Below are 57,671 nucleotides of genomic sequence, written 5' to 3' on the forward strand. Positions count from 1 at the left end.
AAAAATACCAATAATTTCTTGGACAACTTTTTCATTTTTCTTATTCCCCCTTGAATTTTTAAATTAAAAGAATTCGTCATTTTAAGAAATATAATCCAATAAAAGCGATTTATAAAAAACGTACCACCCCCCTTTCATAATAGTAAACGAGTCTTTGTACACGCTTTCATTTATCCAAGAAAACAAAAAGGTGCCTTATATACGCAAGTCATTATGTTAAAAAAACATAATAAATTACGTAAATAAGGCACCCGTAGCCATCAAAAATTTTATACCAGCCGTAAGTATAAAACTTAAAATATTAATTTTAAATACTAGTAGTTGTATGTTCTATACCTATCGTAAGTATAGAATCTTTTTTTGAATTTTCTTTCTATTCTAATTATATTACATACTATAACACATATTACAAGAGTTTAGTATAAAATTTTAAATTATTCAAAATGAAGTAGATTATCTGCTTCAATAAGTTCTTTCGCTACGACGATTAATTTTTTATTTTTATCTCTACTCAACTTTTGCAATCGTTTCATTGCTTCTGCTTCTTTTAAGTTCATTCTGTCCATTAATATTCCTTTGGCTTTTTCAATATGTTTACGCGCTTCTAACGCATTCTTTGTACTGTTTAGCTCGTCCTGTAATTTCTTAAATTCTTCCAGCTTAGATAAACTAATATTAATCGCTATTTTTAAATCCCCAATATCGATTGGCTTTAGCAAATAATAGAGTACACCTACCTCTGTGGCTCTTTTGATTAGTTTTTCATCATGATAACCACTAATAATAATACATGGGATAAATAAGGTTTCATTTATCTTTTTAATCGCATCTATACCATCAAGATTAGGCATATTAATATCCATTAAAATGAGATCTGGCTTATTCTCTAGCGCTAATTCCACTGCTTTTACCCCGTCTGTAGCCACTCCTACCACTTGATGGCCCAGCTTTTCAACGTATGACTTAATCCCCATTAGAACTAAAAATTCATCTTCGGCAAGCAAAATTCGCAATGATTTTGTCACTATTCCTCACCCCATTTGATATTTGTACACACACGCCGAAATGAAAACGCTATCTATTATTGCCACATGTCCTGTACTTTCTAAGCTTATACTACTTTATAGTAACTTCTCCCTATATACTGTTTTATAGTAACATCATTTCTAAAAAAATCCATAAGCATTCGTCGAATTTATACAGAAATTACGCCCTGAAGAAAAGATAAGACGATCTTCCTGAGTATGTTGCTGTTCAGTAGATGATTTATTATCATTAAAGAATACCAAATAATTAGAATATTAAAATGCAGAAAATTTGAATATATTTTCTTTGAGAAAGTCAAAAAGGTGGGGGTGGAATTTTGTCTAAGTTAATTTTTGAGTGTAAGAACGTAACAAATCGCAGTTCTGACGGATATATAAATAATATTAATATAACTTTGGGTTATTCAGAGATCCATGCATTAATTGTCAAAAATAGCTCCGAGCAAAAAGTATTCATCGAAGCCCTAATGAATCTACTAGACTCTTCAAATGCTCAAGGAGAATTATGGTTTAATGATCAATTTCTTAAAAATAGAAAACTTTCTAGAAAGAAGATTGCCATTGTACATCAAAAACCATTATTGGTTAGCAACTTTTCGGTGGCCGAAAATCTAAATTTAACCAATATACCGACACGAAGATTTCTTCCGTTTATCAATTGGGGCAAAATTAAGAGTAAGGCAAAAAGGAATTTGGAGAAACTAGATTTCCAAATAGACTACCGAACCAAGGTACGAAATTTATCTGAGGAAGACAAAAGACTTACCTATATGACGAGTGTATTTTTACAAAACCCAGAAGTCATGATTATGCACGAACCTATGGAAGGGCTCTCAGTTGAAAATGCAACGAAATTATATAATATTATTAAACAGTTTAAAGAAGAAGGCAAAAGCATTATCTATATTACAAAACAATGGGAAGATGCATTAAAGCTAGCGGACCGAATATCTATTCTTTCAAAGGGAACCATTACGGATGAAATGTCAGCTGACATAGCGAAAAGCGACCCACAAAGGTTGTTAAGGAAAATTGAGGATTACAACTTTAAAGAAAACGATAGCTATGATAATGATGTAAAAAGTGTGCTTGATGCCGTTTTCCAAGCTGCAGAATTCCTTACATCTGAATATGAGCTCAAAGATGTATTATTATTACTGGCAAAGGAAGTCACTCGTGTAATGAAAGCTGATGTTTGTTCTATTAAGCTAATTGACGAGTTTACATGGAGTATTATTGATGATTTTGAAATCAAAAATAATAAGGATGTAAAAGCTCAATTAACAAAAGAAGCAATTTTAAAAATTGCTAAAGGGAATGACATCTACTATGCCAATCAAAATGATAGAGAATTCTGCTCACTGTTTGAAAAGAATCATCATGTTAAAACAATTATTTGTGTTCCAGTTTCGATTCGATCTCAAGTAACAGGTATCATTCAATTATCTTATGAAAACCTTTATGTGTATTCGAAAGAGGAATCAAAATATTTATCAGCATTAGCCCTTCATGCAGCTATCGCTATTGAAGACACAAGATTATTGGGAAGATCTGCCTTATTACAAGAAAGTCATCATCGCATAAAAAATAATCTTCAATCGATTGTTGGACTTATATCATTACAAAAAATGTTTATAAATAATACCCCTGATATATCCATCGATGATTTACTAGATAGTATGATTAATCGAATAAAGAGTATTGCTTCTGTCCATAACCTTCTTTCTAAAGACAAATTAGGGAGAAGTATTATTAATGTGAAGCAAATCATGGAAGCGATTATCAACTTAATTAATGACAATCCGAAAATTGCAATACATTTAGATTTAGATGATATATTCATCCCGTATAACAAGGCAACATCAATTGCTCTGATTATTAATGAGTTAGTCATGAACTGCTTTAAACATGCTTTTATAGGAATGGAATCAGGTATGATTACAATTCAATGTAAACGGATAGATGATTATATTTTCTTATCAGTTCAGGATAACGGGCGCGGATTGCCCGAGGATTTTGATATAGCAAAAGCAGATAGCCTTGGACTAACTATTTTACAAGGAATTGTGGCCAGTGATTTTCAAGGGGAAATGAATTTTAGGGGTGAAAAAGAAAATACCATCGTCGAAATCAAATTACCGACCGAGCGTATTTTTCTGCATTGGTAAACTTAATAGGTAAAACCGAATGGGGCTGTTTCTTAAGTCCCTTTTAGAGTGCTAACGCACCCATTAATTGAAGAAGAATTTTCTATTCTTCGTATTCATAGATAATAAAATCAGTATTAGGTGGGAGTTTTTCTGAGATTTTTGTAATTGTTGAAAATTGACTATCATTCGATATTGCAAAAAGATTATCACCATCAAAACCAACCCAAAACACACAGTCATTCTCAAGGAGAGTAACTACTGGAATATCAATCTTTTCTATGCCAAAAATGGTTTTTATACTCATTTTCTCTAATCTAAAAACATCCCTTTTTATCGACCATAAAGCAACATCATTCATACCTCCACAAGCATATACATATGGGAATATAACACTAAACTGTCTGTAATTTTCGATAATCGCCTTATAGAAGCCAAATTTAGCTCTTATAAACTCGATATTATATGTTTGGCAATCTTGTTCAAATTCCTCTTGATTGAAATCATGTACTTCAACAAATATGTATATGGGAAAATGATTGATTTCATTCATCCAGTTTGAAACAAATTCACCTACATTATCATTACTATTAAATGTAAAATCAACTATATTCTCTGATTCCCCTTCAATCGCAAAAGGGAAATAACCACAAGCATCAGGAATATCAGAAATCCATTTATGAGGAATAAATCCAATTTCTAATCTCAATAATAATCCTCCTTTACAAAATACTTCTTATCGTATGATATTCTTTCAGAACTGATTATTCCACTAACCTGCCCTGTTAGTTGCATAAAGAAAGAGCTGCGTTAAAAATAGTCTCACTCTTCAACTAACACACACCAGTTCTTATAAATTATTTAACACCCTTGATCATCTGCCTGATTGCTCCTAAATGATACGCAGCATGGGCCAATGCCCCTAAGAGAATAGTGGCCGTAGAAGAATTTAAGTCTCGTTCCTGACTGATGTATTCAGTCATCTTCATGTATTCATGATGAAGCCCATTCTTTATGTCCTCCCATTCACCGCTTGTCACTGCTCCGATTTCCCAACTTTCATCCCAATTGAAATCCTGCTCCTTGCCCTCCAATGATTGGTTATTCGCCCATAAGTGGTAACGTGTGTGATCCGTATGAGCCGCGATTGTCATTCCTTCGATTAGTACCGAAGCCTCCTCAGAGCTTAATGGATCAATGGTGCCGAACAATCCACTCCCTGGCTTCGATTCAGTGAACCAACTCGAGTTGCCTTCCGGGCCCTTAAATGTTTCACTTAATATGGTCTTCATTCCTGCCATGTCCAAATTGTAACCCCTCCTACACTATTTTTTTTATAGTATTCATCAATCGGATATACAGAATACTTAATTATAAATCAATCAATATTTCGCCCGATTATTGAGAATTTCCTTCTTTCACTAACCTGCCCATAAGTGCTTTAAGAAAAAGGCTGCCTTAACAACCGTGAAAAAATTGAAGGAATGCTCTCGTTAGCTCTATGTTGACTAACCCCTTCACCAAATGTTCTTGATTAAGCGAATTATCATTCTTGGTATAAGCATTAAGACATACCCAGCCACTTCAAATACGATTGACTCCCTAAGCTCCCTTAAGGTTTCTTTAAAAAAGCCTTTCAGCCTATCTTTTACTTTTCTTTTTCTATTTTTCATCTACTAACTCCTATTATCTCTACAATTGGAATCAATGTAATATACAGTATGTACTAAAGTCTTACTGGAACCATTATTCCAACGATACTAATCTCTCGTTTGTTTCGTGTATTTGTGGTTATACGGAGAAAGGATTAGTTTGTATTGGTTCACTACAAGACCTCCTCACTTTTCTATAATACTATGTTGTTTTCCTGTTATACATTCAATAAATACTACCTCTTCATGATTAAAGACGGAAAAAAACCATGTCCGCAATTACCAAGACAAGGGTTCTTTTACGAAAAACGATTATTCAGGGATTTCCTCATAAGCCAGCTTCATGATTACTTCCCTATGTTGCGGATATTTCGACAATAGCTCTTCTTGAGTGAACAGCTCGAAGTCCTGGAACTCAAAACCGGGCGAGACCATGCACCCAACTAATGAGAACGTATCCTCATCCATGACGGAAGATCCGAAGATGGAGTTTTTCGGAACCAACACTTGCGGGACTTCCCCTTCGTCCAGGTTAATCCCCAGTTTACTTTCTTTGTAATCTCCCTTTTCATCAATCACATGAATCGTTAAAGGACTTCCCGCATGGTAATACCATAATTCATCGGATTTCAAACGATGAAGATGGGAAATGTCATTCGAGCCCAATAGAAAGAAGATGCTTGTATAAAGCTTTCTCTTTCCTTCAAACTCCACTGATAATTCTTGATTTGAAGTCTGCTCCTTGGATTCAAATGTCCGTTTATAAAACCCACCCTCAGGATGTGGTTCCATTCCGAGTTTTGTCACATAATAGTTCGCATCGTTCATAGAAAATACCTCCAAAAAAAGTCCGCTCAATAGTAAGGACGGCGCGTGATTTGATCATATATCAAACCGTACCTACATTTCAATCTAGTATGCAAGCTTATCCAATCCTTCTTCATCGATAATTTGGTCTACCGACATGCCACGGGGCATATCGGGTGGGAATGCATTTTCACCAAACGTATCACCACATTGTGTCTGTGTGACAAAAAAGTAGGAACTGGAGTATTCATATTCTTCGTTCCCGACTCCATCCGTGCCTCCAATATGGATGCACGCCTCGTCAATCTTTTCTTTATTCCCTTCTGAATCCACATAATAATATTGGTCATTAATTATGCCTTCGCTTACAGGAAGGGAGCTGAGTGTGTAGCCTTTATCATTGATTCGGTACACATCAAAACCTTCACTTTTCTCAGGTGGCGGTGCATCCTCGATATTGTACACCACCCTCACTTCCCCCTCATACCCTTTTGGAATGAGATACGATCGATTGGTATACTCTTCGAACATCGTATCCGGAAGTAACATTAACCCGAATGCAGCCAACGAGAAGAAGAGGACGGTGGATAGCCCGTTCATGAACATCATCTTGTTCGCCGGCTTTTGCCCCCTCCCGTTTCCTCGCGCACTCTGCCATTCTTCTGAAAGAAAGAAAAGCAAAGAGCAGACAACGGCAAAGACTCCTAGATCTCGTAAAACGATGAAGGATAAAAACCCAAACACCGAATAGATCAAAGAAGCCAAAACAAAACGATATCTTCCGGCCTTTTTCGTGACAAAATCCGATAAAAACGAAACCGGTAGCCCGTACACCGCACAACCAATGAATGCATACAGCAACACAGGTATAACCATCCAAGGTTCCAATAGAAGAAAGAACCCACCGAGGATAACACTGACAACTATGACAGATTTAATTTTTCTACTGATGATGTGCTGCATGGCAATTCTCCTTTGGGTGTCTAGTACCCGAAAATTATCTAGCCTTCCGCTCAAAATGATAATGCAGACGATATTCACATATATCCTTTGTCATCTCAAATAAAAGCTGCTGATCCTCTGGTGCAATATCGAAATTCAGCTTAAACGTATCATCTTCATACGATATGAGACCTTTAGAACTTCCACTCCACTTGGTCATCGGCATCGTTGATATTAACTTACTAACCCCGGCTTCATCATACTCCCATAATTTCTTTGAAGAGTTGTCCGCAAAGTCGATTTGTTTCCGATATTCCGTTTCAGTTAAGTACCCGTGGAAGAACGGAGCTGCTTGCTTAGATGTAATGGGTCGGAACCAATTATTCGGTCCACGCTTCAACATCGCCAACAGCACAACCATCTTATAACTCTTGGCCATACTCGTCTTTTCTACTTCCACCAACCATTGTTCATAGTTATGGAAAACGGCTGATTCACTTTCTGAAAGCTCCCCCGCCCATTCTAAAAATCCATAATAAGACGAGAATTCTTGTCGGTACTGCGGAGATTCAGAGGCGCCTTTTAGATGTAACTCCAAATATATTGGTCTTCTTCCTAACTCTTGCTTTAATACAAGATAATCGCTCAGTAGTTTGTCCCGTCTAGGTTGTTTCTTCCTCGTCATTTCCTTTAAAAGATTAATAACTTGAACATCCAATTCTATATCACATAATTCAGGAACGACTGGCTCAATGACCTTGCTTTTCTTTTTGCCGCTGAAGTCTTTATCAAACAAACTCAACTTAACATCTGCATTACGATAGTTACCTATCAAATCGATGATCACGCAATGATCCTTGGTATTATGGAGCCGTAGCCCTCTGCCAATTTGTTGGGTAAAGACGGTTAAAGATTCAGTCGGTCTTACAAATAAGAGCGTATCTACAGCTGGAATATCGACTCCCTCATTGAAGAGATTGACCGTGAAAATGATATCGAGAGTGCCCTCTGCAAGCTGACTTATCGCGTCATCTCGATTAAAACCCACTTGCTTGGAATGAAGGCTAACCGTTCGAAATCCCTTCTTATTAAAATAGGTAGAAAGAAAATCGGCTTGTTTAATCGAAGAACAGAAGCCTATTGTCCGCTTCTGCTTTTTGTCTGTCCATGCCTGTAGTACCTTATCCGCCATTTCATCCCGCAACTGAAGCTGAAGTAATTCGGTTTCATCATACCGATTTCCGAGCCACGTAATTTGGCTATAATCTGTCTCATCATAAACCCCATAATACTTAAATGGTGAAAGCCAGTTCCGCTCAATTGCCTCCAAGAAATCCAATCGGAAAGCGACATTCCCACCACAAATTGCATACACATCTTTGTTATCGTTTCGATCCGGTGTGGCTGTTATCCCCAGCATGAATTTCGGCTTAAAGTACTCCAGGACCCGTTGATAAGAATCCGCTGCCGCGTGATGAAATTCATCGACCACAATCAAATCAAACTCTTCAGGATCAAATACTTGGAGATGTCGTTGCATGCTTAATGTATAAATCGATGCAAAAGTAGTGTGTCCGTTCGTTTCCTTCACCTTGCCATTATAGATAGAAAACTCCTGATCAGGCATGACCGTCTGGAATGATTTCTTTGCCTGATGCAGGATTTCTTCAAGATGGGCAATAAACAGGACCCGTTTAAAATTACGGGCAAAGAAACCAGCAAGGTACGTTTTTCCTAATCCAGTCGCCATCACGACCAATGCCTTATCATAATCTTCTTCCAGTGTTTTATTCAGTTCCTCAAGCGCTTCGATTTGTGCAAATCGTGGATAGATCTCTCCATACGGAGCTGGTGGATCATGAATGACTTCAGCAGTTGGAATGGGTTCTGTCTCACTCGGAAGCATTAAATCCATTTCTTCTGTTTCTGTCCATTTATTTGCAAGATTTGGCGTATCTATATGAAACTTCTCATACCGATTTTCGTACTCCCTCAGCGTTTCTTGATTCAATGGAATCGTTTGACCGGCATAAAACGTTTCTAAAAATAGATGCAAGCCTTCGGAAAATACATCCTCATCATCACTAACGGAAAGACTCCACTCCACCCCATGACTTAAAGCAGACCTTGATAGATTAGAAGAACCAACAAACAAGCAATCCTGCTTCTCCGTTTGGAAAAGGTAGGCTTTGGGATGAAAGGACACACCATTACTCTTCCACAGTCTAACCTCAATCCTAGGATCAATCTCTAAAAACATTCGCAATGCTTCTGGCTGCGTCACAAATAAATAATCCCCTGTACATACCTTAATCTCTGCCCCTCGTTCAGCTGCCACTTTCAAGGCATCTCTCAGATACTGAACACCGGACTTCATGACAAAGGAAGTCAAAATACATATCGAAGAAGCAGACTGAATCTGTTCCAATAAGTGCGTTCCAAGTTGATGGGTGATTAACTGAACCTTACTCATCTTCAACCTCAATCAGATAAATCTTCTCCTTAAAGCCACCTCGTTTAGCAGCCTTACTTCTCCGCACTTCTTCCACTTCTTCAATAGAAGATCCATGATATTCAGCTAGTGCATGCATGATTTCTAACACATCTGCCAATTCCTCGATCGCATCTTCTTTGTTATCCGTCTCTACATATTCCTGAAGCTCCTCAAAACTCTTCTTTTTCAATTCATCTATGTATTCTTTATCATTTAACACTCTTGTTGTATATTTCTTACCCGTAGCTTCGATAATTTCCGGGATACGATCACGGACTAGTTTGTTATGGACTGGCATATTACAGCCTCCTTTAGGTTTATATCATGATTATATCAAAAGACCCTCTTTATTTTGTTATTTCCATACAGGCTCTCAATCATGATATTATTTAAACATAGCAAAACCATAGGAGGAACCCATGAAGAAGCTAGTTAAAGTAGTTGCAGCCATTATCGAAAACGAGAAAAATGAAATACTATGTGCGTTACGCTCTCCAGACATGAGCATTCCGAATATGTGGGAGTTTCCCGGTGGAAAAGTGGAAAAAGGGGAAGATGCCTTTTCTGCTTTAATAAGAGAGATTGATGAAGAATTGCAGTGTAAAGTAGAAACAGAAGGGGCAATATTTAATGATAACACCCATGAATACGACACCTTCATTATTAATTTGTTATCCATAAAATGTAGGATTATTGAAGGAACACCAACAGCAAGTGAGCATTCCAAGTTTATTTGGTTAAAACGAGAAAATTCAAGCTCTCTAAAATGGGCACCAGCTGACATCCCAGCAGTTGAGCAATTGATGAACGAAAAAAATAGTCTTCTCAAATGAGAAGACTACAGAGTGTAGACAAACCCCTTTTTCAAAAAGCTATTGATGAAAAAGGGATTTTTATCTTCTTTTAATTAGCATATTTAGTTGTAATTTCGAATTAAGGACACTATATATTGTTGCTAAACTTTATACAAAAAACAGCTGTCGACTTTGTCGACAGCCTGTAGTCTTCTCAAATGAGAAGACTATTTTTTCATAACCGGCTTATTTCCCCAACTACTTCTAGCCTCATACCACATTCGTTCTCTCTTTAGATATCGTCTTTTTCCGCTTTCTTATAAAAAGGGCTCAAGTTTATAAATAGTTTTTTCAACTGTTCTTCTTCAATATTATCCTTAAATATATATTCAATCAGTTCTTCTTGGCGGGCCTGTCCTAAACTCAGTCGGTAGAGAGCAAGGATTTTCATAAGCCGGTCATATTTTACCCCGTCTCTGCTAAGTGGATAGAGTGGAACAATCCTCTCAATTTTAATGTCCTGGTTTCCTGGGAGACTCCAAAACGGCACTAATTCCGATGTTTGATCATCTCTTTCCACGAAGTTCGCGGTATGAAACATCTCCTGCCATATGTTTTTTTTAAATTTTATATCACCGTATTTATTGGCGATGTTCTGCCGGATAGCTAGGGATTTATACCGGTTGATTCTACCCTCTCGCTGCTCCAGGTCAATCGGGTTTGAAGTGAGATTCCAATGGAAGATTTTCCGGCAATAATAGTGAAAGTCTAGTCCCTCCTGTCCGATTGAAGTTGTGGCCAACACAAATGGACGAAAGGGCGAATTGAACGATAGCCGGATGTTTTCCTTTCGGTTAAGTGTTTTATCCTCATTTCTCGTATCATAAAAGCCAACGGCATAATTGGTTCTCATTTTGATGTAGGGGTCTTCTCCCCCTTTGTTCTCTTTGCCATCAGACATGATGCGATTTTTAAAAGTTTGATACGTATCAACATTGTAGCTTGCCGTGTGTGTTTTTAGAGAATTGGCCATCACTTTAATCAGCTGTTTATTTCGCTGCTGTTTTTCTGCTTTATTCAGCCCGCCTTCTTCAAGAAGCATATGGGCATATTCATCGAGCATGGCTTGGATATTTCCATCGACACAGTATTTGAGCACGTTTTGCCAATAAGCGTCCTTACTTTCCGTTCCATATTCTAGTTCGACAATAGAGATGGCTTCCTGTGTATTAAAACGGTCAACCATGACCTTAGCCAGATGAATGGCTCCTGTCAGAGATTCACTGTCCAAATCCTCAAGCATCCTGGCTACGGCCACGGCGGGAGATCCTAAAACCATATGAACGAGAACATCAAGTAAATTATCTGGCTGTCTCCCTAGCACGGGAAGCTTTTCACTGACAAAGATTGACCGAAGCTCTTCTACATGCTTCTTTAATACACCTTTATCCGCTCCGTTCTCTTCTTTTTCATCAGCCTCCAATGAAGGTAAAACATCCGATTTCTCAAACCACTCCTGAATCGGCTTTTCACCTAAATCGAATAACAATGGAGCCAGGTAATACCATCTTTCATCCTGACGTGACTGGTCTTCCTTCCGTTCATATGGTAGTTGATCGAGCCTTTTTTGAATTTCAGCCTTTATCTCTCCTTTTATTTCGGCAATAGTAAGCTTCCTATTCAACACATCTACCGGGTTGAAGAGCTTAGCCAAGGTGATGGAAGGATATAAAAGAGTAAGATGATTCATATTGGCTGGCGCCTGATCTTTCATAGCGAACGTTAATCTTGGTGAAGGGAACCGTCGTTCTGCAAAGTAGTTTCGTGTTTTATCCTTTTTCTTCTTTAGTGTTTTCTTAATCAATTCTCCTACTGTTCGACGCTCAGCTTCATAGGAAATAAGAGTCGCGATTGCCCGCGGGACCATTTCCCATGCAGAGAACGCTAGCACTTTAGAAAAACGGCTTTGCCCGGTGAAAGGACCCCCAAACTCATAGTAGGGAATGGACGGTGGGATCCACATAAGTCTCTCCGCTTTTTTTGGAAGGGAGGTTTCTTGCAGTTTCGTTAGCTTGGCATTCATGGCCGGCAATTTCTCATAGTTTGCGATTGCCTTTCGACTCACCCAAAGCACAGGTTTTCTAGCCAATGTGATTTTGTCACGGTTTTCCCTAAAATAATGGGTGATCTTTTGCTTCAGCTTATAATGCTCCATGAAGGACATGAGAAAAGGTGCGGATTTCACATATTCTGCCGGTACCTTGTCCTTTAAATCTGCATCCTCCAAAAGTCGGTCCATTTCGATATAGGACAGCACATCATTTTCGGTAATCCTCAGAGGACTCCCAACGGAAGAATCAATCAGCTCGCTTGCACCCTCCACAAGCATACGTTCAGTACGTGCTATACCTTTATAGAGACTATCTTCTGCTTTCTGTTTCTTGATTGTGACCATCGCAAAATCTTGAAATTCTAATTGGCTTAAAGCGAATGAATAATCATGCCACACTTTCTTGAAATTCTGTTGATGCTCCGGATGTTTTTCAAACAAAAAATCCGTGACCTGCATAAATTCCTTATAGTGATCATCGCTTCCCGTTTCACTCATTTCTTCCATTGTGGAATATAACTTGTAGGGAGTGGCAGACAATAAAAGAATGTTCACCTTTTCTTCATTTTCCTTGGAGCTGTTAAAAAACTTACTGGCTAGTAGGGCCGTTTCACTCTCTCCGTCAGAATCAATCAGCTCGGGGAAGCGCTGAAACTCATCCATAATCACAAGATCAGCATCCATTAAATCGACACTGATTTCTGCCATCATTTTTCGCAGCTCATGGATCAGTTTACTGGCACCGTCTACTCGTTTACCCGGTATTCCTTCCCTGCGTATGACGTGACAAACCTCTGCTAAAATCTCCACCAAGTCCGCTTCCTGCTTGAAGAAACCATCGACCTTCTCAAGGAGGACTGTGCAATATTCGTTATTGCTCTGCGCGTCACAAGCCTCGACTCTCTCTTCATAAACGTGTTTCCACCAATCCCAGCTTTTTGTGGCCGTGTCCATCATCAAGGTTTCTAACTCAACTAGATAAGGCTGCAAAAGGTGATATCTTTTTAAAATAGCGAACATCAAAGCTCTTTCTAAAACACTTCCACAACCTCCAGTCATATCGAAGGAAGTGGATGGGGTTAACGGAATGAGCTGGATATAATGATCCTTCATTTCCGGATTGAATTTATTTTCAAATATTTTCAAATGCTGCATCGATAACCTTGTATCCGACAGGCCGTCCAACAAAACCTGTTGATCGATTTTCAGCTTCGCCAGGTTTTGGCCTGCAATGCTTTGATTGGAACAAACATATACGACCTTAAATAAATCATCATTCAATGCATACCGGTGATAGCGGGCCATTTTGGCTATGACCCCTCTCGCTATCATTGTTTTGCCAAGCCCGACTTCATCCGCTACTAGGACACGTGCATAATCATGGGTAAAAAGGTGATAGACCCTCTCCACGGTTGCTTGCTGAAAATCTTTTAACCCAGAAAGGATTTCCTGTTCCTTTTGAATGAGATTCATCATCTTCTCACCTTCTTAGCTGCTTTGTTGAATGTTTGATATAAGGCATGGAACTCATTTGGGATGATGTCTTCGTCATGGGTGATGATATCCATAATCGCTTCCACTTCTTTCAGTTTCTCTGGTGAACGGGAAGCTGCTCTTAGCATATTCTCATAGAGAACAGGGTAATCGCCTGTCGTCATATCCCAATTCCCTGCTCCAAACTTCTTATTCTGTGACTCCTCAAGGGCAGACAATAGTAAATCATCTGATAATAAAAAAGCCACATATTTCAGAAAGGTGTATGGGTCATTAATAATGGAACGGAAGATTTCTGATTCTCTTTCTTTTGGAATCCCTTCCGTCTCAATCTTGATAATTCTCTCCACCTTTTCGCCGTCTTTTTCTGCCCGGATATTATAAAATTCACCCAGCTCTAACAGGCTCAAATTTTGAATGAATGTCTCCTGTTTGAGTGGCTGCATGTTTTTACTTAACAATGGCCCAATTGAAAACTGGGTATCTTCAGGAAGTGAATCAAAAGTAATTCGCATAGTAAAGTGATTTTCTTCAGTAAGAATCATGGCTTTCGATGGTATTCGGCATAACTCTTTGATTCGCTTCTGTAGTTCATCGGTTACGTCTGATTCAAACTCGTCAGTGAATGGTGGAAGGGTTTCTATTTTTTCGAAGGGATTTTGTTCTTCATTCTCCCCGAATAAATCATCCAATAAATCCATAATCTTGAACCCATATTTTTGATAGTGTAATTTCAGCAAGAACTCTATGTTCCCGTTAAATGCATTGGATGAGCTATTGGCGGAACCAATATAAATATGATGCTGATTATATTTGGTTCTGGCATAGAGCTTTGCATGAATATCCTGAAATTGAGCCATGACATGTTCAGCATTTTCTTCACTAATGGAGGACTCGCCTTCAACCACACTATCTTTCAACACATATACATCGAAGTCCTGGAATACGTGTTCTTTAAGCTTAGATAATTCCGTTTTCCTTGTAATCAACACTTTAGTCGCATCTTTCAATGATTTATCATTTAGTTCTTTTATGATCGTTTCACTAAGGAATGGCGAAATGATAATCAGTTTATGATAGGTTTCAAATAGTTCCGTCTCTTCTTTTCCATATCCCTCAATGCCAATCGGACAGAACTCAACCTCCGGAATCGATGAATCAACCGTATCAAATTGGACGAATTCCAGCTCTGCTATTAATTTTTTGATTTGCTTTTTCTTTTGCTTATTTTTTGTATAGGGGATAAGGAAAGACAAGAAATCGGATAATGGCTGATTTCGAGGATTCTTTCCTTTTACCTTTTTCCCTTCCAGCGCAATCGCCATATCCCAGCTTCTATCGAAGGTCAGATTACGGGACAACACCAGCACCCGATATAATTCATTCCGATCTTTGTCATGATATTTTATGACCCAAACTTTTGGGTGAAAAGAATAATCGTTTTCTAATGCCACTTCAAATACTGAATTCTCCATTAATGCGAATAGGTTGTTTCCGTTCTTCGGCGCCTTAATTTGTCCTGCTTCACAATATATCGCAAATGCGTCCACGCTTCTTCTTAATCCCTCAAGAACATAAATTGGATCATCCTGAAGTGTATGGTCCATTTCTTCTGAAAGACTCAGGGCCAAAGGAACACCAACAAGTGCCTCCAAGTCCAATGAGTAAGTCGTTCCAATGGCAAACTCCACATCATACCCTGGCGGGGGCATTAGCAAATCGCTATAATTGAGTCGATTCTCTGCTGGTTTAAGCATGAGGTTCCTCCAATCCTTTCATGGTATCTGTGAGTAGTACTTTTGCATTTGCAAAACGGTATTGAAGCTTTTCGGTCCCAACCCAATCCCCTTCTTTATAATGGTACACCTTCGTATTGTGAAGCTTTGCGCGGTCTTTTGTTTTCAGTTCAATTTCACGGTTTATAATAAGCTGATCCATGACTGACTCGTCCCCTGATATGACTGCTTTTTGCCACCCCTCAAGAAACCTGTTCAATCGAATATTATGGATGCCAAGGCGATGGGTAAGCTCTCTGAATGGAAAGGACGGAAATTCTCGTTGGACAAAGGAACTCACCTTCCACTTTTCCCACTTCTGCAGGGCTTCTTCATTCTCTCCATTAGAAAGGATTACATTGTAACGGATATTCGCACCAGAGACGAACTCGCTAAACCGCTTTGCCATCATGTAGTCTTCTTTTATATGGGCCGGAAGATGGAGAGCATCACCAATGGCTTCGAAATCATGAATTTTCTCCACTTCTTCAAAATCTCTTTTAAGCAAAAAGGCAAATAAACTCTCTTTACCTCTTTCGGATTTGACGATTTTCCCTTTTAAGAATTCCGCCTCATGATAACTAAGTTCCATAGTGAGACCTTCCCTCCAATCCGCTTCTGGAAGAAGGCAACTCCAAAACATACCATTATATTCATCTATACTTGTATTCACATCATCATTTTCTTCATTGCCTAAGAATCGTGCCGAGTTTTTATTCTTCTTCATACTGATAACTGCCTTTGCATAGTTTGCCAATGAGAGGGAGTTATGCTTAAAGATTTCAAACGTTCGCAGTCCACTCCAATAGATACTGGAAGGTTTCCTCTTAAGCTTATGACCTGCACGAGCTCCAATAACGCCATCAACCTCTTGTTTATTCAAAATATCAATTAACGCGATTTCTTCTATATCTAGCTTTTCGATAAGTTCCTTCGAAGATTTATAATTCTCTTTCTCTAGTTCCATCAATAAATAAGGGACAATAAAAAAATACTTCGCCCTCGTCTGGATGGTCGATGTACCAGGAAAAAGAATATCAGCCAAGCCATCCCGAATGGACCCAATTCCGAGTTCATCCAATGCTCCTGGGGAAGATAGGGCATCAAGGACTGCCATCACCTTATTTCGATGTTCCCCCGAATAATCAATCCAACCAATTTTTAAAGAATTCAATGTAGCGCTCCTCTTTATTTAGTAGAATGAATTTAGATAACTTTAAATTTATATGCACATATTGAAAAAAAAAACCAAACCCATTTATATACAATAATACTGACGTAGTTTCAGTCCTACTTACAATTGTATCAGTAATTCGCTTTTGAAAAATAAACGGTTTATTGGTAATTATTTACTCATCATTAGTTAAATCCCGCAAATTTAAGCTACTAAAATGGGCACCTTCAGACATCCTAGCAGTTGAGCAATTGATGAACGAAAAAATCCACTTTACAGATAGTAAAATGGATTTGCATCTTATTAAAGCAATCTAAGCACTTCCCTAAATACCTTCGATGGCTGGTGAATCAATAATTCTGTACTTAATACCTGTGTCTCGCTATCCTTACTTATCGATAAGGTTTGTTCTTCTTGGTTCAACCGAATTTCGATATCTTTAAATGAAAAGGTTCCAATCTTGGAGGCCTGGTCGACGACCTGACTATCCAGGCTGATTTGAATCTGATCCGATATCCTTCTAAGCATCCTCCAAAGAGTCGTTTCCTGTTTGTTTTTCATGTATAACTCTGGTAGCTCTTTCGCGTCGTTTAGTTGGGTTAGTGTGGTCATCATATAGGTTGCGATCCCGTATTTAACCGGACGGATCGCCTGCTTCGTATTCTTCCAGACTTCCACAAAGAACGTCACGAAATGTTTATCCGTTGATAACCTCTTGATTTCACCATACTCCGTAATGCCGTTCTCTTCGATGCCCGAGGTCTTATAGAGGGCTACATATTTCGCTTCCTGCCACCCTTTTCTCAAACTAGTAACCGGGATTTGATAGGACCCTTGTTGGATAAAATCTCGGTAATCCCCTTCAGACGAAACCGTTCCGACAAGTACTTTTTCCTCTAACGTGGATGTCCATTCTTCTTTCGTTCCCCTAGGTAAGATCCCTTCCGCTTGGATTTCCTCAGGACTTTTTTCAATGAGGTGCTCGATGAATTGTTCGACCAGATCCGTGGCCTGTGGCAAAAATGGCAGGCCGCCGATATTGACCGAATCGATACTGTTATAAAAGTGGTGGTCTTTATAGCTTTGTTCATCAGACCAAGGAAACAACACATAAGCCCCGAATGCCGTCCGCTCGTATGGACCGCCATTCATCGAGACAATAGAATCCCGGTACCGGTGCATCGTATTGATGTCCTCTTCTAGGGGTCCAGGTGTTTGATAACGACTTTGGTAATAGCTGTCCGGCTGGGCATAATCAATCCGGTACTTGGCATCGAATACATAGTTATAGCTGTGGCTCTTGCCTTTTTTCGCAATCGTCAGCATCGTATCAGGCTTTTGCGATACCGTCGGCAATTTCCCTACGTACTTTTGATACGTGAGTTCGATTCTTTCCTTTGTCACTGGGTGCTGGAAGATTCGCCTTGCTGTTCGATTGGCTTCCAAGTTTACGAAGAGCCCATCTTTATTCACACTGACAATATCTTGACTCATCAGCGTATACTTGCTGTTCAAAATCTGGCCAAGCTTCAAAAAGGTCCAGTATTCATATAAGGTGGCAACGTCCTTCACCGACATTTGATAAAGCTTCCCTTGCAGCATGAGTCCTTTTGAAACCGTTAAGAAAATTTGAAACGCATCTCGATACCCCGGTGCCATTTGGAGTACCAAACTCATCACCGAACGATCAAGCCTGCCGATCCTTCGCCAAAATCCATTCTTCTTTATCGATTCCAACTGCCGTTTCATCTCATTCAAACGCAGTAACAGTTCGGGATCCGGCTTTTCCTTGAACCGTTTATTTTGGTTCGTCAACGCTCCCAGCAAATCATCGAACTTATGAATCAACCGTTCCATCATCCATTTCACATACCGATTTTCATTTGTATCGTAACGCAGCTCTTTTTTGGGCTTCATGCCATCTCGTGGCATCATCATTTTCCCGTGAATGTAAATCCCTTTTTCCACTTCAACGAACGACTGACTGCGCTTTTGCAGATACTTCCGGGTATAGAAATCAGCCTTGCTCATTTGATCGCCCCGTGCTTTTACATACGTCGTTTCCAACTTGTGGTGTGGCTGCCGCTCCACACGGTTGACTGCCTGGATGAACTGCTTGAAGTGCTTTGTCATCAAGCGGTAAAATTCCGCCCGGCTTGGTTTGCCATCCAGCTTAATGCTGGCACCTAAATAGGTCTTCCGGATAAAGTGAAAAGCCAAGTTATAAATCTCATCATTCACTTCATCCAGCAACTGCCGGTAATCCTTCTGATAATCCAATTTGACCGGAAAGATCTCAAGTATCACTTCCACTAGAACGCGCTCTTCGGAACGAATTTCAAAGGTCGTATACCCGACCTCATTTTGAAACTGAAGATTTCCCATCAACATCGGAATTTCCGCGAGGTCCACTCGTGTAACCGCCTGGCGCAAGAGAGGATGCTCATGATAGAATTCCAATTCTTGATTTCGTTTGGAAACCACAATCACTTGATACGTCCCATTCTCGAAGAAGATCGGGCGGACGTCCTGTGACTCGGTTAACTTCCCCGATTCAATATCATAGACTTCAACACGTTGTATCTTCTCACCCTGTACGGAAAATTGCATCACATCATGAAAATCCATCTTGCGGTACTGCTTTAACCCCTCATAGCGGTAATGAAATGGTTTTCCTTTGATCGCAAGGGACAGGCCATCTGTCTCGATTTTGACCAGCGTGACATCATCAGGAGATCCAGAAGGAAGTGAAGCCATCTTCTTCTAACCTCCCTAACATCTCGACTACCTTAGCCGCACTCTTTGGATACCTTGCCGTACTACTTTCATTCCATGCCGGATCATCACTATATTCTTTGTTCGTAAATAATTGATATAACCCTCTTAACAGTCGATCTACACGGCTGTCACTTCCAGAAATGCGCGGCAGGATCTTCTGTAAAATGCAGTGATCGAACGCGGTATTGAAATCCATCAAATCGCTTTCTTCATTATAAGCAAGATAAAAGCAAATCTCGTCGCGAACCCGGTACCCGATATGGGCATTTGTTAAATTCAACGATTTATTGATTTCTTCTAATTCCGCCGTGACTTTCTGAACCAAATCCTGATTTCCGAGATAAAGGTCTTTCAGGTGCAAATATTTCGACCTGAACATATGGTCCTGAACCAGCTTTGGTTCCACTTCTTCTTGGTCTTCCAAAAAGGAAAGATTCGATAACGCCACCCGGTTAAATTCAATCGTATTCGCCCGGTCAAGCACCTTTTTACTAAAAGGATGGGTCGTTTCATCCATATTGACCGTCCCGATGACATACAGATTCACAGGCAGCCTGATATCCCGCTGTGCCATCTCCGCTGATAGAAGGGTCGACGTAACCATCTCCCCGGCTTCCCACTTACGGCTCTCCATCACACTCAGCACATCACTAAAATAATGCTCCACCCGTGCCAGATTCATCTCATCCAGCAGCACAAAATAAGGATTATCCGGATTCTGTTCCGCTTTTTCAATCACCTTCGTAAAGGGACCCTGCTTGAAATCGCCCTTAATATCCACATACCCAAGCAAATCCGACCCATCATTCCAATCCGGGCGAATCGGAATCAACGTGAACTGCCCATTCTCCTCCGTCGCCCCCACACTCTCCGCAAACCACTGAACAATCTTCGTCTTCCCCGTACCGGAAATCCCGGAAAGAATGACGAATGGCTTTGTTTTAAGAGAGAGAAATAAGTTCGTGACTTCTTCCTTGGTATAGAAGAAGCCTTTAGCAGTTATGTAGGAATGGATGTGGGTGATGAGGTCTTTGTTCGTCGCTAGCCATTTTTCTTTTTCATATGTAAATTCATTACTCATAGGTGGTGTATACAAAGAATCGATCTGCGGATCTTTTTTAAATTCAACATACTCTTCATAATAGCCAACCATCATTTCAAGGTCATGAATAAGCTCAGATTCCGACGGTAGGTCATCCAGGTTATATTCAATATAAGCAGCTGTAGACTGCGCATATAGCTTTGATCTATGGCCCTCACCTATATATAATTGATCATCTTTGTTCACTGAAGTATCCATGATAATATGGTCGCGAATATCCTTCTTGATCCGCTGTATATCTTCTTTAGAGGTTTCCGTAACGCCCTGACTGAAAGACAAATAAAGTCTCTGCATATCTTCACTGAATAAATAAACGAGATAATAGCCTCTTTGTGTAGAATTAGTGACAGTACGATTTAAAATAGCAATCCAAGGTGCTGAAGTCCATTTTCCTTGACCAGCAGATGCTGTAACCAAATATCTTACATCATCAAGAAAATGCAATTTACTAAGTACTTTAGGAACATCATGTCTGATAAAACTAGCCAAAGAGTGTCCACCGAAATTTTCACTTTTAGCAGGTAGATATTTACTTGAAACATTCAATAAACAATCTCGAAGATTCACATTTTCCATCTCCTATTATTTTTTTATAATATATTTAAATAATTTAAAGGTATTATTAGAATAACAAAAATCCCGCAAAGTATATGTATATAAACAGGACTTTAACTTTAAACTACTTACCCTTCGGCTCAAAATAATAATGCAACCGAATATACACCAATATCATTTGTTTCATTAAATAAGAGTTGCTTATCCTCTGGTGTAATTTCGAAATTCAGCTTGAAAATATCATCTTCATAAGAAATTAAACCCTTAGAACTTCCACTCCACTTTAGCATTACATAATTACTTTAATTACTTCACGACAAATGATGAAGTCAGAATAAATATTGAAGAAGCAGACTTAATCTGCGTCAATAAGTGCGTTCCAAGATGATGGGGAATTAACTGGACCCTACTCATCCTCAACCTCAATCTGATAACCATTCTCCTTAAAGCCACCACATTTAGCTGCTTTACTTTGCTTTATTTCCTCTACTTCGTCAATAGAAGATCCATAGTCTTCAGCTAGTTCATACCTGATTTACAGCACATCAGCCAATTTTCCAATCGCATTTTTTCTATAATTCTTCAAACTTTTTTTTCTTCGATTCCTCCATTATGTATTCTGCATCATTTAGTACTCTGGTTGTATATTTCTTAGCGGTATCTTCGATAATTTTGGGATACGATCACGGACTTTCATCATCCTTAATTGGTTTACAAAATACCAATTGACCTCTTTTATTATAAGCTTTAATTCTTTTACATTTTTTTATTTAATCTTCTTTAAACTGTTCCCCTTTTGTCCTTGTTACTTCACAATATTTCCATTATTATAAAGTGAGTTATATTAAGGGGGATTATAGTAAATGGCAGTTTCACCTGGATTATTTGGTTTAAATAAATCTAATCGTGACTTTACAAATAATAAAAGTTGGGGGAAAAACCAATTTAATAGTTCATTTCCTGCATCATTAGCTTGTTTTATGTATTCACAGGGTTTAGAACCTGTTTATTTAAAATTAGATTCCGAACTAAAAGTTGAACACAAAAAAATTGCTGTTGAAACATTATTCGGTCTTGAACCGGGTAATGAAAATTTATACTTCGCGTTTGAACGTGATTTTGTTCCTTATCAACAATTTGTTGAAGGTACTTTACCTCGAGTTGATCTTGTTACAATGGACAACTCAACAACTAGCTGTTTAAGAGGGCTAGAAGTTAAATTAACAGCTTTACCAGATCAAACTACTTTTATGTTAAGGGATGAGACATACGGTTGTGAACTTGTTATTAGACCTGACACTATTGTCTACCTTGCAGTAAGTATCGCTACTGCATATAGTGATAAACAACAAGATTTGTATGATTTATTACATCCTGTCTGTGGCCACATTGAAAATTGGACAAATGCAAGTGAAATATTACCACAATTACAAGGAATGGTGACTGCACTAGATGAAGTATTACTATCAAATTTAGATAAACAAAGTCCACTGATTATGCAACCAGTTTGGAAAACAATTGGAAAATCTCCTACATTTGCTGATAACTGTCTTGATATGTTTATATGGAGTGACTTCGCCTTTACACGCCTTTTCGTAGACATTACTAAAGAGTGTGCTGAAGCAGAAAATGTCTCGAGAATTATGAGAACATCCATCTGGCTGACAAAAATTTTATACGACTACTCAAGAAATGGTCAGATTAACCATGAGACAGTTATTGATGAATTATCGTATAATACAAAGAATGATAAGGCTTTTTCTTTGCCTGGAGTAAAAACACACAAATACATGACTTGTAATGAATTAACGAATCCGAGGGTTACAAAAAACGATATAAGTCGTATAATTTTAGGTGGAGGCGAGAAATTTTTAAGTCCTGAGAGAAGATTTGACGCTGTCATCGTAAATACTCCTGGTCTGTTTGAGAGTATATAATTACGCCTCCTTAGTAATGAAAGGGTGAATTTAAAATGAAGATAGTAGACTTATTTTCTGGTTGTGGGGGTATGTCTTTAGGATTTCAAAATGCGGGATTTGAGGTAGTAGCCGCTTATGACAATTGGGACAAGGCCATAGATATTTATCAAAAGAATTTTGATCACCCTATTTTCAAATGTGATTTAGCAAATTTAGATGATTTTAGTGAAATACAGGATCATAAACCAGATATGATAATTGGTGGACCTCCTTGTCAAGACTTCTCGTCAGCTGGCAAACGTGATGAAAGCTTAGGTAGATCCGATTTAACTATAAAGTATGCTAACATTATTAAAGAAGTAAAACCTAATTATTTTGTCATGGAGAACGTTGATCGAGTCGAAAAGTCAAATGCTTATAATTTATCCCTTCAAATATTTAAAGATGCCGGCTATGGTTTAACGTCTACAATACTTGATGCAAGCTTTTGTGGAGTTCCACAAAAACGAAAGCGATTCTTTTTGATTGGTGAACTCGGTGGTGTAGATAATGTAATAGAACCATACTTAACTGCTAGAATGTCTACAAAAAGAATGACAGTCCGCGATTATCTTGGAGACAGTTTAGGAATTGAGCATTATTATCGTCATCCGAGAAATTACAATCGACGTGGGATATTTAGCATTGACGAACCGGCACCAACAGTCCGAGGTGTAAATAGACCTCTACCTGAAGGGTACCCTGGTCATTCTGCTGACTCTGCCCCAATATCAAAAAATATTAGACCTTTGACTACTATTGAAAGAAGTTATATTCAAACATTTCCTAAAGGTTTCATCTTTGACCTTCCAAAAACGCATTTAGAACAAATGATAGGTAATGCGGTTCCTGTTAAACTTGCCGAATATGTCGCAACTAGTGTGAAAAATTATATAGAGAACAAAGAGATAGAACATGGTCATGCACAGATAGACCTATTTAATTTCGAATTAGTAAAAGCCTAACAAGGCTCAGAGTTTAGACAACCCCCTTTTTCAAAAAGATATTAGTGAAAAAGGGGGTTTATCATCTTATAATTAGCATATTTAATTGTATTTCCGTTATAAGAACACTATATTTTGTTGCTAAACTTTATACAAAAAACAGCTACCGACTTTGTCGATAGCCAGAACCTAACAAGGCTTTCTTTTACCTCATTTACTCAAAAAAGCTCCCAAAACAAATATTTTTCTGTGCACCGAATGGACACTTAAAAAAGTGGACCTATTCGGATTTTTTTGTTTTCTATAAAACTAAACTAAATCAACGAAAAATAACTAACCCCGAACAGAAAAATGACATTTTCAAGTGAAATAATCGTTAAAAAACAGCGATTCGATTAAATAGAACCATACAAATATGTCAATTAAAGGTGGAATCGGATGTTAAAGAAGTACATAACTCGAAAAATTAAACAGACGATTTATATATTAAACCATTAAATTGACAAACAGGAGTCCAAATATCAACCAAGGCAAAGAACTCTTCTTTAAAATTCCTTGCTCCTGTTAGGACCTATTCCAATTCTGACTTAAATAACTGGAGTGCTGTACTGTTGCTTAAGCACAATAAAAAGACATTTTTGTTTACTGGAGATGCCGAAGAAAAATCAGAAAAAGATATCTTGGCTAAAAATCTAGTACCAAGTATAGATGTACTAAAAGTTGGCCATCATGGGGCAAAAACATCAACAAGTTCAGCTTTCATTAATCAATCCAAACCAAAGTATGCTGTAATTAGTGTTGGAAAAAATGGTTATGGTCACCCTACATCTACCGTAGTAAAACGATTAAATTCTGTTAAAGCTAAAACATATCGTACAGACAAATCAGGAAACATTATTTTTACTTCTACGGGTACGAAAATTACTGTAAAGACGGTGAAGTAAATGATAAGGGGAATTATTGATCGATTTGAAGGAGAAATTGAAGTTGTAGAAATGGAAGGCACTAAAATGAAGGATTTTCCCAAAGCACACTCCCCATAGATGCTAAAATTGGAGATATTTTAATCTTTAATGGACACGAAATAACAATTTCTAAAGAAAACACTAAAAAGTTAAGAAAAGAAGTTGATGATTTAATTGATGACTCTTCGAGGATTAATAGTATAGTGTACAGCCCTCTCACTTGAGCCAGGGCTTTTTCTTTTTAAGCATTACTTAAAAAGGCCTCTCTTAAGAAAGACCTTTTCAAAGTAATGACTTTGTACTTAATTTATATGGAACTTTACTTTTCACAAGCGATTAAGTCCTTATCACGATCCTTACTTTTGTTAGCATCATAGAGTACCTTTGAAACATAAGGATTGTATTTCGTTTTACCGCCCTTGTTTTTAACTGAAGAAGAACGAGCTACGCCTCCTTTGTATTTCTTATTCAGCTCAGTACAATTTTTATATGTTTTGACTTTAGCTTTTGCTTCAACAATCTCATTAGAACTTATTGAAAATCCCAATACTATGGTTAAAGAGAGAAAAGGAGCCAGTATTTTTCTCATGAAACAGCCTCATTTTGTATACTATTTTTTACATAATTAATAATAATTAACTTCACTGAGATTTACAATATATATTATTAGACCATTGAATAAATATTAATCTACTTTTTCTTTATCCTTTGCAAAGAAATTAATCTCCCCTTTCCTTTTGTAAAGTTTGATACCACTTCCCTTTTCATATAGAAAAAGCATTTTCTTTGTGGAACGTTCAACTAGCTTAGTTTGAAGAAGTGCTGCCCTTCCCATCCTATCTTCAATTTGTTTTTTTCTCATAGATATATTTAAACTATGCCCATGACTCATATGTACTATGGTTTCAATAGAATTTAGTTTCTCTAAATTTTCAATGTGAGAATGCGCTAACCAAATGCTTTCCTTTGGTCTAAAGGAGTTACATGGAAACCAAGTGATACCTTGTTTTGCAGAAATGGAAATAGGCACTCTGTATTTATTTCCCAGTATGGACTTGGAACCTATAATGGCCCCTTCTAAACTTGATCCTAGGTAGTTAAGAGTATCATTGATTATTTTCTCTGGAGATTTATTTACCAAGAACATATTCTCTCCCTCTATTGCTCTAGTATTCTCCTTACCGAAATTATCAAACTCCGATATTAAACTAATTGTTTCTTTGTTAATTATGTATTCTCTTTTCATATTAATCACCCCTGCGACCATTATCCTATTTTATGTATTTTTTGTAAAATCAACCTAATTATCTAGACCTATAAGAACTTGTTCTTTTTGATTCATATTCCTGTTAAATGAACTTACTTTTTTACAAAACAGACTCATAAAAGCATAGTTTTTCATTTTCCCAATGAATATTCATTCATTTTTACTGATTTTCCAGTCATTTTGTGAAGTTTAATAGAACTTTTAGGTCCGGTCTCTTTGAAAATGACAATTTCATGAAATGTAGAGACATGGAGCTCCCTTCACTTAGTTATTGACAAATATTGGTTAACCCTTTATGGTTATACACATAAGTATATAACCATATAAGTTTGATTATGGTGATTCTGAAAAGTGGTGAGGGAAATGAAACCGTTCCATCAGGATAAACCGATTTATTTACAGATACGCGAGAAAATCGAGGATCAGATTGTGAATGATCAGTTAAAGGAAGGCGACCAGGCTCCTTCCACGAACCAACTCGTCAGCTTTTATAAAATCAATCATGCTACGGTGTCCAAAGGGGTTAATCAGTTGGTGGAGGAAGGGATTCTTTTTAAAAAAAGGGGGATTGGAATGTTTGTAGCGGAAGGTGCTAAAAGCAAGCTTGTTCAAAAACGGAAAGAGGCGTTCGTCGATCAGTATGTCATCGGATTGGTCCAGGAAGCAGATAATCTAGGCATCAGTGAACATGAAATAATGGAGTTCATTAAACAGGTGAAAGGACGTGGGTTGCATTGACGGTAGAGGTTGTTGTGAATAATCTTGGTTTACGCTACGGGGAGCACCATGCCCTGCAGCATATTGATTTCAAGCTGTCTGGACCGAAGATTTACGGTCTTCTCGGCAGAAATGGGGCAGGAAAAACCTCCTTACTGTCCATTCTCTCCTCTTTCCGCTCTCAAACGGAAGGTATGCTTACAATCAATGGTGAAGAGCCTTTTGAGAATGCAAAGGTCATGTCTTTGGTTCATTTCATTTACAGTAAGGATTATAAGGAGGAATCCAAAAACGCTAAAAACCTTCTCCTGGATGTCGAAAGGTATCGAGCTAATTTTGATCGTGACTATGCAGACACCCTCCTCACGAAGTTCAATTTACCGGTCAATAAACCTTTGAAGAAATTCTCAAAAGGGATGCAATCTGCCTTTGATGTGGTTGCCGGCTTGGCTAGTAGGGCACCGATCACCATTTTTGATGAAGCCTATCAAGGGATGGACGCGCCGACACGTGAAATATTTTACCGGGAAGTGTTAGAGGATCAAGCTCACTATCCGAGGATTATCATCCTTTCCACTCATTTAGTTTCGGAAATGGACTATTTGTTTGATGAAGTATTGATTCTGCATGAAGGAAAGATGTTACTTCAGGAAGAGTATGAATCGTTCATCACGAAGGGCGCTTCGATCACCGGAGAAACTGAGGAGGTAGATGATTTTGTGCGTGGCCTTGAATTGACTCAGTTAAGTGTACAGCAATTGGGCGGCACCAAGTCTGTAATGGTTTTCGGGGAACTTAGTGAAGCCAAACGAAAAGAGGCGCAGCACCGTGGACTCGAAGTGGGATCCGTTTCGCTTCAAGATTTATTCATTCACTTGACTGGAGAGGATGTCTGAAATGAATCAAAAGCCTTACTTACAAGTAACGAGGGATATGTTTTGGATGCAGTTTGTTTGGACACTCAGCTTCTTTGGCGTCATGTTGCTTATCCATGTAATTAAAATAACCACTTCTCAGTTTAGCGAGGATGAAGTAAGTACATTTTTCGCCTCGTCTTCCATTACTTCCAATATATTTATGCTTGTCATCGGGATTATCTCCTCATCTAGTTTCATCAAACACTATGTAGGCCATGGAATCACAAGGAAAGATTTCTTTTATGGTGCCACTCTTGCTTCCATTAGCTTATCCATCATCATTCCCTTGTTATCCGCACTCGTTACTCAAGTGATTTCGATGATCATCAAACTTGCTGATTTACCGATTGTTTTTCAAGGGTATAAGTCGGAGCATATAGATGATGGTGGAAACCTCATTAGTGATATGATCCAATCCGTTATTTTAACACCGATTGTAGAACTTCACAGTGACCCGCTATTAGCCCTATTGATCTTCTCATTAAATATCCTCACCTCTTATATAGTAGGATGGCTCATCGGGGCGGCCTTCTACCGGTTTGGAACCATTGCCGGCCTTGGCAGTATTGCATTGGGGGGCTTAGTTCTTTATATAGAAGACGTTCTCATGCATGCCGGACTCGCAATTGGGATGTATAACTACACCTTCACGATGCCTTTGTATGTATCGGTCTTCGTAGTGCTGGTGATAGTAGGAATTGTCCTTTGGATCATTCGGCAATTTACTAAAAGGGTAGCCATTAAGGTTTAATAGGTATGAGGATGATGTTAATAACTATAAACGTAAAAGCCTCACTACATGTCGCATGTAGTGAGGCTTTGTTTTTCAGTTCAGCTGGTGGCTGTCACTCATCTTCATCATCTTCGTCTTCCCACACGGTTAATCCGCTTAAGAACGTTTCGAAGTCAGGAGCTAATTTAATGATTTTCTCATCTTCCACATCAACGAATATAACAGGCGGGTTTTCTTTCGTCTTTCTGTAATCGAGGGCCGTCCATGTATGTCCATCGCCGGAGATAAGGACAAGGTTTTTCGGCAAATCCCATTCTTCGATTAAATATTCGCTATCCAGGATGCCATCTTCTTCAGCAATTCCGTTGATATAGTCCACGTTCACATGGTCATCCGCCCATGATGTCGGAACATCAGTTGGATAGGCGTTGCATTCAATATAGCCACCGTTCTGTTCTTTAAGGAGCGTTATATAAGCTTGCGGTAATTTTACTTTCAGCTGTTTTTCTGCTATTTTGACCATTTCATCTGTTAATGGTGCTAACTTCTCTATTTCTACATCTTCTAACCAGATGCTTTTCCCCATTGTTTGCACTTCCTATACGTTCATATTTTCATTCAAGACACATAATACATGGTTCATTATTACTTGTATAGGATTTTTATCCTTTTCCTGTTCAATATTCATGTTACTAATGTTTGGACTCCCAAAACTTAAGCTATATGTAAAGAATATTCACGAACCGAAATACTCAATGATCTCAAAACCTACATAATCTGTTTTGGCTGGATATTCCCTTCGATAATAACAATTCCAATAGCTCTCTACTCGACTTTCGATTGTATGATAAAATCTTGGATTTTCTGTAATGAAATCTTTTATTATACCCTTATCAATATGACCTACATTTTCTTTTATCACTTGTAAGATTTCAATTACATACTCCCCCGTCAGCCGAATGATATAGGGAAGGATCCACCCATTGTAGTCACTGCATTGATGAATGATCTTTTTTAAGTGCTTTTCTCTAATAAAACCATCGTGATGCCTTGTGAATAAACAATCTACTACTAATTGTTGTCGATTAGTTAAGGATTGATAGTTCGATAAGGAAAGTTCATTATTGTAAATGCGTTCAGGGATCATCAATCTACTTCCCTTAACGTCAACCTCAAAACAGGAAGAGACGTCTAACCTATTTGTTTGGGTCATCATTCTCAACACCCTCATCGCATCTTCCTTTAATTCAGGTGGAAACGCTTCTACTAATTCATATTTTTTACCTAACATGTATTCACCAACTATAATGTGCTTATTGTTCATCTTTTTCATAGACCCCGTTGGTTCAAGAAGGATCTTAATTATCATAGGCTCTAGACCAATGAAATGGTTGGATTTCCTCCAGTGTTTTATATACAAGTCTTTCATCTGGGTTCGTAATAGCTGCTTTTACATGAGGACCCCAATACCAAAGTCTTTCTTGGCATACCCCACAAGGAGTTAAGACTTTAAATTCAGCCTGTTCGTCATCTCTTGCAACACAAATAGAATGTGTAATCTTTGTGTTCAGCTTATGTGCTTCAAGAATCGCACCCGTTTCCATACACAATTCCGTCGATGCATTTATGACCTCTGGCGCAACGCTTGTCAAGACCTTACCATCTTCCGTATACATCGCTGCAGCACCACCCCATCCAGAAGGGTATCTATTTGTGATCAATTCGATTGCTGCTTGATACAGTCTTTGTTCAATATTCATGCTTCATCCCCCATCACCTTGCAAAAATACTTTTACGTATTACCACTTTAGCATAAATTTACATAATCTAATTTACTTTTTTTGGTAGTATATAAAAAGAGGCTTATTCAGCTAACGTGCAGTGGTTTAATGATCCTTAAATATTTTCAAAAACATCATAAAAGGAAGTGTTTGAGATTGGGTAGTGAAGATAAACTCATTATTTCTCCATTAAATACTGACTTGATAGAGGATATCAATCTGACAAATGATTATTTTACGTTATATGGTAGAGTTGTCCCCCGTTTACAAGCAGGAAAGTGGTCTTATGAAGAAGTTCTTTTTGATAATACTAGACAAACACGTTTTCCAGATGACAAACTTGATTGGAGTCACTATATAAACCAAGAGGATAAAGCTTTGTTTTTAGCTTATATGAATGATACGTGCATAGGACAAATTAGAATCATTAAGGATTGGAATCGCTTCTGTTATATTGAAAACATTGCGACTAAGAAAGAGTATAGAGGCAGTGGCGTCGGAACGTTGCTCTTATATAAAGCAGAAGAGTGGGCAAAACAAAGAAACCTGATAGGCATGTCCTTGGAAACCCAAGATGATAATCTTGGTGCCTGCAGATTTTACGTGAAACAAGGATTCATACTAGGTGGAGTGGACACACTCAAGCAGTCCTATAATCCTGATATTGAAACCACTTTATACTGGTATAAGTTATTCAAGTAATGAGGGCGTAGGTTCAAAAAGACAAGCAAATCAACGGAACTTCCAGTTTTATAGAAATTCCGTTTTTTATTTTATATCAACATTAACCTTTAACAGAGCCTTCTAAAAAGAAACGAAACTACTAAAGTAATCTGTATCCTCGCCAAGAATGAAAACAACAGGTAAGAAAGCTTAAGGATCCTTTTCCTTAAGCTTTCTTCATAATTATCTGGGCAACGATAAGAAGTCCTTTGTTTCACTGTAATTTCCGGCAAGCCGGCCAAGGGGCTGCAGTCGATCATGATTGATCTTATAATTACCGAGGTAATATTCTTCCTGAATATGGTATTGAACCATTTTTCCAATGATTAAGTAGTCATTCCCCAGTTTGATGATCTGCTCGAGCTGACATTCCATATTAATCGGAGCTTCTTTAATCCGTTTTGGTTTAACGATATGGCTATCGACCGGCGTTAATCCTGCTACTTCAAATTCATTTACGGAACTCGGCAGATTCTCAGACGTTTTTTGCATCTCATTTCCTAGTGTCACCGGAACAACATTAATGACAAACTCTTGTTGAGACCGAATATTGATGAGTGTATCTTTTTCTGTACCTACTCTCTCACCTACTCCTGGTCCTATAGAAATGCACAGCATTGGAGGGTTTCTGGATGCGACTGTGAAAAAACTAAAAGGTGCTAAGTTTAATTGTTCTGCCTCTGAAATGGTCGATACCCAAGCGATTGGCCTAGGAACGACAGAACCGCTTAACAGTTTATATACTTCTTTTTCTTGTAACTCTGATGGATTAAACTGCATGTTCACTCACCCTCTCTTTCTGTATTTTTATTAAAAGAAAAAAGGGCCAATAAAATGACAAAAACGATGCTTAACAGCCCAGTAATGAATAACCAGCCCCATGAATAGCTTCCAGTTATATCAACCATGAGTCCAAACAATGGCGGTGCAACCATCACTCCTATTGAACCGATCGTTATACTTAAGCCACTCGATATTCCCGCTTGTTCTGGAGGAACCAATTCGCTTGCAAGGTTCATCCAAATTCCATTGAATCCTGAAACAGCAAACCCGAAAACAGCTGTGATTGGAACCAATATACTGAACGGTGTTTCTTCAGGAAGAAATGACATCGTGCTGCTTGTTATTGCAGAAATGATGGTGATTATCATGATGATCGATATTCTTTCCCCGTTAAAAAAGCGATCGCTGATTACACCCCAAGCAATCCTACCAACCGAGCCGAACGCTTCAGAAATGACAAGCAATAATCCTGAAAGTACAAGAGGGATTCCCATCTTTTCAAACGCAAACAGAACTAAATACGTATTCAAACACATCTGTGCTCCATTTAACCCGAGTGCACTGAGCGACACAAGTAACAACGGCTTATTGTGTACCAGTTTCCACATCGAACGATAAAACTGACCGAGCTGATGACCATCATTTGTTTGAGGAGCATTCTTTGAATCTCTATATTGAAAAAAAGACACGAAACCCGTCATAATCAATAAAAACGCGGCACAGATTACAGCCGTACGCCATCCAAATGATGCAGCAATCGGCAACAGCACTACTGCTGATAGCGCAGAACCTAGAGTAACACCCATCTGCTTAATTCCCATGGCTGTTCCACGTTGTGTTTGGGAAAACCAGTAGATGATTCCTCTGTTCGAAACAGGATGCATCGCCCCATAACCAAGACCGCCCAGTACAACAAAAATCAACATTAAAGCGAAATGGGTCACGAAAGTTGATGCAATAAAGTTAATTCCTAAACAAAGTGACAAAGCAAGGAGCAACCTTCTTGAACCTAAATGATCTACGAGGAATCCAGCCGGGATAGAGGCAAGAGCCTGTCCTAAAAAGAGGCCAGCTGGGAGCAATCCAATCTGCGCTTTTGTTAAAGACATATCATTTCCAATCAATACACCCAATGGAACGAGGCCACGTCCTACAAAGGCAACGAGTACTTGTACTGCGAGAAGCCACAAAAGCATCTGCCAATGTATAGCTATTCCCCTTTTTGAACGGTGATCATTATCATATTCCATAAGCTTCAACTCTTTTTTTGATTTGAAGTGGTTTTATACTTTAAATTCTAACTCAGAGATTTCTTCTTTTTTCAAAGACTGATTAGCTGTAGTTGAAAATAGGTGAGAACCTACGACACAAACAATGAAGTTTAGGGTAAGCCCTATAACACCACCATGGATACCATATACCGTTTTATATCCCAAGAACGTCAGAGTTCCCGCAAGTGCCGCACCAATAAACATACCCCAGAATACGGGTTTTGCCGCAAGACGTTTCCAATAAAGCCCGAGAACAAATGCTGGGAATACCTGCACCAGAAGCTCAAACTTTAGAACAAATATCTCATAAAGGGTGCCTGGCGGGTTCCAAGCAATCCATAATAATAAGAAAACGACAGCTATTCCTCCAATTTTACCAACCATAACTTTTCGGTGCTCAGAAGCATGAGGAGAAATAAACTTCCCATATACGTCATTTGAGAGCATTGAAGAAAAGCTCAATAGCACTGAGTCAGCTGTCGAGATGATTGCTGCTACGATTCCACCAAAGAAAATGATCATCATCCAGTAATAGAAGGAATTGATCGCTGCAATCTTATTCGCCATCAAACCTACTAACTGTTCAGAGCCAGTAGCATCAAGTCCTGGAAAAAGCATGATTCCAACGATACCCACTACGAATACAAGACCAGTCGTAATTGGTGGCATCCATGCCATGCGCGCAAAAGACTTCTTTAATGTCTTCTCACTTTCAGCCGAATAGATGCGCTGAACCGCATGTGGATAGATAGAAGCACCAAGTCCTACAAGTACAAGCATACTGAACCAGTTAATCGATACTTCCATATCGGGTACACCAAGCTTTGCAGGTTCGTTATCTGCGATGTAACGAGTAACTTCTCCAAAATTACCGCCAGCAAGGTAGAGAGCTCCACCAAGGAAAACAAAAATTCCAATCATCAATATGATTCCCTGCATCACGTCTGTGAACGCTACTGCTTTCATACCGCCCATCCATTCGTACGTTAACATGACAAGCACGAAAACGACAACAGCAATCTCGTAGGGAATGGTTCCACCTGTCATACCCGCTACTGCTTGGCCGATCGCAACAAGTTGCTCAAGAAGGTAATTTCCTAATCCCCAAAGCATAAGAAAGATACTTAATAGAGTTACGCCTTTTGATTTGAATCGGAATTGCAACCAATCCGTTGGGGTAACGAAGTTGTGACGCTTGGATACGACATACAGCCGTGGTGCAAACAACAGATAGATTCCAATGATGATGGTCATAAACGAGATCGATTGTAGCCATGAGAATCCCGTCCGATAACCCGTAGGCGCATAACCAACAATCGTATTCCCACTATATTGCGTGGCATAAAGGGTAAAGAACAATGCGATAAAACCTAGATTTTTACCTGCTAAATAATAGCCTGATAGACTATGATGCAGATTCGTGTCGCCTTTTCCAGAAAAGTAACCAATCGCGAGCATAATTATGGCAAATGCACTTAGGATAATGATACCGTCCATACCGGCAAAGGTTAAGTTATCCATGTTTTACCTCCTTTCCTTTTCGGATTCTTCTTCATCCTCAACGATGTGCCATTGAGACAGACACAACCAAGATAAGTACCAACTAAGAATTAACGTAAAAATAGTTGAGATAAATGCCCAAAAGGGAAAGCCAAACACATACGGCTCTACCGCTCCTTTTGGAAAATACCAAGGTACAATTAAAAGAACGTTAATAACCATCCATATCCAGATCCATTTTTTACGGATTGGTTCTTTTATAGGTTTTTTTTTCATATCAAATCCTCCTTTTCCATACTGGCTTGCAAGTACATTGGAGTCGATATCTAAATGTATGTTCCTTATTTGAAAGCCTTCTTATTTTTTCATCGTAAAAAAGATTGTGACTTTCTTCTAAAGACTAAATAACAGTCTCATGTTTAAGTGTTGAACCAATCCATCCAGACCGATTATCCATAATCATTTACGAAATAGTTTGATTTCGAAATTTCCAGGAAATATTTCTGAACCTGTCATTCTTTGACTCTCTAAATCTACTGATATATGATATCCTGTATTTCCTTTTTCTCTCTGGTGTTAGTTGGATTGGCAGAATACTGTTCTTAAAGCCGTTGTTGTAAAAAACATCTGAGAAAGGACGCCATAATAACTTGGAACCCCTAGTCAGTTAATGCCTATGGTGCATGGTTGCTAGGTGAGTCACATCCAAAGTTTTTAGGGTGAGCAATACAGATACGCTCTAGTACCCCTCTTGAGGAACGATTAGCGTCGTAATATGATACTGCCAATTTGTAAGCGCTTATGATTTAAGCCGTTCAGTCGTAAAGTGTCTTACCTACGTTTCTCTTACCCACGATTTAGATAACACTGAATTTTATTAACTTCTGAAGCTCTTCATCACTGTAACCGAGCCAATCTTTATACACTTCTTCATTATGTTTACCCATAACTTCTGGCCCAACGTGTTTCACTTTACCAGGTGTCCGACTTAACTTAGGTACGATACCTGGCATCGAGAAGTCCCCTAACTCTGGATGTTCTACATTCACAATCATCTCACGTTCTCTATAATGAGGATCTTCTAAGATTTCTTTTGCTGTATAAATCGGCCCAGATGGTACACCTTTTTCATCTAAGATTTCAAGTGTATCTTTCGCGTCTAATGATTTTGTCCAATCCTCTATGAGCAAATCGAGCACTTTCATGTTCTCGCCTCTCGCGTGATGTGTGGCGAATCTTGGGTCATCAGCAAGGTAAGGCTGCCCCATTGCTTCACACAGACGGCGGAACACACCGTCTGCATTCGCCCCGATTACAATATACGTCTTGTCCTTCGTAAAATAGATGTTTGAAGGTGCGACACCAGGAAGAATGTTACCCATGCGCTCTCGAATATATCCTGCAAACAGATAGTCGGGAATCAGGCTCTCCATAACCGAGAAAACGGATTCATAAAGTGCCGTGTCAACCACCTGCCCCACCCCTGACCGCTCTCTTTCATGCAGTGCTATCAAACAGCCGATCGTTGAAAAGAGAGCTGAAAGAGTATCGCCAATAGAAATCCCAATTCTTGACGGAGGACGATCTGGGAATCCAGTTACATTCCGCAATCCTCCCATCGCTTCCCCGACACTTCCGAATCCTGCACGGTGTTTATACGGTCCCGTTTGTCCATAACCAGACGTACGAACCATGATCAGCTTCGGATTAATTTCTGATAAGGTCTCATAGGAAAGGCCCCATTTTTCCAACGTTCCTGGACGAAAGTTCTCAATGATGACATCAGCTTCTTTCACCATCTCTTTTAAAATATTCTGACCTTCTTCTACTCTTAAGTTCAGGGTGATGGACTTTTTGTTTCGTGACTGAATCGGCCACCATAATCCCACACCATCTTTGGACTGTCCCCAGTTCCTCATCGGATCTGACTTATCAGGCGGCTCCACTTTAATAACTTCAGCTCCAAAGTCTGCCAGTAGTCTTCCGGAGAAGGGCCCTGCTAAGAGGGTTCCTAACTCAATCACTCGAATGTTATCTAATGGAAGTTGTTCGGACATTATATCCCCCCGTTCATTTTTAAACAGTCTAAATTTTCTTAATATTTATACAACTTAACTCTTTGTATACAAAAGGTCAATGAATAATTGTAAATTTATTGAAAAAAATTACAAAACCTTGTTTTAACTATATTTGTTATTTTTATTATTAGGAAAATTATTGAAATTATATTTATTGTGTATACAATAGATTCAAGGAGTGAGGTTTATGGATGCCTATAACTATATAAAAGATGCCATCATAAACGGAAAATTCGAGCCCGGAATGAGGCTAGGAGAGGAATCTCTTGCTAAAGAATTAAAACTGAGTCGTACCCCTATTAGAGAAGCAATCAAACAACTGGAATCAGAAGGTCTCGTTACCCCATTAAAAAGAGGTGTAAGTGTCCGTCACTTTACTCATAAAGATATTCAGCAAATCTATGACCTTCGTGCACTATTAGAAGGTTATACGGCAAGTCAGGCAGCCCTTCATCGTACAAATGAAAATTTAAAAAAGATGAAAGAAGCAAATGATAGGTACGAAAAAGCCATCGATCGTTATAAAGAGGCAGATCTCAATTCGATTAAAGAGGTCGTTAACTTTAACCAACAGTTTCATGAAGCGATCATTTCAGCATGTAACAATCCGCACATCTACTTTCATCTCTCAAAGGTAGTCGTCGTCCCACTAGTGTTCCGTTCATTCTATTGGTACGATGCTTTCGAACTGAAGCGTTCTTTGGAAGTGCACAAAACGATAATCACAGCCATCCAAAATCAAGATTCAGAGCGTTCACGTGTTGCGATGACAGAACATATCTATCAAGGACGGGACCAAGTACTTGCCCATCTAGAAGAAATCAAGAAAATACATGTTTTGAAGGAGGATACTCATGATTGAAATTTGTGAAGTCGGACCACGTGACGGGCTACAGAACGAACCAAAGCTCGTCTCCACAGAAACGAAGGTTGAACTTATTAACAAACTAGTCGACTCTGGTATACGCATCATCGAAGTCGCTTCATTCGTAAACAAGAAAGTCGTACCCCAAATGGCAGACGCCGAAGAAGTACTCCGCCTTGTTCCAAAACGAGCCGATGTAAGGTATGGCGGTCTTGTCTTAAGCCGTTCAGGACTTGAACGTGCGCTACAGACAGATGTTGATTTCCTTCATGTGGTTACCACTACTAGTGACTCTTTTAATCTGCGAAACGCCAAAAGAACTGTTGAACAAGCTGTGCAGGAACTTACAAAGGTTATTGAGGAAGGTTCAGCATTAAAAGGCGTCGCGGGAGTAATAGGAACTTCATTCGGATGTCCGTTTGAAGGAGAAGTTCCACTCTCTAGAGTGCTGAATGTCGCAGAATCTTTCCTAAAAGCAGGCTGCACAGAAATTACACTCGCAGACACTACTGGAATGGCCAATCCCCTGCAAGTACAAAAAATTACAACAGCATTTAAACAAGAATTTGGAAATAATTTGACACTAGGACTTCACTTTCATAACACACGCGGGCTAGGGATAGCTAATATCCTTGCTGGTTATCAAGCTGGTGTCACCCGCTTTGATTCATCCATAGGCGGGTTAGGCGGATGTCCGTTTGCACCTAAAGCAGTAGGCAACGTATGTACAGAAGATATGGTCAACATGTTTAAAGGAATGAACGTTGAAACAGGAACAGATCTCGAGGGGCTTATTGAAACAGCAAAATGGTTGGAGAGAAGTATGGATAAAACACTGGATGGTATGTTGATGAAGGCTGGCATTTCATAACCGATAGGATACCGCATAAAAGAGAACCGAATTAGACATGTAATAAATACGCAGTATTCTGCATGTATTGGACTCTCTGTTCTCGTTTGGGGAAAATCCCCTTCCCTTCTGGTAGGGGTAATCCGGGCTGTCTCCTTTACGAGACGGGAATAAACAGGTACTGTGGACGTAATGTCATGTTCATAAACCTACCCGGAGCAATTCGCGATATAAATGTCGCGGATTCTTTTTTGCGTTCTGCCTTTTTTGACGCGCAGAATGTTATTTTTAGCCTTTTAAAGCTAGGACCTATTGTTGTGGGTAGCTGGAAAAATCCCCGGTCAGGCTGGTCGCAGCCTACAACAAACAGGATGTAATTACGTTCTGAACAATAGCGCTGTTACGTCCATCGGCTGTACATCTTTTAGTTGCGTCATCTTCATCGACCCTTTTCCATTCAAAACCCTATGCACCAATGATTTGAATGTTTTTTCTCTTTTTTCAGTATAAAGAGAGAAAATGAAAATAGTAATGAAATCAAGGATTTGAATAGTTAAAAAAACCCTTTTTGAACTGTCGAGCAGGTTAGTTGAAGAGTGTTATTTATCTTGTGTTCAACTTTCAGTCCATATTAATGAATAGTTGTAAACTGGCATATAACCATTGTTATATGCCAGTTTTTTCTTCATATTCGAGTATGTCACCAGGTTGACACTGTAATGTCTGGCAGATTTTTTCTAATGTGTCAAAGCGAATACCACGCGCTTTACCTGTTTTTAGTATGGATAAGTTAGCTTGGGTAATTCCAACTTTTTCCGCTAATACTTTTGAAGAAATTTTTCTTTCTAGCATGACTCGATCTAGATTAATTTTTATCATGAGGAGCTCCCACTTAAATCACGTTGTTAGAATCGTCTTGCAAGGATATTCCGTATTTAAAAACCACATAAAGCGTATATACGATAGCTAATAGAAGAATGTTTCCTAGTAAACCTGGACTGGAATTTGAAAAAACATTACTGACATTGTAAGCGTGTAGTTTTGCAAAGAACACCTGACTGATGAACTGCAAAATAGTGAAGCTTGTGATTGCGATTAGGATTTGTTTGAGGCACGTAAGATTTTGGTAAACAAAGAAGTCTTGTATATAAATATTACCGATCATTTTACGTAGCGCATACATAATGATAAACAAACAAGCAATGATTGCTAGCGCCACTAAGCAAGAAAGTACTAAAAACCATACTGATGGGTTTGTGTTTAAGTTTGAGTTAACATCTACATACTGTAGTAATTGTTTTTTAACCCCATTCGGAACTAACAATACAGCTCCAGTCCCAAATAGTAGCATTAATCCGGCAAACGCACATAAAAATTGAGCAATCAGAGACATAATTGATAAGAATTTCAAAACAGACTTGGTAAAAAGACTCATTAGATATAGCCCTCCTTTATCACTTTACATTTATTTCCTTTTTATTATAAAACAATAAAGGATTATTGTAAAACAATAATTATAAGTTTTGAAAATCACTCGCAATCTTGTAAAAAGAAGATGCTCCATAATCGAAGCATCTCCCTCTTGTCTCATTTTCCCCTTTCGAATACGACCCTTCCCGCCACGACCGTTTTCAGGGCTTTGGCCGTGAGCATCTCGTCTGTCGTTCCATTGAATAGGTCACGGTCGAATATCGTGAAGTCTGCGACGTAGCCTGGTTTGATGTAGCCACGCTCATGCTCTTTGTTGATCGCCTGGCTACTGCCGATCGTGTACAGTTGAATGGCTTCGAAACGGGATAGTTTTTGTTCAGGTATGTAGCCATCATGCTCGGCGCCTGGTTTTTTTCGTTCGACTGCTGCATAGATGGTTACGAGTGGATCGATGTCCTCTACTGGTGCATCCGTTCCCGCTGCACACATGATGCCCCGGTCCAGCAACGTTTTCCATGGATAGGCTAAGGAAAGACGCTCTTCCCCGAGGCGGTCGATGACCCACGGGAAGTCGGATGGGACGAATGCCGGTTGGATGTCCACGACAAGCGGTAGGTTGCCCATTCTTTCGACGAGGTCCTCTCGCAATATACAGCAGTGGATGAAGCGGTCCCGCTTGCCGCTTGGTGCCGGATATTTTTCAATGACCCGAAGGACTTGTTCCGTCGCCGCGTCCCCAATCATATGGACGGCCACGACTTCGTTATGCTTGCGTGCCAATTTCACCAACGTCTCCAACTCTTCATCGGTTTGGATGAAGAGTCCGTTGTTATTCGGTTGGTCGGCATATGGCTGGGATAGGGCCGCCGTCGAACCGCCAAGTGCCCCATCAGCAAAGATCTTCATCGCGCCCGGTTCTACATAGGGCTCGTCAAACTCTGCATTCGCTTCGATCATTTTTTCAAAAACGGCGTTATGCCGCAATATATTCACGCGGAAATGCTTCTTCTTGCCGACGACGCGGTGAAACGCCGTGAGTGGGTTCCGGAAGTCACCGAAATAGTTCATTTCCTCTGTATGCCCACCCGTCAGGCCGTAAGAAAGCATGTTATCCACAGCAAGGTTCAATGTGTTTGTCAATGAATCGATGTACGCTTCCCCTTCTTTTGGAACAGCTTCCGTCACAGGGTTCATCGCTTGGTCGAACAACAGGCCATTCAACCTGCCATCCGCATCTCTACCGATTTCCCCGCCTGCTGGAGGTTGGCTGTCTGACGTGATGCCGCCTGCTGCAAGGGCCGCTGAATTGCCCAACACGACGTGATGGCAAACCCGCGTCAACAGGATTGGTTCACTTCGAATCGCATCCAGTTCCCCGATTGTCGGAATGCGCTGGTCGGCGAAGTTATTTTCATTCCAGCCTTCCCCGTATAACCAGCTATCGCTTGGGGCTGTCTTGGCTGCCTCGCTCACCATCTCCAGCATCTCGGTTGCTGAATGGGCTTTCGTTAAATCGAGACGAATTAACTTTTCGCCTTGGAAAAGCATATGAAGATGGCTGTCAACGAACCCCGGATACATGACGGCCCCTTTCAAGTCCACTAATTCGTCTGCCTTGACGCTCAGTTCATCGAATGATCCCGTAGCGAGTATGTTGTCACCCTCGACAAGGACGGCCTCTACCGTTTCATGTTCTTTCTCCATTGTGTAAATTGTGCCGCCATACCAAAGTTTCTTCATAGGAAGGATCCCTTTCTCTGCGAGTTTTCGTTTACCTTAACGCGTCGATATCGATACGTCCTGTTTTACTTTCTCCATGGTTGCCAGTTTTCCCTTTATTCAAAAGCAATAGCCCCTCTAAAAATATGACCATCCATCTATACAATCGGCATTTTCCTACAACTATGAATTGTTTAGTCAAAAATAAGGCCCCCCCTTCATCAAGGTGGGCCTCAGTCAAAGTCACATTTATCTATCAAATTTCTCTCGAATAGTGCTGTACTTTCTCTTTATCGATTTCCACCCCGAATCCAACTCCATCTGGAATGATGATTTCAAAGTTTTCATATTGGATGTCATTCACAGTGATCGTATCTTTGAACAATAATGGGCCAAATAATTCCGTGCCGAATTTCATTTCCGGTATCGTTGAATATAATTGTGCACAGATGGCCGTCCCTAAGCTGGATTCGATCATCGTCCCCCCGTATAAGCCGATTCCAGCCGCTTCGGCAATGGCTGCCACTTTTTTCGTTTGAGTCATTCCGCCCGCTTTGCACACTTTCAGGGCGATGGAATTGCCTGCTCTGTGTTTCGCGATTTGGAAGCAATCTTGTATGGAGTTCGCCGATTCATCCGCCATGATTGGCACCTTGAATCGGCTCGTCAAGCGTGCCATTCCTTCGTTGTTCCATGTTGGGAGTGGCTGTTCGATCATGGAAATGCCACCGTCTTCTAAACGTGCAATGCAGGCATTCGCCGTATCTTCATCCCACGCCTGATTCACATCTACAGTAAGGCGCGCTTCGTCCCCGACGGCTTTTTTAATCTCCAATACATGTTCAACGTTTTTAATCGGATCGCCTTTACCGATTTTCAATTTGAAGATATTATGACGTTTCTGGTGTAAGAGTTCCTTCGCTTCTTCAATATCTCTATCCGTATCACCGCTCGCCAAAGTCCAGGCGACTGGCAGCGATTTATGAATCTGGCCGCCAAATAACTCAAAGGCAGGCACCTCTTTGCTTCTAGCTGTTAAATCGACCATCGCCGCCTCTATCAAGGATTTGGCGAAGTAGTTGCCCCTTACGTGTTTCGAGATGCCATACATGATTTTGTCAAAGTGTACGGGTTCCTTACCGATGATCAAAGGGGATATATATCGGTCAATATTGACTTTAATGGCTTCCGGCGTGGATTCCCCGTATGAAGCGCCGCCTATCGTCGCGACTTCCGACCATCCTTCATTTCCCGCTTCATCCGTTAGGCAGGCCACAACAAGGGTCTGTTCAACAATGGTATGCATCGCCAATTGATGCGGACGGATTGTCGGTAAATCTAGTATATATATATCTACTGAACGTATTTTCATAGTTACCTCACTCTCACCTTTTTACACAATAAAATCGGCTTCTGTTTTTTCCTTCACTTCTGCAAGCGTCACACCTGGCATCAGTTCAACCAGCTTCAATTGTTGATCGACCACTTCGAATACCGCTAACTCTGTCACGATCATATCCACGCTTCTGGTCGATGTAATCGGGTAGGTGCATGCTTTCAGAATTTTGCTTTGGCCGTCTTTCGAAGTATGGCTCATCGTTATAATGACTTTTTTCGCACCTACCAATAGATCCATGGCACCGCCTACCCCCAAGATATTCTTACCTGGAACTGCCCAATTCGCAATGATTCCTGATTGTGCAACCTGTAAGGCACCAAGTATCGCCACATCGACATGACCGCCGCGGATCATCGCGAATGAATCGGAACTATCGAAGAAGGAGGTCCCCACCGCTTCACCGACTGGTAGTTTGCCTGCATTGACAAGGTTCGGATCGATATCTTCCTCTTCAACATCCGTTACACCCAACATGCCATTCTCGGTGTGCAGGAATACGTTCTCATCCTCGAGATATTCGGCTACTAGTGTGGGGATGCCGATTCCTAAATTGACGGTACAAGGACCGTGCAATTCTTTGGCCACACGCTTCGCAATCAGATGCTGCACCTCATGTTTGCTCATTTGTTTATTCATTTGCTCACTACCCCTACCTTTGTCAAGATTTGCTGTGCTTGGATAATGGTATCGATATAAAGATGGGGTGTGACGATTTCCTCTGGATCCAATTCACCAGATTCGACGATCTCATCCACTTCCACAATGACTCGTTTCGCAGCGGTTGCCATCAATGGGTTGAAATTACGAGCCGTTTTGTAGTAAACGAGATTCCCTAGGGTATCAGCTTTATGCGCCCGGATAATGGCAACATCCGCGCGGATCGCTTTTTCCAGAATATAATTCACGCCATCAATATTGCGCTCTTCTTTTCCGATTGCAAGCTCGGTGCCGACGCCTGTGGTCGTGTAATACCCGCCGAGGCCCGCCCCACCCGCACGCAAGGATTCTGCCAATGTCCCTTGCGGCAGTATTTCCAGTTCAATTTCCCCTCTTTGATATTTGGCACCCACATCACGGTTGCTTGTAAAATAAGAGCCAATCCCCTTTTTGATTTTGTTTTGGTTGAGCAGGATTCCCAAACCCTTACCTGCTTCCCCGAGATTATTACTGACAATCGTCAAATCCTTCACGTCTTTTTTAGTCAATCCTTCAATTAGCGTAAGTGGTGCACCCACTAATCCAAAGCCGCCCACCAAAATCGTTTGACCGCTTTTGACGCATGATAAGGCTTCTTGTAGATCTTGTGTCACCTTCGTCATGTCCGTCCCTCCCCCACCCGGTTCAGGGAATCGCTGATTTCAAACCAGGATGGAATGCCGGCCGTCAGAATGCATATGTATCCCACATCAGCTAGGTCCGCCTCTGAAGCTCCGGCCTGTCTTGCTCTTTCTATCCAGGCAATCGCCTCCTCACCCCTCAATTCGGTAATGTAATTGCCCACCATGTTCAGGTGCTTCAATCTAGAAGACACGGTTCCCTCACTAATGATTTTCTCCTCGATCCTCTTGGCTTCATTCGTTTGAATGACGTTCCATGTATCTACTAGAAAACGTGTATCCAGCTCTCCCATCCAGGCAATCATCGTAGAAATCACGTCTTCAATCGTTTCAGGATCATTTGCTGGCTGTTCAACTGGTGTACCCGATAATTCCAGGGCATATGCCAAAGACTCAAGCGACACTTTAAGTGACGGAAGCCCCTTATATAAATAGGAAACTAGTAGGTATTCGACTAGTTCCGGAATCGTTGAACCATAATCCATGGCGCCCTTGGTGTGATACACCATGCTACGTGGATATAGTCTTGCTGCGTTCATGCTGGCCACGAGTACATCCTTCTCTTTACGTGATAATGCGCCATCCTGCATAATTTCACCGCGCAACCCCGTATAGTGGTCTAAGACAACCGGACTGTAATCATGCATTTTTTGCACCCAGCCCGGTACTTCATCATAAACTTCCTTAAAATAATCCAACCCTTTACTCATTTATCATTCTCCTTTCTTATGTAGATTGCCATTTTTATAGTTTGATGGTTTTCAGGATGTAGGTCTCCTCACTTCTCTACTGCTTCAAAAACGTAAATGGTGTTTGTTCGACCCTTTTCAAAAAGGATAGAATATCTTGATTGATGTCATCACGCTTTTCAAAGACCATGGTGTAGTGATTGCAGTCCGAAACGACCGTTTCGATTCGTTCCGTATACTTCTGCGTTTCCTCATAGTCGGACAGAAGGAATAACGGGGGCATGGACCCGATGTCGCCCTCAGCATACACAAGCAATACGGGGCATTGAATCTGTGAACAGATCTCTTTTGGACTAAAGGTATAAAAGCTTTCAAAGTCAGCGAGGATTTTTGATTCGGTTGATTTATTCTCCCAATGGTCATCTACAGGAGCCACTTCATACTCGACGGCATCCTCCAGTATTACTGTCCACGTGATTCCTAGATTTCCGTAAAGCCATTTGATTTCTTCAACATAATGTTCTTGAGATTCGTATTCTTTACTCAATCGTCCCAACGAAGGCTGAACGATCCTTCTCTGGTGTTCGGACATTGTAGCAGCACCATCCAGTAGAATGACGGCTTTTACTGTATTTAATTTACTGGCCACAATGGCCGATATAAAGGCTCCCATGGAGTGACCCAAGAGGATAGGGTTTTCGATATTCATTTCTTCTATTAATGCCAGGATATCTTCGGCATGATGAAAGATGGAAGGCTCGGGATCTGTATCCGCACTATTTCCCCGTCCCCGCAGGTCGACCGAAATGAATCTGTATTCCCCTTTATAGGCATCCGCGTAATGGTGCATGTTTTTATGTGTACCTGTTAGTCCATGAATCGCGATAATCGGACCTTTTTCTCCCGGGTAATCCACCACTTGGATTTCGTTCCCGTTGATCATTTTTTTATAAGAGTTCATGTATTGGCACCTCACCTTTATCCGTTATACGTATGGAAGGAATCTTTAGAGTTATGAAATAAAGGCTGCCGAAATGCTCTCGACAGCCTAGGAATTCGATTCATCAAGTATTAGAGGGTTCTCAATACAAAATTCAAGGATGCCTCTTTATGGTCCCCCACTTGTTCAAGCTTCGTTAACAAGGAAGTTCGAACGCCTTTGGCTACATCCGTTTCTAACCACTCATCCCCTTCAAAAAAGACTTGAGTGATCAGTGTTTCATGACCTTCATGCTCGAGTTTCATATGGATGTGGGCAGGACGGTATGCATGGTACCCAGCCGCTCTTACAAATTCACCTGTTGGACCACTCGTAGGGATTTGGTAAGGAATAGGAACTCTCGCATGCACCTCGAAGTCTCCGTTCTCGTCTGTATAGAAATGACCTCTTAAGTTAAAGTCAGGTGCTTTTGAATCAAAGTTCGAGTATAGGCCGTCGCTGTCATCCTGCCACCACTCCACTTTTGTATTGGCCAATGGTTGCCCGTTAACGGAACTTGCATTTCCATAAAACACTAACTTATCTCCGGCTTCATCCGGTCTTTCCGGTATAATGAACGGTTGCTTTTCAAGTAACGGCGACCCTTCCACAAAGTAAGGTCCAAGAAGGGAAGGCTCTGTACCAGGCAACCCCTTATATTTAGCTTCCAATACATAGGTCTCGATGAAGTCATCCAGGAATAGCGGGATTTCTCCACTTTTACCCAGACGATCTGCCCAATTCACGAAATTCGTATACTCTTCATGATTAAATTGTTGTTCATCTAAAAAATTCTTCAGATGCTTAGCAAAGCTTTCATACGCTTCTAATACACGCTTATTTTGTACAATTGTTTCTGACATCATTGTTTCCCCCTCAGATTTTAAATGGCCAACTATATTTACACTTTGTAACCGCATACATTTGCAAGTGAATCGTATAGGTAATCTTTTCTTGGAGGACTTGCAAAATGAATGAACAAATTGTACGATAACCGTACATAAATTTTCTATTCGTACAACTTTATTTTACACAGGGGGTATCATTTATGTCAACTGAATATTCAGAAAATATAAAAAGTGGCGACTATATCCAATCCCTAGAACGTGGGCTGCTTGTTATTCAGGCATTTTCACAGGAAACTCCGACACTGACCATAAGTGAAGCGGCGAAAATAACCGGTTTAAGCAGACCGACTGTGCGCAGGATCTTACTTACTTTGGTTCACCTAGGGTTTGCAGAGTCGAAAAATGGATCCTTTTCATTAACCGCCCGAACCCTGACATTAGGCTATGCCTATATTTCTTCGAAGAACATTTGGAATATGGCCTATCCCATCATGCGGGAATTTGTTGCCCAAATAGGTGAGTCCAGTTCCATTTCTGTCTTGGACGGCACGGAAATCATCTATGTTGCCCGTGTTCCTACGAAAAGAATCATGTCGATTAATCTGGATGTCGGATCCCGCCTCCCTGCTTATGCGACGTCCATGGGACACGTGCTTCTAGCTAATCTTCAGAAAGATGAACTAGAGAAACAGTTGGATCAAATTACGCTTCAGTCGTTTACAGAAAAAACGATTGCGGACAAGCAACAATTACTGAGCACCTTGGATGAAGTCCGTGAAATGGGTTGGGGAGGGGTTGATCAGCAATTCGAAGAAGGACTCCGATCCATCGCTGTTCCCATAAAAAATTCTGAAGGACAGGTCATTGCCGCCATCAATTGTTCCGCACATGCTGGAAGAATCAGTGAAGAAGTTCTCCAAGAAGAATTTCTTCCATTGCTATTAGACACGGCAGCCAAAATTAGTAGGGCCATCGCGACATCGAACTCCTCACATTTTTAATGTATCTGCGTAAAATGCAAACCAACAAAAGCCGCCTGTTTGAAGGGACTCCCTCCTCAGGTGGCTTTTATCATGATTCTACAAATTCTCTGGCTGCCCTTGAATCTCTCATTCCATTGATCACGGAACAATCACAAACTTACAGCTTCACTGGATTGGATGATTCGAGAAGTAATCCCGGATCATCTCTTGCATCTGTTCTTTGTTTTCCGCGAATTGCCTATGCCTATGTCCATTGCCCCCGGAAGGATGCGGGAATCCTAGTAGCAGATTGCTAGCATCGAGGTGATTCTGTTCCGCCAAGTAGGTGAGTACCTTGGAGACGTTGATGCCTAGCGGAATGATGAGGGGCTGGTCCATGTTGCTGATTTCGGTCGCAAACCCTTCCATGATATGCTTCCTTAGGAGCTCCGTCTTTAAGATGTCCGGCGTCGTCCCGCTGTAGTTTTTTCCCTTATAAAACACCGGATAGTTCAGGACGGATCCTGTATGGACCAAGGAATTGGCCTCGGCGAAAAGCTCGATCGTGGAGGATAGCCCCAAGTATTCATGTAAACCCAGCTCATCCAGCATCTTGACGAGGTTCTTTCGCATCGGCCCTTCAAAGCTGGATTGTTTCTTTACTTCGTGGAGGATTTCTTCCTCACTTTCTATGTAATCCTTGACTTCAATGACGGTTGAAAAGGATTTCTTCATCTGATGTAATCCTGGTGTGATTCCGGCTATCACGACCTTGGCATGTTCATTCACATATTCAAAAGGAGCATAATAGATTTCGAGGTTTTTCTTCTCATCCCGATCAAGCAGAAATTGCTCGTTTCGGATCATGTCCACTGTATACGAGGCCGGCAAGCTATACAGCAGATCCTTGTATTGCTCGAATTTCGAAAATTGTACGATACTCATGAGTGTTGATCCCTTCTTTTATAAGCTTGGTGTCGTGTAAGAAAATGCTTGAGTCAAAGAATAGCGCCGAATTCATCACAACTAAATTCGATCGTGAAGGCTTTCTTTGTTGCTATATGATGTAAAGTATACACCCCTTCAATCAAAAGGCTATATGTACGGCCATTATCCACAAGTTTGGCCTCCGAGAAGGTTTGCTTCCATTCTCCATTAGAAGAACTGGCCAGGTGTGATGTGATCTGATCTACCTTTGAAAACATCTGGCCTTTTCGAGTTTCATTATATTGCGTTGTAAATTCCCCAGAAACTTCTACTGAAAAGATCTTATCGCTAACATAAAGGTGGGCCGTTTTTTTCCTTTCTCCATTCGAACCCATAACGACTTCACTAGTTTGTGAAGGTAGATTACTTAATGCCTCCCGTTCACTTGCCAAGAAGAAATCCATATGTTCTTGGATTCTCTGTTCATAGTCTTCTGGCTCCGCCCAATCTTGGGGCTCAAACTCTTCAATCGAAGGAACGCCCAGATTGATCCCTATTTTGGTCTCGTTCGCCTGATGAACAATTTTCTCATACTGCTTGTGGTAGTCTTCCTTTTGTTCCTTCGTCAATTGCAGGGGACCCGTTGTTTCTACAACATCGACTGGAGGATTGGATAAAGGTGCACCCTCTATAGTCTGTTCACCCGCTAACACTTTAGACGCCTCTTCACTTTTTGTCTGATTCGCTTCCTCATTTGCACTACATCCCATTAGAAGGACCGTTCCTAGTATTGCCCCTATGTAGAAAACTTGTTTCATCATCATTCCCCCATCCCCATTCACTTGCCATTCATCGTTATAACGATTGTAAACTTTATCCAAATGAAAGAGAATAGTTTTTAATTCGCTAAACAATTTTTAAGGCTAGGTTCAAGGAAAAGATTGATTTAAATAGGCTTAGCAGTAAATGGATATTTATGTTAAATTAAAATAAATACACGTTAATTGGAATTTTAGTCACCAAATAGTTGGGTCACACGGTGAAATGAATTTTAGACTAAAGATAAACATACGTATGAACAGTCTTTAGGAGGTGAGTGTTTTGTCCATCGGAATTCTTGCCCTTGTCACTATGGCGTTATGGATTGTACAAATTCATGAATTCATTAAACCTGAAGAAAAGCAAAACAATAGAAAAATCATAGTCTTAACTTCCTTCGGGTGCTTGTTTACCACGATTTTGACCATCCATCAAATTCAAAACTTCCTTGGGTAAAAGTAAATACCATCAGGAACCGCAGAAGATTATGACATTCAAAAAAAGGAATGTTCAAAGGAATATCAGATATAAATGCTTAGAACCCCCCATCATAGAGAGATTGGGAGGTTCTAGTTCTTGCGACATATTATTTTTTCACAGCATGGATGTAATGAATGGTTTCGAATGCAGACAAATAATCTGTTCGATCACCAAAGAATTTATTTTGAATGGCAACAGGTGATAAATGTTCATAAATGAGTAAACCTGAGTTTTCTAAAATTTTCTCCATTTCTTCATAAGTAAAACATGATTTCATGGGCTCGCCACTAGCTGATGCCATTTGAACCATATTTTGCACTCGATTGGACAGCCCTTTTTCTTCAAAAAGGTTGTCATCTGCATAATCAAATACGATCGAACTCCCTGAAGGTAGATTGGCAAACCATTCATTAATCAAATTGGCATGTTCTTCTTTTGTTAAATAATATGAAACACCTAAAAGACTAAGAAAGGTTTTTTTGTTAGGCATGAAACCTTTTCCAATAAGATCTTGAATGGCAAATGGTCGGGTGAAATCCATTGGAACAAAATGAAGGGTATCCGGGATTGGATAATTTGCATTTTCTAGCCTGATCTTTTTAAAGTCTTGTGTAGCTGGATAATCCACTTCAAATATATCGATGCTTTCGTTTAATTCCGGGTGTCGGAAACAAAAGGTATCTAATCCCGCTCCTAAGATGACATACTGTTGAACGCCCAGCACGATTTCATGGAGTACTACATTTTCGCAATAGGCAGCACGTGCTAAAGGAGTTGGAGAAAGTTGAACTTGTGTAATCCATTTTAAAATTTCATCTGGATCATCTTGAAATTTCTTCGCTATGCTATCATTAAAGAATGGAATGCCTTTAATCATGTTCTCTTGAATATCCGCAAATTCTTTTTGGCTAATTAAATCTTTTACAATAAAATCATCAAAAATTTTGGGTGTGTCGTATTGACTATGGTAAGCCCGACCAAAGGCTGATAGTAAGGAAGTCATACTTGATTCGTTCTTCTTCATACATTCATCCCCCGTATAACAAAAATAAGATTCCCCTGGCCAGGAGAACCTCATTATACACACAAAAATTTTAACTGTAAATTATAGCATAAATAAATATTTTTGTCAATCTATTCTTTCTCGAAAATCTTACCTGAATATAAAAAAAACGCCAAAATGGCGTTTTTTCTTTAAGCAGTTTTCTTATAATACGAAAGATCTTCTTCGAGCGGGATGTTGGCTGCTCGTTGTTTTTTCGCTGCGACGAAGAAGGTGATGACCAAAATGACGCTGACGATGGCTCCGATGATGTAGGAGGTATCCATCGATAATCGGAATCCGATTTGGGCGTTCAGGATATAGACCAACACCGTATATAGCATGAAGGTTCCTGGCAGTAAGGACACCCAGTAATTCTTCTTCGCGATGTACAGGTACATGGCTCCTACGAATAGGGCGATGACGGCTGTTGCTTGGTTGGCCCATGAGAAGTAGCGCCATAGGATGTTGAAGTCGATTTGCGTTAAGGCAATGGAAATGACGAACAGCGGAACCGCGATGACTAAGCGGCTGCTCATTTTCAATTGCGGAAACTTCACATAATCGGCAATGATCATCCGTGCACTTCGGAAAGCCGTATCTCCCGACGTGATTGGCAAGACGATGACTCCAAGTACGGCGATGGTGCCGAATAACGCTCCAAGTGTTACTTTTGCCGCTTCACTTACGATTAATCCCGTTCCACCTGTTGCAAGTAGTTCGTTCAATCCGACTGGTCCATCGAATAAGCTCATGGCAGCCGCGGCCCAGATCATGGCGATGATTCCTTCTGCAATCATCATTCCATAGAAGATTTTCCGGCCTTGTTTTTCATTTTGAGTCGTACGTGAAATGATCGGTGATTGTGTGGCATGGAAGCCTGATAGTGCCCCACATGAAATCGTTAGGAACAATAACGGGAAAATCGGCAGGTTATCCGGATGTAGATTGGATAACGTTAGTTCCGGTATCGGCGCTTGTTGGATGATCAAGGCTCCACCCACCCCGACGGAACTGATTAATAATAAAGCCCCGAATATCGGATAAAAGCGTCCGATGATTTTATCGATGGGCAGAAGTGTCGCCAGAATATAATATAGGAAAATGGCTACCGTGATGAGCGTCAGGCTCACCGTGCCATTCATCAAGTTATGAAGCAAGGATGCTGGGGACGTGACAAACACCGTACCCACCAAAATTAATAACAGGATGGCGAATGCATTGACAACATGCTTCATCACTCTGCCGAGGAATTTACCCGCAAGTTCCGGTAAATGCGCTCCACGGTTCCGGATTGAAATCATGCCAGTTAGGTAATCATGAACCGCCCCTGCAAAGATACAACCAAGCACGATCCAGATAAACGCAACAGGTCCATATAAAGCTCCCATGATTGGACCGAAAATGGGTCCGACCCCTGCGATGTTCAATAATTGGATCAAAGAATTCTTACTCGTGCTCATCGGCAAGTAATCGACGCCGTCCTGATTCGCATATGCCGGTGTCGGTCGGTCCGCTTTGACACCAAACAGTTTCTCTATGAATTTTCCATATGTAAAATATCCGATTAGTAATAGAATGACTCCACCTAAAAATGTATACATCTGTCTATGCCCTCCTTGGAATCGCTTACATATAGTATAAATGATGAATTGACAGAAAAGAGTGAATTCTTATTATCATGTCGAATTCGGAGGGTAAGAGGTTCATATGTCGAATTAACATGTAAAATGTTCAAAATTTTGTCACATGTATACGAGAAAGAATCTGAGAGTCTCGCTTGGATTCATATCAGATTCTTCCTACCCTATCATAACTCCAAGGCCGCTCGAAAAGCTTTGGCATACGTCCGGCTGACGGACAGCATTTCATCCCGTCCTTTCAATTCAAGCTGGTACGCTCCATTGAACCAAGGGGTGAGACGCAATACATAATTCAAATGCACCAGATAACTTTTATGAATTCTGAAAAACGGGAATTCATGTAACCGTTCTTCTAATTCCTTCATCGTCGTTTTCACTTCATATTCATGGTCGACCGTGACGATCTTCGATACCTTTTCTTCCCGTGAAATGTACAGGATGTCATGGGGATGAATATAGAGGATTTCCCCCTCCACTTCGACAGCCAGTCTTCCGGCGCTTTTGACCGGCCTATTCTCCTCTTTCTGTAAGAATAGTTTTTCAAGGCGGCTGATTGTCTCTGCCAATTGATCGTCATCATACGGTTTCAATAGATAATCCACTGCATCCACACGAAAGGCTTCCACACCGAACTGCGGATAGGCGGTCGCAAAGACGATTCTCGGGACGTTCTTCAATTCCTGGAGGGCCTTCGCTGCCTCCATCCCATTCATGAGCGGCATCTCCACATCGAGAAAAATCACATCAGGCTGTAGCTGCATTGCCAAGACGATGGCCTGTTCCCCAGATTCACCCTCGCCGATTATATCGATGGAGGGATACTGCTTCAACAGATGAATCAATTCCTCGCGGCTATAGCGCTCATCATCTATGACAAGTGTCCGAATGACCGTTTTCATGTTCTTCCCCACTTTCTTCATTTACTTTGGAATTCGAAAGGATATCTCCGTGCCTTTTCCTGGTTCACTCCGGATCTTCAGGGCCGATTGCTGCCCCATCATCATCGTGAGCCGTTTGTTCACATTATAAAGGGCAAGGCCTGTCCCGCTTTTGGATTCAACGATTTCTTGGCCAAGCTTTTGTAACTGACCTGGCTCGATACCAGCCCCATTATCCCTTATGACGATTCTAATCGAGGCTTCCGTTTCTTTTTCAAGAAGAATATGTATCGAACAGTTTTCCGTTTTGTTTTTAAACCCATGATGGATGCTGTTCTCGATTAATGGCTGGAGGATGAGCGGCGGGATCTTCGCATGGAGAACATCTTCACCCACTTTATAATGAATGTGCAGCTTATCGACAAACCGCATTTTTTCGATATGCGCATACGCTTGAAGATGTGAAAGTTCCTCCGATAAGGTCGTCCACTCCACCGTCGTATTGGCTAGGTTCTTTCTGAAATACTGGGATAAGTGAAGCAGCATTTTCCTTGCCTTGTTAGGATCAATCCTTATTAACGAGTTGATCGTATTTAAAGCATTGAAAAGGAAATGCGGATTGATTTGGGCCTGAAGGGCTCTAATCTCAGCTTCTTGCGCCAATTTCTGTGCATCATCGAGCTGTGACACTTCCAGTTGATAGCTGAGGAGCATACTCAACCCTGACATCAACTCGACATCCACATTGTTGATGTCTTTTTCATGGCGAAAATATAACTTTAACGTCCCGACTGTCTGATTTCCCTTCTTTAAAGGACCAATGATGACCGCGCCTAACGGACAATCGGAAACCTGGCAATGAATATCCCGTTTTCCCACTACGATCAGTTCCCCACCTTCGATCACCTGGCGTGTGATTTCTGTCTGGAGCGGGCGTCCCGGCGAGTGATGGTCATCCCCCAAACCGATATGGGCGAGGATCTTCGTTTCATTGGTAATCGCGATGGCACTTGCCTTCACTTCATCAAACAAAATCCGGCATACCGCGGCAGCCGACTTTTCGTTCATACCCTGGCGCATGTACCCGAGGGTTTGCCTTGCAATCCTCAATGACTTCTGTGCCTGCAAAGCAGCAGCCTTCTCCTCTTCATTCAGAACACTTCGGATGATTAATAGAAACAAGGCACTGCCTAGGCCATTGGCGATAATCATCGGAATACCAATATGCCCGACAAGGGAAAAGGCCTGTTCGGTCGGTTTCGACAGAAGAAGAATGATGAACATCTGCATCGCTTCGGCGAACGCCCCGATCATTAAAGCCTTGGAAAGTTTAACATGTTTGTTTTTCTTATAAAAAAGACCCGCAAGCAGCCCGGCAAGTATCGTGGCGACCCCACAGGAAAGCGCCGTGAATCCTCCCAATGCAAAACGATGAATCCCCGCGACGATCCCAGCACCAAGTCCGATGCGCCATCCCCCGAATAAACCGGCAAGTACAACGCCGATCACGCGGGAGTTGGCAATGGCCTCATCTTCCCCGACAGACCCGACCCATCGGTTGAACTCAAGCGATTCGGGACTCAATGTCAGTCCGGTATAGGTGCCAATGATGCCGAACACCCCAAAGAACAAAATGGCTTTGACCTGTTGTTTCCGGTTAAAATGATCCTCATTCAACATTTGTCGAAAGAAACGAAAACGGGTCACGATAAAGGCAATCGTCACGATGATCCCGAGCCGTTCCGTCATGGTAATCAACAATTCCATGATGATCTGCCTCCCCCAATCCCTCTTAAAATCCCTGTATGGATAGCTTGTACTCTACACAATACCTTCTATTATTATACGCTCGATGGACGGGTTCTCCATACCTTTTCTAAAGACCCCATCAAAAAAGCCAACTGATTTTAAAATAAAATCAATCGGCTTATATGAGTGGTACTGTATCGGATTTAAGCATTTACGGCTTTACGTGCTTGACTTTCATGCAATTTCTTCATGGCAAACCTGGCTACTGGTTGAGCGATCAACGTTTCAACCCAGAATGCGATAAAGAAGTTACGTGGCCAGTCATAAAAGAACGTATGAATCGGCTTCCAGCTAATTTCCCCCATGCCAATCCAAGATCCGATAACTGTCAGTAAAACGGACAAGATGGTTACGCTAAATAATATCGTGAACAGCACCCGTGCATTAAAGCCGTCCGTCGGTCCAGCAAACTTTTGTACAAGCTTAGTAACAAGTGGATTTACCACAAATGGTACCAATATAATGACACAAACCCAAACAAACGGAATCACTTTTAACGTATCAACATACACGTCCTTCGTGAATCCAAATTTAAATGCCATAATAAGTGGTGCGATAATGTTGACAGAAAGAATGGAAATGATGGCTAAAAACAATATAAATTCTTTTCCGCCTCTTGGTAATCTTGTTTCCCCGTGCATATCGATCCATCTCCCATATAAAAAAATATTTCAGATGGCAGACGTATCATGAGACATATATTTTTGGCCACAGGCTACATGCATCAAAAATACCATCCATTCGCACCATAACAGATATAAATGGAGTGATGAACATACAGAAAATATATTTTTTATTGTAACCTAGAGGAAGGGGTGTTTATCTTCCGATTCAAAAGGAGTATAATGGAAAAAGAGTCAGGTATTTACCTGCTCACGATTCCTTAGGTGACCGCCTTTTTAGGCCCCCTCTCCTAAGGTTTTTTGTTTTTTTAATTGAACAAGGTTGCCATATGGTCCCTTTATTTTTTTGATTGGGAGGTTTACATCATACTTCGTCCCTTCCCCCGTGCTAAAATAGGAGAGTGGTCCGCTACATTCCACTTTTAAGTAAGACGCCGGGAAGTTTATTATTTTGAAACGGAGATGAGGGAGATTAAACAGCAGCGGTTAGTAGTTAAACGCAAAAGGACGCTAATAGAAATGATATTAGATATCATTTCGCTCTTATTTCTTATTTCAAGTGTTGTATACATAATGACGGAATGGTCTTCTCTACCAAGTCAAATACCCTTTCAATTTAATTCGTTCGGGAAAGTGAGTATTTTGGGTTCAAAGGAAAGCGTACTTGCCCTTCCACTATTTGGTCTGATCATCTGGATTGGCTTGACGGTCCTTGAAAGATTCCCACATCGCATTACCTTGCCTTTTTTTCTTCAAGAGAATAAGGAAATGGAGTTCAGGAATAATCGGATTCTGATCAACATGACCAAGAATGTACTGGTCATCTTTTTCACTTATACGAACTGGACTAGCATACAATTAGTTTTAATCTAAAAAATGACAATGGCGCTCAAATGAGCGCCATTTAAACGTTTCTATTTAAAAAATCGACTCTCCTTTCAATATAATATGTATTTTTTTCAAAATACTAGTTTACTAGAGTGTGGATTAGGATATATATGATACTGTAAGCAACACAAAAAACTTTTATAGGAGTGATTAACATGGCTGACAATAACAAAATGAGTCGGGAAGAAGCAGGTCGCAAAGGTGGAGAAGCAACTTCAAAAAATCACGACAAAGAGTTTTATCAAGAGATCGGTGAAAAAGGCGGAGAAGCGACCTCCAAGAATCATGACAAAGAGTTTTACCAAGAAATCGGTGAAAAGGGCGGAAAAGCTCGCAGCGATAACAATAACAATTAAACCATTCCATAAAACGAGTAATTGTCTTAACGGGCAATTATTCGTTTTTTTTGTTTGTTTTGTTTTTATCGGTCGATTCTTGGTATTTATCGGTCATTTATTGCTTTTATCGGTCAATTCCGGCTTTTTATCAGTCTAACTGCCTTTCATCACCAGTACCATCCAGAAGAAATGGTATACCGTGACGGCGGCATACGCTACCAAACAAAGCAAGATTCCGCCATTCACCACTTTTCTACGTTTTAACTGCGGATAGATCCACAAGAGAAGCAAAGGAAGGAACAGTTTGCATCCGTAGAAGAAGGAGCGATTCCAATGATACACTTCTTTCATTAGGGGGTTCAGTTCTCTTATGTATCCTGCCTGGATGCCAAAGTCGGTTACCACAGCATCGAACAGACATAGCACGAAAATCCATACGAGCATATTCTTCATCTTCTCTTTCGAAATCCTTGCTTCATCCACCATGATCTCCTCCCACCACTATCTTTTCAAAAGTACGAATGGAACATACCTTATCAAGAAGGAACAGTAAAGATGCCAGACAAATTGTTCTTAGTAAAGAACAGTCAATCCATACTCCCTTAAAGGAGCATGTTGATCAGGGAGTATCCATACAG

57 protein-coding genes and 1 pseudogene (2 of these 58 only partly in view) are annotated in these 57,671 nt (G+C 40.4%); 15 read left to right on the forward strand and 43 right to left on the reverse strand.

Annotation, left to right across the window (positions count from 1 at the left end):
* Together ACQKL0_RS10730 and ACQKL0_RS10735 are read right to left on the reverse strand one after the other, a co-directional pair.
* Positions 1-35, reverse strand: partial view of an ABC transporter substrate-binding protein gene (locus ACQKL0_RS10730; protein ID WP_402986952.1) — the start only. 910 nt of this gene lie to the left of the window's left edge; 35 of the gene's 945 nt are visible here — the first part of the coding sequence; its start codon is at positions 33-35; its stop codon lies off the left edge, out of view.
* Positions 36-434: 399 nt separating this feature from the next.
* Complete coding sequence (locus ACQKL0_RS10735; RefSeq protein WP_402986954.1) at positions 435-1,025, reverse strand: ANTAR domain-containing response regulator; 591 nt, start codon at positions 1,023-1,025, stop codon at positions 435-437.
* Positions 1,026-1,363: 338 nt separating this feature from the next.
* Between ACQKL0_RS10735 and ACQKL0_RS10740 the strand changes: the two genes are divergently transcribed.
* Entirely contained in the window at positions 1,364-3,214 is a 1,851-nt protein-coding gene (locus ACQKL0_RS10740; protein WP_427687476.1) for a histidine kinase dimerization/phosphoacceptor domain -containing protein, read from the forward strand.
* 82 nt (positions 3,215-3,296) lie between these two features.
* Here the strand turns inward: ACQKL0_RS10740 and ACQKL0_RS10745 are convergent, their stop codons facing one another.
* From ACQKL0_RS10745 to ACQKL0_RS10775, 7 genes are all read right to left on the reverse strand, one after another.
* Positions 3,297-3,902: a hypothetical protein gene (locus ACQKL0_RS10745; RefSeq protein ID WP_427590800.1), complete on the reverse strand. Its 606-nt coding sequence runs from the start codon at positions 3,900-3,902 to the stop codon at positions 3,297-3,299.
* Between the two features lie 148 nt (positions 3,903-4,050).
* Positions 4,051-4,500, reverse strand: a complete 450-nt coding sequence (locus ACQKL0_RS10750; protein ID WP_427687478.1) for a hypothetical protein — start codon at positions 4,498-4,500, stop codon at positions 4,051-4,053.
* A gap of 210 nt (positions 4,501-4,710) precedes the next feature.
* Entirely contained in the window at positions 4,711-4,866 is a 156-nt protein-coding gene (locus ACQKL0_RS10755; protein ID WP_427590801.1) for a hypothetical protein, read from the reverse strand.
* Positions 4,867-5,157: 291 nt separating this feature from the next.
* Entirely contained in the window at positions 5,158-5,673 is a 516-nt protein-coding gene (locus ACQKL0_RS10760; RefSeq protein ID WP_427687480.1) for a cupin domain-containing protein, read from the reverse strand.
* Positions 5,674-5,757: 84 nt separating this feature from the next.
* A complete protein-coding gene (locus ACQKL0_RS10765; RefSeq protein ID WP_427687482.1) occupies positions 5,758-6,615 on the reverse strand; it encodes a DUF6843 domain-containing protein in 858 nt (285 codons plus the stop codon).
* 34 nt (positions 6,616-6,649) lie between these two features.
* Positions 6,650-9,067: a DEAD/DEAH box helicase family protein gene (locus ACQKL0_RS10770; protein WP_427687484.1), complete on the reverse strand. Its 2,418-nt coding sequence runs from the start codon at positions 9,065-9,067 to the stop codon at positions 6,650-6,652.
* Positions 9,060-9,386 carry a nucleoside triphosphate pyrophosphohydrolase gene (locus ACQKL0_RS10775; protein ID WP_427687486.1) on the reverse strand — a complete coding sequence of 109 codons (327 nt, stop codon included), beginning with the start codon at positions 9,384-9,386 and terminating at the stop codon, positions 9,060-9,062. The genes ACQKL0_RS10770 and ACQKL0_RS10775 overlap by 8 nt, the downstream gene beginning before the upstream one ends.
* Positions 9,387-9,507: 121 nt before the next feature.
* Here ACQKL0_RS10775 and ACQKL0_RS10780 point away from each other — a divergent pair, with 121 nt between their 5' ends.
* A complete protein-coding gene (locus ACQKL0_RS10780; RefSeq protein ID WP_427687488.1) occupies positions 9,508-9,921 on the forward strand; it encodes a (deoxy)nucleoside triphosphate pyrophosphohydrolase in 414 nt (137 codons plus the stop codon).
* 253 nt (positions 9,922-10,174) lie between these two features.
* On the opposite strand, the gene ACQKL0_RS10785 is transcribed toward ACQKL0_RS10780, so the two are convergent.
* The 5 genes from ACQKL0_RS10785 to ACQKL0_RS10805 form a co-directional block, all read right to left on the reverse strand.
* Positions 10,175-13,468, reverse strand: a complete 3,294-nt coding sequence (locus ACQKL0_RS10785) for a DEAD/DEAH box helicase (protein WP_427687490.1) — start codon at positions 13,466-13,468, stop codon at positions 10,175-10,177.
* The gene (locus ACQKL0_RS10790; RefSeq protein WP_427687492.1) at positions 13,465-15,243 is read right to left on the reverse strand and encodes a phospholipase D family protein; all 1,779 of its coding nucleotides are present in this window, start codon (positions 15,241-15,243) and stop codon (positions 13,465-13,467) included. The genes ACQKL0_RS10785 and ACQKL0_RS10790 overlap by 4 nt, the downstream gene beginning before the upstream one ends.
* Positions 15,236-16,435 carry a DUF6361 family protein gene (locus ACQKL0_RS10795; RefSeq protein WP_427650822.1) on the reverse strand — a complete coding sequence of 400 codons (1,200 nt, stop codon included), beginning with the start codon at positions 16,433-16,435 and terminating at the stop codon, positions 15,236-15,238. Before ACQKL0_RS10795 ends, ACQKL0_RS10790 begins: the two co-directional genes overlap by 8 nt.
* A gap of 303 nt (positions 16,436-16,738) precedes the next feature.
* A complete protein-coding gene (locus ACQKL0_RS10800; RefSeq protein ID WP_427687494.1) occupies positions 16,739-19,192 on the reverse strand; it encodes a DUF2357 domain-containing protein in 2,454 nt (817 codons plus the stop codon).
* On the reverse strand, positions 19,164-20,882 hold the full coding sequence (locus ACQKL0_RS10805) for an MrcB family domain-containing protein (protein WP_427687496.1): 1,719 nt from the start codon (positions 20,880-20,882) through the stop codon (positions 19,164-19,166). Before ACQKL0_RS10805 ends, ACQKL0_RS10800 begins: the two co-directional genes overlap by 29 nt.
* Before the next feature lie 851 nt (positions 20,883-21,733).
* Between ACQKL0_RS10805 and ACQKL0_RS10810 the strand changes: the two genes are divergently transcribed.
* From ACQKL0_RS10810 to ACQKL0_RS10820, 3 genes are all read left to right on the forward strand, one after another.
* Positions 21,734-22,807, forward strand: coding sequence for a HindVP family restriction endonuclease (locus ACQKL0_RS10810; RefSeq protein WP_427687498.1), 1,074 nt, complete (start codon positions 21,734-21,736; stop codon positions 22,805-22,807).
* Between the two features lie 35 nt (positions 22,808-22,842).
* On the forward strand, positions 22,843-23,793 hold the full coding sequence (locus tag ACQKL0_RS10815; RefSeq protein WP_427687500.1) for a DNA cytosine methyltransferase: 951 nt from the start codon (positions 22,843-22,845) through the stop codon (positions 23,791-23,793).
* A gap of 590 nt (positions 23,794-24,383) precedes the next feature.
* Entirely contained in the window at positions 24,384-24,716 is a 333-nt protein-coding gene (locus ACQKL0_RS10820) for a ComEC/Rec2 family competence protein (protein WP_427687502.1), read from the forward strand.
* 340 nt (positions 24,717-25,056) lie between these two features.
* Here the strand turns inward: ACQKL0_RS10820 and ACQKL0_RS10825 are convergent, their stop codons facing one another.
* Together ACQKL0_RS10825 and ACQKL0_RS10830 are read right to left on the reverse strand one after the other, a co-directional pair.
* On the reverse strand, positions 25,057-25,326 hold the full coding sequence (locus ACQKL0_RS10825) for an excalibur calcium-binding domain-containing protein (protein ID WP_427687504.1): 270 nt from the start codon (positions 25,324-25,326) through the stop codon (positions 25,057-25,059).
* Positions 25,327-25,422: 96 nt separating this feature from the next.
* The gene (locus ACQKL0_RS10830) at positions 25,423-25,983 is read right to left on the reverse strand and encodes a competence protein ComK (protein WP_427687506.1); all 561 of its coding nucleotides are present in this window, start codon (positions 25,981-25,983) and stop codon (positions 25,423-25,425) included.
* 384 nt (positions 25,984-26,367) lie between these two features.
* On the opposite strand from ACQKL0_RS10830, the gene ACQKL0_RS10835 reads away from it, so the two are divergent.
* The 3 genes from ACQKL0_RS10835 to ACQKL0_RS10845 are packed head-to-tail and all read left to right on the forward strand — an operon-like array spanning position 26,368 to position 28,389.
* A complete protein-coding gene (locus tag ACQKL0_RS10835; protein ID WP_427687508.1) occupies positions 26,368-26,742 on the forward strand; it encodes a GntR family transcriptional regulator in 375 nt (124 codons plus the stop codon).
* Positions 26,739-27,617, forward strand: coding sequence for an ATP-binding cassette domain-containing protein (locus ACQKL0_RS10840; protein WP_427687510.1), 879 nt, complete (start codon positions 26,739-26,741; stop codon positions 27,615-27,617). Before ACQKL0_RS10835 ends, ACQKL0_RS10840 begins: the two co-directional genes overlap by 4 nt.
* Before the next feature lies 1 nt (position 27,618).
* Positions 27,619-28,389: a hypothetical protein gene (locus ACQKL0_RS10845; protein ID WP_427687512.1), complete on the forward strand. Its 771-nt coding sequence runs from the start codon at positions 27,619-27,621 to the stop codon at positions 28,387-28,389.
* Between the two features lie 94 nt (positions 28,390-28,483).
* Here ACQKL0_RS10845 and ACQKL0_RS10850 read toward each other — a convergent pair whose 3' ends face one another.
* The 3 genes from ACQKL0_RS10850 to ACQKL0_RS10860 all read right to left on the reverse strand — a co-directional run bounded on the left by ACQKL0_RS10850 (position 28,484) and on the right by ACQKL0_RS10860 (position 30,131).
* Entirely contained in the window at positions 28,484-28,957 is a 474-nt protein-coding gene (locus ACQKL0_RS10850; RefSeq protein ID WP_427687514.1) for an SMI1/KNR4 family protein, read from the reverse strand.
* Positions 28,958-29,107: 150 nt separating this feature from the next.
* Positions 29,108-29,695, reverse strand: a complete 588-nt coding sequence (locus ACQKL0_RS10855) for a hypothetical protein (RefSeq protein WP_427687516.1) — start codon at positions 29,693-29,695, stop codon at positions 29,108-29,110.
* A 34-nt stretch (positions 29,696-29,729) separates the two neighbouring features.
* Positions 29,730-30,131 carry a cytidine deaminase gene (locus ACQKL0_RS10860; RefSeq protein WP_427687518.1) on the reverse strand — a complete coding sequence of 134 codons (402 nt, stop codon included), beginning with the start codon at positions 30,129-30,131 and terminating at the stop codon, positions 29,730-29,732.
* Positions 30,132-30,308: 177 nt separating this feature from the next.
* On the opposite strand from ACQKL0_RS10860, the gene ACQKL0_RS10865 reads away from it, so the two are divergent.
* Positions 30,309-30,854 carry a GNAT family N-acetyltransferase gene (locus tag ACQKL0_RS10865; RefSeq protein WP_427687520.1) on the forward strand — a complete coding sequence of 182 codons (546 nt, stop codon included), beginning with the start codon at positions 30,309-30,311 and terminating at the stop codon, positions 30,852-30,854.
* Between the two features lie 204 nt (positions 30,855-31,058).
* On the opposite strand, the gene ACQKL0_RS10870 is transcribed toward ACQKL0_RS10865, so the two are convergent.
* The 5 genes from ACQKL0_RS10870 to ACQKL0_RS10890 form a co-directional block, all read right to left on the reverse strand.
* Positions 31,059-31,655: a flavin reductase family protein gene (locus ACQKL0_RS10870; protein ID WP_427687522.1), complete on the reverse strand. Its 597-nt coding sequence runs from the start codon at positions 31,653-31,655 to the stop codon at positions 31,059-31,061.
* Between the two features lie 2 nt (positions 31,656-31,657).
* Complete coding sequence (locus ACQKL0_RS10875) at positions 31,658-32,908, reverse strand: MFS transporter (protein WP_427687524.1); 1,251 nt, start codon at positions 32,906-32,908, stop codon at positions 31,658-31,660.
* A 33-nt stretch (positions 32,909-32,941) separates the two neighbouring features.
* Positions 32,942-34,450: a sodium:solute symporter family protein gene (locus ACQKL0_RS10880; RefSeq protein WP_427687526.1), complete on the reverse strand. Its 1,509-nt coding sequence runs from the start codon at positions 34,448-34,450 to the stop codon at positions 32,942-32,944.
* A 3-nt stretch (positions 34,451-34,453) separates the two neighbouring features.
* Positions 34,454-34,705, reverse strand: a complete 252-nt coding sequence (locus ACQKL0_RS10885; protein WP_427687527.1) for a hypothetical protein — start codon at positions 34,703-34,705, stop codon at positions 34,454-34,456.
* 581 nt (positions 34,706-35,286) lie between these two features.
* Positions 35,287-36,486, reverse strand: coding sequence for a CaiB/BaiF CoA transferase family protein (locus ACQKL0_RS10890; RefSeq protein WP_427687529.1), 1,200 nt, complete (start codon positions 36,484-36,486; stop codon positions 35,287-35,289).
* A gap of 208 nt (positions 36,487-36,694) precedes the next feature.
* On the opposite strand from ACQKL0_RS10890, the gene ACQKL0_RS10895 reads away from it, so the two are divergent.
* Both ACQKL0_RS10895 and ACQKL0_RS10900 read left to right on the forward strand, forming a co-directional pair.
* Positions 36,695-37,369 (forward strand): GntR family transcriptional regulator, encoded by a 675-nt coding sequence (locus ACQKL0_RS10895; RefSeq protein WP_427687531.1) that lies wholly within the window; start codon positions 36,695-36,697, stop codon positions 37,367-37,369.
* Positions 37,362-38,243 (forward strand): hydroxymethylglutaryl-CoA lyase, encoded by an 882-nt coding sequence (locus tag ACQKL0_RS10900; RefSeq protein ID WP_427687533.1) that lies wholly within the window; start codon positions 37,362-37,364, stop codon positions 38,241-38,243. Before ACQKL0_RS10895 ends, ACQKL0_RS10900 begins: the two co-directional genes overlap by 8 nt.
* A gap of 645 nt (positions 38,244-38,888) precedes the next feature.
* On the opposite strand, the gene ACQKL0_RS10905 is transcribed toward ACQKL0_RS10900, so the two are convergent.
* From ACQKL0_RS10905 to ACQKL0_RS10950, 10 genes are all read right to left on the reverse strand, one after another.
* On the reverse strand, positions 38,889-39,101 hold the full coding sequence (locus tag ACQKL0_RS10905) for a helix-turn-helix domain-containing protein (RefSeq protein WP_402957457.1): 213 nt from the start codon (positions 39,099-39,101) through the stop codon (positions 38,889-38,891).
* 13 nt (positions 39,102-39,114) lie between these two features.
* Complete coding sequence (locus ACQKL0_RS10910; RefSeq protein ID WP_427590829.1) at positions 39,115-39,657, reverse strand: DUF2975 domain-containing protein; 543 nt, start codon at positions 39,655-39,657, stop codon at positions 39,115-39,117.
* 152 nt (positions 39,658-39,809) lie between these two features.
* Positions 39,810-41,393 carry an amidohydrolase gene (locus ACQKL0_RS10915; protein ID WP_427687535.1) on the reverse strand — a complete coding sequence of 528 codons (1,584 nt, stop codon included), beginning with the start codon at positions 41,391-41,393 and terminating at the stop codon, positions 39,810-39,812.
* Between the two features lie 31 nt (positions 41,394-41,424).
* Positions 41,425-41,574, reverse strand: coding sequence for a hypothetical protein (locus ACQKL0_RS10920; protein WP_427687537.1), 150 nt, complete (start codon positions 41,572-41,574; stop codon positions 41,425-41,427).
* 54 nt (positions 41,575-41,628) lie between these two features.
* Positions 41,629-42,744: a muconate cycloisomerase family protein gene (locus ACQKL0_RS10925; RefSeq protein ID WP_427687539.1), complete on the reverse strand. Its 1,116-nt coding sequence runs from the start codon at positions 42,742-42,744 to the stop codon at positions 41,629-41,631.
* Positions 42,745-42,765: 21 nt separating this feature from the next.
* Complete coding sequence (locus tag ACQKL0_RS10930) at positions 42,766-43,407, reverse strand: 3-oxoacid CoA-transferase subunit B (RefSeq protein ID WP_403080214.1); 642 nt, start codon at positions 43,405-43,407, stop codon at positions 42,766-42,768.
* Complete coding sequence (locus ACQKL0_RS10935; protein ID WP_403122544.1) at positions 43,404-44,090, reverse strand: CoA transferase subunit A; 687 nt, start codon at positions 44,088-44,090, stop codon at positions 43,404-43,406. Before ACQKL0_RS10935 ends, ACQKL0_RS10930 begins: the two co-directional genes overlap by 4 nt.
* Positions 44,087-44,818, reverse strand: coding sequence for a carboxymuconolactone decarboxylase family protein (locus ACQKL0_RS10940; RefSeq protein WP_427687540.1), 732 nt, complete (start codon positions 44,816-44,818; stop codon positions 44,087-44,089). The genes ACQKL0_RS10935 and ACQKL0_RS10940 overlap by 4 nt, the downstream gene beginning before the upstream one ends.
* Before the next feature lie 76 nt (positions 44,819-44,894).
* A complete protein-coding gene (locus ACQKL0_RS10945) occupies positions 44,895-45,758 on the reverse strand; it encodes an alpha/beta fold hydrolase (protein ID WP_427687541.1) in 864 nt (287 codons plus the stop codon).
* A gap of 110 nt (positions 45,759-45,868) precedes the next feature.
* Positions 45,869-46,639, reverse strand: coding sequence for a dioxygenase (locus tag ACQKL0_RS10950; protein ID WP_427687543.1), 771 nt, complete (start codon positions 46,637-46,639; stop codon positions 45,869-45,871).
* Positions 46,640-46,824: 185 nt separating this feature from the next.
* Here ACQKL0_RS10950 and ACQKL0_RS10955 point away from each other — a divergent pair, with 185 nt between their 5' ends.
* Positions 46,825-47,625, forward strand: a complete 801-nt coding sequence (locus tag ACQKL0_RS10955) for an IclR family transcriptional regulator domain-containing protein (protein WP_403122549.1) — start codon at positions 46,825-46,827, stop codon at positions 47,623-47,625.
* A 147-nt stretch (positions 47,626-47,772) separates the two neighbouring features.
* Here ACQKL0_RS10955 and ACQKL0_RS10960 read toward each other — a convergent pair whose 3' ends face one another.
* Both ACQKL0_RS10960 and ACQKL0_RS10965 read right to left on the reverse strand, forming a co-directional pair.
* Positions 47,773-48,531, reverse strand: a complete 759-nt coding sequence (locus ACQKL0_RS10960) for a hypothetical protein (RefSeq protein ID WP_427687546.1) — start codon at positions 48,529-48,531, stop codon at positions 47,773-47,775.
* Between the two features lie 53 nt (positions 48,532-48,584).
* The gene (locus ACQKL0_RS10965) at positions 48,585-49,331 is read right to left on the reverse strand and encodes a hypothetical protein (protein ID WP_427687548.1); all 747 of its coding nucleotides are present in this window, start codon (positions 49,329-49,331) and stop codon (positions 48,585-48,587) included.
* 283 nt (positions 49,332-49,614) lie between these two features.
* Between ACQKL0_RS10965 and ACQKL0_RS10970 the strand changes: the two genes are divergently transcribed.
* Positions 49,615-49,788, forward strand: a complete 174-nt coding sequence (locus tag ACQKL0_RS10970) for a hypothetical protein (RefSeq protein WP_407407787.1) — start codon at positions 49,615-49,617, stop codon at positions 49,786-49,788.
* A 130-nt stretch (positions 49,789-49,918) separates the two neighbouring features.
* Here ACQKL0_RS10970 and ACQKL0_RS10975 read toward each other — a convergent pair whose 3' ends face one another.
* The 5 genes from ACQKL0_RS10975 to ACQKL0_RS10995 all read right to left on the reverse strand — a co-directional run bounded on the left by ACQKL0_RS10975 (position 49,919) and on the right by ACQKL0_RS10995 (position 55,825).
* Positions 49,919-50,836, reverse strand: coding sequence for a class I SAM-dependent methyltransferase (locus ACQKL0_RS10975; protein ID WP_427687550.1), 918 nt, complete (start codon positions 50,834-50,836; stop codon positions 49,919-49,921).
* 170 nt (positions 50,837-51,006) lie between these two features.
* Positions 51,007-52,458 (reverse strand): carbon starvation CstA family protein, encoded by a 1,452-nt coding sequence (locus ACQKL0_RS10980; RefSeq protein WP_427687552.1) that lies wholly within the window; start codon positions 52,456-52,458, stop codon positions 51,007-51,009.
* A 206-nt stretch (positions 52,459-52,664) separates the two neighbouring features.
* On the reverse strand, positions 52,665-53,396 hold the full coding sequence (locus tag ACQKL0_RS10985; RefSeq protein WP_427687554.1) for a LytR/AlgR family response regulator transcription factor: 732 nt from the start codon (positions 53,394-53,396) through the stop codon (positions 52,665-52,667).
* Between the two features lie 21 nt (positions 53,397-53,417).
* On the reverse strand, positions 53,418-55,145 hold the full coding sequence (locus tag ACQKL0_RS10990) for a LytS/YhcK type 5TM receptor domain-containing protein (protein ID WP_427687849.1): 1,728 nt from the start codon (positions 55,143-55,145) through the stop codon (positions 53,418-53,420).
* Positions 55,146-55,327: 182 nt separating this feature from the next.
* Complete coding sequence (locus ACQKL0_RS10995) at positions 55,328-55,825, reverse strand: hypothetical protein (RefSeq protein WP_402987054.1); 498 nt, start codon at positions 55,823-55,825, stop codon at positions 55,328-55,330.
* Positions 55,826-56,326: 501 nt separating this feature from the next.
* On the opposite strand from ACQKL0_RS10995, the gene ACQKL0_RS11000 reads away from it, so the two are divergent.
* Both ACQKL0_RS11000 and gsiB read left to right on the forward strand, forming a co-directional pair.
* Positions 56,327-56,680, forward strand: coding sequence for a DUF1648 domain-containing protein (locus ACQKL0_RS11000; RefSeq protein WP_402987056.1), 354 nt, complete (start codon positions 56,327-56,329; stop codon positions 56,678-56,680).
* Between the two features lie 170 nt (positions 56,681-56,850).
* Positions 56,851-57,045, forward strand: a pseudogene (gsiB, locus tag ACQKL0_RS11005) (glucose starvation-inducible protein GsiB); the annotation flags it as partial.
* A gap of 141 nt (positions 57,046-57,186) precedes the next feature.
* On the opposite strand, the gene ACQKL0_RS11010 reads toward gsiB, so the two are convergent.
* Positions 57,187-57,519 (reverse strand): DUF5658 family protein, encoded by a 333-nt coding sequence (locus tag ACQKL0_RS11010; RefSeq protein WP_427687556.1) that lies wholly within the window; start codon positions 57,517-57,519, stop codon positions 57,187-57,189.
* A 133-nt stretch (positions 57,520-57,652) separates the two neighbouring features.
* Positions 57,653-57,671, reverse strand: the 3' end of a protein-coding gene (locus tag ACQKL0_RS11015; RefSeq protein ID WP_427687558.1) for a hypothetical protein. It continues 323 nt past the right edge of the window; the window shows 19 of its 342 coding nt (coding positions 324-342); the start codon falls outside the window, past its right edge — the gene reads right to left on this strand; its stop codon occupies positions 57,653-57,655.

The organism is Peribacillus sp. NPDC097264, assembly GCF_050277925.1.
Taxonomy (GTDB): Bacteria; Bacillota; Bacilli; order Bacillales; family DSM-1321; genus Peribacillus.

Bases quoted from the DNA above. Each gene is read 5' to 3' on its own strand.
- ACQKL0_RS10755 (WP_427590801.1), bottom strand. From the start codon at position 4,866: ATGAAAAATAGAAAAAGAAAAGTAAAAGATAGGCTGAAAGGCTTTTTT.
- ACQKL0_RS10760 (WP_427687480.1), bottom strand. From the start codon at position 5,673: ATGAACGATGCGAACTATTATGTGACAAAACTCGGAATGGAACCACAT.
- ACQKL0_RS10765 (WP_427687482.1), bottom strand. From the start codon at position 6,615: ATGCAGCACATCATCAGTAGAAAAATTAAATCTGTCATAGTTGTCAGT.
- ACQKL0_RS10770 (WP_427687484.1), bottom strand. From the start codon at position 9,067: ATGAGTAAGGTTCAGTTAATCACCCATCAACTTGGAACGCACTTATTG.
- ACQKL0_RS10775 (WP_427687486.1), bottom strand. From the start codon at position 9,386: ATGCCAGTCCATAACAAACTAGTCCGTGATCGTATCCCGGAAATTATC.
- ACQKL0_RS10780 (WP_427687488.1), top strand. From the start codon at position 9,508: ATGAAGAAGCTAGTTAAAGTAGTTGCAGCCATTATCGAAAACGAGAAA.
- ACQKL0_RS10785 (WP_427687490.1), bottom strand. From the start codon at position 13,468: ATGATGAATCTCATTCAAAAGGAACAGGAAATCCTTTCTGGGTTAAAA.
- ACQKL0_RS10790 (WP_427687492.1), bottom strand. From the start codon at position 15,243: ATGCTTAAACCAGCAGAGAATCGACTCAATTATAGCGATTTGCTAATG.
- ACQKL0_RS10800 (WP_427687494.1), bottom strand. From the start codon at position 19,192: ATGGCTTCACTTCCTTCTGGATCTCCTGATGATGTCACGCTGGTCAAA.
- ACQKL0_RS10810 (WP_427687498.1), top strand. From the start codon at position 21,734: ATGGCAGTTTCACCTGGATTATTTGGTTTAAATAAATCTAATCGTGAC.
- ACQKL0_RS10815 (WP_427687500.1), top strand. From the start codon at position 22,843: ATGAAGATAGTAGACTTATTTTCTGGTTGTGGGGGTATGTCTTTAGGA.
- ACQKL0_RS10825 (WP_427687504.1), bottom strand. From the start codon at position 25,326: ATGAGAAAAATACTGGCTCCTTTTCTCTCTTTAACCATAGTATTGGGA.
- ACQKL0_RS10830 (WP_427687506.1), bottom strand. From the start codon at position 25,983: ATGAAAAGAGAATACATAATTAACAAAGAAACAATTAGTTTAATATCG.
- ACQKL0_RS10835 (WP_427687508.1), top strand. From the start codon at position 26,368: ATGAAACCGTTCCATCAGGATAAACCGATTTATTTACAGATACGCGAG.
- ACQKL0_RS10845 (WP_427687512.1), top strand. From the start codon at position 27,619: ATGAATCAAAAGCCTTACTTACAAGTAACGAGGGATATGTTTTGGATG.
- ACQKL0_RS10850 (WP_427687514.1), bottom strand. From the start codon at position 28,957: ATGGGGAAAAGCATCTGGTTAGAAGATGTAGAAATAGAGAAGTTAGCA.
- ACQKL0_RS10855 (WP_427687516.1), bottom strand. From the start codon at position 29,695: ATGAACAATAAGCACATTATAGTTGGTGAATACATGTTAGGTAAAAAA.
- ACQKL0_RS10860 (WP_427687518.1), bottom strand. From the start codon at position 30,131: ATGAATATTGAACAAAGACTGTATCAAGCAGCAATCGAATTGATCACA.
- ACQKL0_RS10870 (WP_427687522.1), bottom strand. From the start codon at position 31,655: ATGCAGTTTAATCCATCAGAGTTACAAGAAAAAGAAGTATATAAACTG.
- ACQKL0_RS10875 (WP_427687524.1), bottom strand. From the start codon at position 32,908: ATGGAATATGATAATGATCACCGTTCAAAAAGGGGAATAGCTATACAT.
- ACQKL0_RS10880 (WP_427687526.1), bottom strand. From the start codon at position 34,450: ATGGATAACTTAACCTTTGCCGGTATGGACGGTATCATTATCCTAAGT.
- ACQKL0_RS10885 (WP_427687527.1), bottom strand. From the start codon at position 34,705: ATGAAAAAAAAACCTATAAAAGAACCAATCCGTAAAAAATGGATCTGG.
- ACQKL0_RS10890 (WP_427687529.1), bottom strand. From the start codon at position 36,486: ATGTCCGAACAACTTCCATTAGATAACATTCGAGTGATTGAGTTAGGA.
- ACQKL0_RS10895 (WP_427687531.1), top strand. From the start codon at position 36,695: ATGGATGCCTATAACTATATAAAAGATGCCATCATAAACGGAAAATTC.
- ACQKL0_RS10900 (WP_427687533.1), top strand. From the start codon at position 37,362: ATGATTGAAATTTGTGAAGTCGGACCACGTGACGGGCTACAGAACGAA.
- ACQKL0_RS10905 (WP_402957457.1), bottom strand. From the start codon at position 39,101: ATGATAAAAATTAATCTAGATCGAGTCATGCTAGAAAGAAAAATTTCT.
- ACQKL0_RS10910 (WP_427590829.1), bottom strand. From the start codon at position 39,657: ATGAGTCTTTTTACCAAGTCTGTTTTGAAATTCTTATCAATTATGTCT.
- ACQKL0_RS10915 (WP_427687535.1), bottom strand. From the start codon at position 41,393: ATGAAGAAACTTTGGTATGGCGGCACAATTTACACAATGGAGAAAGAA.
- ACQKL0_RS10925 (WP_427687539.1), bottom strand. From the start codon at position 42,744: ATGAAAATACGTTCAGTAGATATATATATACTAGATTTACCGACAATC.
- ACQKL0_RS10930 (WP_403080214.1), bottom strand. From the start codon at position 43,407: ATGAATAAACAAATGAGCAAACATGAGGTGCAGCATCTGATTGCGAAG.
- ACQKL0_RS10935 (WP_403122544.1), bottom strand. From the start codon at position 44,090: ATGACGAAGGTGACACAAGATCTACAAGAAGCCTTATCATGCGTCAAA.
- ACQKL0_RS10940 (WP_427687540.1), bottom strand. From the start codon at position 44,818: ATGAGTAAAGGGTTGGATTATTTTAAGGAAGTTTATGATGAAGTACCG.
- ACQKL0_RS10945 (WP_427687541.1), bottom strand. From the start codon at position 45,758: ATGAACTCTTATAAAAAAATGATCAACGGGAACGAAATCCAAGTGGTG.
- ACQKL0_RS10950 (WP_427687543.1), bottom strand. From the start codon at position 46,639: ATGTCAGAAACAATTGTACAAAATAAGCGTGTATTAGAAGCGTATGAA.
- ACQKL0_RS10955 (WP_403122549.1), top strand. From the start codon at position 46,825: ATGTCAACTGAATATTCAGAAAATATAAAAAGTGGCGACTATATCCAA.
- ACQKL0_RS10960 (WP_427687546.1), bottom strand. From the start codon at position 48,531: ATGAGTATCGTACAATTTTCGAAATTCGAGCAATACAAGGATCTGCTG.
- ACQKL0_RS10965 (WP_427687548.1), bottom strand. From the start codon at position 49,331: ATGAAACAAGTTTTCTACATAGGGGCAATACTAGGAACGGTCCTTCTA.
- ACQKL0_RS10975 (WP_427687550.1), bottom strand. From the start codon at position 50,836: ATGAAGAAGAACGAATCAAGTATGACTTCCTTACTATCAGCCTTTGGT.
- ACQKL0_RS10980 (WP_427687552.1), bottom strand. From the start codon at position 52,458: ATGTATACATTTTTAGGTGGAGTCATTCTATTACTAATCGGATATTTT.
- ACQKL0_RS10985 (WP_427687554.1), bottom strand. From the start codon at position 53,396: ATGAAAACGGTCATTCGGACACTTGTCATAGATGATGAGCGCTATAGC.
- ACQKL0_RS10995 (WP_402987054.1), bottom strand. From the start codon at position 55,825: ATGCACGGGGAAACAAGATTACCAAGAGGCGGAAAAGAATTTATATTG.
- ACQKL0_RS11000 (WP_402987056.1), top strand. From the start codon at position 56,327: ATGATATTAGATATCATTTCGCTCTTATTTCTTATTTCAAGTGTTGTA.
- ACQKL0_RS11010 (WP_427687556.1), bottom strand. From the start codon at position 57,519: ATGGTGGATGAAGCAAGGATTTCGAAAGAGAAGATGAAGAATATGCTC.